Here is a 57,671-nt window from a genome sequence, read left to right as displayed (position 1 = left end):
CGGACAGTCTGTACCGTATCGGTGATACACAGCCAGATGAAAGATCCGGAAAAAGTAATTCAGGTACTTGCCAGAGAACTGACCATGGATGAAGAAATCATCAGGAAAAAAGTAGAAAAAGTTTCTTCTATTGAAAGAATTCGAACAAATGTGGAAAAAGCAACCGGGGATGCGATCCGTGAGTATGCACTCGCGGGAGTGAAAGTGGATGAAGATTACAAAAGATATTATCCCTGTGGTTCCCTTGCCTCCAAAGTGCTGGGATTTACAGGGGGTGACAACCAGGGAATCATTGGCCTTGAGGTGAAATATGATGAGATCCTGAAAGGTGAGCCCGGAAAAATTCTCACAGTTACCGATGCACGTGGAGTGGAGATTGACGGGACAGGAGAACGGCGGAAGGAACCGGTGGCGGGAAATACACTGCGAACCAGTCTGGATGTTAACATTCAGAAATACGCACAGCAGGCGGCTCTGAAAGTGATGGAGGAAAAACAGGCAGAGAGGGTGTCCATTCTTCTCATGAATCCTCAGAATGGAGAAATCTATGCCTGTGTCAATGTTCCGGAATTTGACCTGAACGATCCGTTTACGCTAAACACAGAAGAGACAGAAGGAACGTCTTCAGATGGAAAAAAGAAGCAGGATCTTCTGAACCAGATGTGGAGAAATCCCTGTCTGAACGATACTTATGAACCAGGTTCGACTTTTAAGATTATCACCATGGCAGCGGGACTGGAAGAAGGAGCTGTGTCAACGGAAGATCGTTTTTTCTGCCCGGGGTATAAAGTGGTGGAGGACCGGAGAATCCACTGTGCAAAGAGAACCGGACATGGGGCACAGAACTTTGTGGAGGGCGCACAGAATTCCTGCAACCCGGTGTTTATTGAAGTGGGGCTGCGGCTGGGAGTAGATAATTATTATAAATACTTCAAACAGTTCGGACTTTTGAAAAAAACAGGAATTGATCTTCCGGGAGAAGCCGGAACGATCATGCATAATCCGAAAAATATGGGAGAGGTGGAACTTGCCACGGTATCCTTTGGCCAGTCGTTTCAGATTACGCCGATCCAGCTGGCAACAACGGTCAGTGCGATCATCAACGGCGGAAACCGGATCACGCCCCATTTTGGAATCAGTGTGGAAAGTGTGGATGGAACAGAAGTGCAGACACTGGAATATCCGGTGGAAACCGGGATCGTGTCCGGAGAAACTTCACAGACGGTACGGACAATTCTGGAAACAGTAGTTTCGGAAGGCTCCGGGAAAAATGCAGGGATCGAGGGTTTTTCCATCGGGGGAAAAACAGCTACTTCCCAGACCCTGCCAAGGGGTTCCGGCCGATATATTTCTTCATTCCTGGGTTTTGCACCGGCAGAAGACCCAAAAGTCCTGGCTCTTTGTATTATCCATAATCCTAAAGGTATGTATTATGGAGGGATCATTGCCGCGCCGGTAGTACGGAGCATCTTTGAAAATGTGCTGCCCTATCTTGGAATTGAAAAGACCGTCACGGAAACTCCATCCGGGGAAAACCAGGCAGATGGGGTTGATTAATGAAAGGAAAAGCCTTATACTGTTGAAGAAGTATAAAAAAACGAAAGAATTAGAGGTGTGAGGATGGAGTTTCATGTTGTGATCCCTGTGCTGATTTCATTTGCGATCAGCCTTGTATTAGGACCGATTGTTATCCCTTTTTTAAGAAGACTTAAAATGGGACAGACAGAGAGAGAGCTGGGCGTGCAGTCCCACCTGAAAAAGAACGGTACCCCCACCATGGGCGGAGTGATCTTTCTCATTGCGACAACTGTAACATCACTGTTTTATATCAGAGATTATCCGATGATCATCCCGGTACTTTTCCTGACCCTAGGATTTGGACTGATCGGATTTCTGGATGATTATCTGAAAGTAGTCCTGAAACGTTCAGACGGACTTCTGCCATGGCAGAAAATGGCACTGCAGATTGTTGTGACAGCTGTATTTGCTTTTTATCTTGTAAATTATTCCAACGTATCCCTGACTATGAAGATCCCGTTCTGGAGTGGACATTATCTGAATCTGGGATGGTTTGCGGTTCCGGTACTGTTTTTTGCAGTTATTGGTACAGTAAACGGAGTAAACTTTACCGACGGACTTGACGGACTGGCATCCAGTGTTACCCTGATCGTTGCAGTATTCTTTACCGTTGTTTCCCTTGGAATGAACAGCGGCGTGGAGCCGATCACCTGTGCAGTTGTGGGCAGCCTTATGGGCTTCCTTCTGTTTAATGTATATCCGGCCAAGGTATTTATGGGAGATACCGGTTCTCTGGCACTGGGCGGTTTTGTGGCTGGTGTGGCTTATGCCATGCAGATGCCGCTGTTTATCATCCTGGTGGGACTGATCTATCTTATTGAGGTACTGTCCGTTATGATCCAGGTATCCTATTTCAAGGCAACACACGGAAAAAGAATTTTCAAGATGGCGCCTATCCACCATCATTTTGAGCTTTGCGGGTGGTCCGAGACACGGGTCGTTGCAGTGTTCTCTGTTGTAACTGCCATTATGTGCCTGATCGCTCTCCTGGCATTATAAGGAGGAACAGAAAAATGGATTTAAAAGGAAAAAAAGTTCTCGTTTTCGGAGCTGGAAAAAGTGGCATTGGTGCCGCTGACCTGCTTGGAAGTGTAGGAGCACAGCCGATAATCTATGACGGAAATGAAAACCTTGATAAAGAAGCGGTTTTACATAAAACAAACGGAACATACACCCCGGAGATCTGGGCCGGTGCTTTTCCGGAAGGAGAGATGGAAAGTCTTGATCTCGTAGTGTTAAGCCCGGGAGTACCAACAGATCTTCCACTGGTAAAGAGCTTCTACGAAAAAGGCCTTCCGGTATGGAGTGAGGTAGAACTTGCCTACCGTACAGGAAAAGGTGAGGTTCTTGCAATTACAGGAACCAACGGCAAGACAACAACAACAGCTCTCCTTGGAAAGATTATGGGAGATGCCCGTGAATCTGTATTTGTTGTAGGAAATATCGGAACTGCATATACATCAAAATCACTAGAGATGCGTGAGGATTCTGTAACCGTTGCGGAGATCAGCAGCTTCCAGCTGGAGACTATCGAGCAGTTCCGCCCGAAGGTCAGTGCGATCCTCAACATTACAGAAGATCATCTAAACCGTCATCATACCATGGAAGAATACATCCGTGTAAAAGAGCTGATTACCAAGAATCAGGGACCAGAAGATGTATGTGTCCTGAATTATGAGGATGAAGTCCTCCGTAAATTCGGTGAGAACATCGTTCCGAAGGTGGTATATTTTTCAAGCCTTCGTAAACTGGATCAGGGTATCTATCTGGACGGAGATCAGATCATTCTGAAAACAGAAAAAGAAGAGATCCCGATCGTAAAGACAGGAGAACTTAAGATCCTTGGCCGTCATAATCACGAGAATGTAATGGCTGCAGCAGCCATGGCATATTATGCGGGAGTTTCTGTGGAGAGCATCCACAAGAGTGTTTGCGAGTTTGTGGCAGTTCCTCACAGAATCGAGTATGTGACAGAGAAGAACGGCGTTGCCTATTACAACGATTCCAAGGGAACCAACCCGGATGCAGCCATCAAGGGAATTCAGGCTATGAACCGTCCGACTCTTCTCATCGGCGGCGGCTATGACAAGGAATCCAGCTACGATGAGTGGATAGAATCCTTCGACGGAAAAGTCCGTTATCTTGTTCTCATCGGCCAGACGAAAGAAAAGATCAAAGCAGCAGCAGAACGTCTTGGATTTACAGACATCATTCTCTGTGAGGATCTGAAAGAAGCTGTTCAGGTCTGCGCGGAAAAAGCAAATCCTGGAGATGCGGTTCTTCTTTCACCGGCATGTGCAAGCTGGGGACAGTTTGACAACTATGAGCAACGCGGCGACATGTTCAAGGAATATGTGAAAGCACTGTAATAATCCGAAAAATACATACATAAGCTGAAATAAAGACCACTGTGGAGGCCACAGCATGAAGGCAGAACAGAAACAGACCGGAAAGACTGATACCGTTCTCTGGGTTCTGGTTCTGATCCTTGTCATGTTTGGCCTGGGGGCGCTTTTTTCGGCAAGCGAATATAATGGCAGAGTGCGTTTTCACGACTCTGCCTATTATTTTAAGAAGCAGCTCTTTGCCACGGCACTGGGGCTGCTTGTTATGTATCTGGCATCAAGGGTGGATTATCGCATTCCTGTGAAGCTGGCACCGGGAGCATATATTCTTTCACTTTTTCTCTCAACGGCAGTGCTGCTTTTCGGACAGGAAATTAACGGATCGAAGCGGTGGCTGAATCTCGGGCCGCTATCATTTCAGCCCTCGGAATTTTCCAAGGTTGCGGTAATCCTTTTTCTTGTGTGGCAGATCAGCCGGACAAAAAGCAAGACAACCGGATTCTGGTTTATGTGCAGGACCATGATGACGTTGCTTCCGGTAGTTGGTCTGGTAGGTTCCAACAACTTAAGTACAGCGGTGATCATTCTCGGGATTGGTGTGCTGCTGATCTTTGTGGCCAATCCCAGATACCTGCAGTTTCTGGCTCTGGGGAGTGCGGGAATCGGATTTATTGCAGTTTTTCTTGCTGCGGAGAGTTACCGTCTGGAGCGTCTGGCAATCTGGCGGGATCCGGAAAAATATGAAAAAGGCTTTCAGACCATACAGGGTCTGTATGCCATAGGAAGCGGAGGGATTTTTGGCAAAGGTTTCGGAAACAGCCTTCAGAAGCTGGGATTTGTGCCGGAAGCCCAGAATGATATGATTTTTTCCATTGTGTGTGAGGAGACCGGGATCCTGGGAGCGTTTCTGGTATTGTTTCTGTTTGGGCTTCTGATCTGGAGGCTTTGTGTTCTGGCACTGAACTGCCGGGATATTCAGGGGACACTTCTTTGTGCCGGGATCATGGCACATATGGCGATCCAGGTAGTTTTGAATGTTGCGGTTGTGACGAACACGATCCCCAATACCGGGATTACGCTGCCTTTTGTAAGTTATGGCGGAACTTCCGTTGTTTTTCTTCTGGGGGAAATGGGGCTGGCGTTAAGTGTCAGCAGTCACAGACAGGGAAGAATCACATAGAATAAAAAGTAAGAGGCCCTTTTAGGAGTGGAAGACTTGAATGAGATCGATGAGATCGTCGTAACCGGAGGCAGGCCGCTGCATGGGACTGTGCGAATCCAGGGGTCAAAAAATATAGCACTTCCGGTTATGGCAGCGGCCCTTTTAAGCTCCGGGACCAGTGTGTTGCGGGAATGTCCGAAGATCACAGATGTATTTCTGATGGAAAAAATCCTCCGGGAGCTGGGGGCGAGAACCTGGTGGGAGGGTCATGACCTTTATCTGGACTGCAGCCATGCGGACGGTACCGTGATACCGGAACATTTTTCCGGAAAAATGCGTTCTTCCGTGATTCTGATGGGGGCAATGCTTGGACGGAACGGGAAAGCACAGACCGGTTATCCGGGCGGATGTGTCATTGGCAAACGCCCGGTGGATCTTCATATACAGGTTTTACAGAAACTTGGTGCCAGAATCGTGGAAAACGGAAGTGAAATTCAGGCAGCCTGTGGAAAACTGAAAGGAGCGGAAATAATTTTTCCCAAAAGCAGTGTGGGAGCTACGGAACAGGGAATTCTGGCAGCTGTCTTGGCAGAAGGAAAAACCGTTCTTTCGGGATGTGCCCGCGAACCGGAAATTAACTGGCTGTGCCAGTATCTGACCGGGATGGGCGCAAGGATTGAAATCCTGAAAAATGGAAGGATCTGTATTGAAGGCGTAAAGAAACTGCACCCCGGAAATATGACGATTCCCCCGGACCGCATCGTTGCCGGAACTTATCTTATGGCAGCGGCAGCGACCAGAGGAGAGATTATTCTGGAAAATCCGCCGCTTGATGAAATGGATGCAATCCTGGAAGTATATCGGAAAATGGGTGGACAATGCCACCAGGTAGGTGGTAAACTAATAGTCAACGGAAAAAATGCAGGTTTTCCCCTTGAACTTCTGGAGACAGATGTTTACCCAGGATTTCCTACAGATCTGCAGTCCCCGGCGATGGCTGTGCTGGCCACGATCCCGGGAGTGAGCAGGATCCGCGAGAAGATTTTTGAGGATAGATATAAACTGGCGTCATGGCTCTGTTATATGGGAGCGAAGATTGAGATCCGGGATGGAATTGCTGTGATACACGGTGGTTATCCGCTTAAGGGATGCACTGTGGAAGCAGAGGAACTCCGCGGAGGTGCAGCACTTGTAATCACGGCACTTGCGGCAGAAGGTGTTACCAGGATCAGAGGCTGCTCCTTTATTGAAAGAGGTTATGAACATATCTGTGAAGATTTGACTGCGCTTGGCGGTCTGCTGATAAAGGACAGAGGAACTTTATGAAAAAATCCAAAAAAAATTCGCTGGCAGCAGCCGGAATGATTCTGGTTCTGCTGCTGGCAGGCGTTATTTTCTTTTTTACTTATTATCAGGTTGATGAAGTACAGGTGATGGGAAGCAGCCATTATTCTGAGAAACAGATCAAGAAGATGGTCCTTCGGGGGCCGCTGGCATCCAATTCTGTTCTGGCACCCCTTCTTTACACCAAACAGAATACAAAAGATGTTCCTTTTGTGGATGGTTATACAGTGACCAGACTTAACCGTCACACCATTTGTGTCAGTGTGAAGGAGAAGGATATTGTCGGCTGTATTCCTTATCTGGACAGTTACATTTACTTTGACAGAAATGGAGTTTTTGTGGAAGGTTCCACAGAACGCAATGAGAAGATTCCTTTTTTTGACGGAATTAAAGTAAAAAAAGTAATTCTCAATGAGAAGCTTCCTATTAAGGATGAGACTGTGATGAACACAGCGGTGGCTCTGTCTACTATTTTTTCAAAAAATGACAAGGTTCCGGATCATATTGAATTCGGAGATGACGGACAGATCAGCCTGGTTTATGGAGATATTACCGTCAAGCTTGGCAAGGACGAGTATCTGGAAGATAAAATGACCAGGGTACTTGCCATTCTTCCACTGATTTCCGGAAAAAAAGGAATTCTCCACGCGGAAAATGTAAATGATAATTCCAAGACCATAACACTGGAGCAGGAACAGGATGAGAATCAGAATTCCGAAGAAACCTGGACAGGCGGTTATGATGAGGAAGGAAATTATACAGGCGAGGGCGAATACGACGAAAATGGTAATTATGTAGGGCCGAAACCGCAGACAGATCTGGAGTATGCACAGGCAAACTGGGTAGGCGGATATGATGAAGAAGGTGACTATACAGGAAGCGGTGAATACGACGCCAACATGAATTATGTGGGAGAGGCACCGACAGAAGAAAGTATGGCGGTTAATGGAAACTGGAAGGGCGGATACCGGGAAGACGGAGGTTATGACGGAGTCAGTGAGTATGACCGTGACGGTAACTATGTAGGTACACTGGAGGATTATCTTGCTTCGGAAGAAAGCGCCGGAGACGGAACAGATTCTGGCAGTACAGATACTCGGAGTACGGATTCGGAAGGTACCGGAAATGGAGAGGATACTTCTGATAACAGCTCAGACGGCACCGATGAAGAAGCTGATGCAGGGGCAGATTACAGCGGTGATTACAGTAATGAGTCGGATAATTATGACGAAAATCAGTACAGTGATTATAGCGATGAAGCCAATTACGAGTAGAGATAAAAAAAACTTTCTTAATATAATACCAGTATTTGGTCATTTTGCCAGAGATTGTTTTGCAAATGTTTCGGTTAATAGAAACAGTGCCGAAATTTAGTGAAAAAAGTATAAAAAAACAAAATTAATGGTTGATTAATTACCGAAAAAAATATATGATATAACTATGTGTATATGTAGCTTGGAATAGATTATTACACTGAATCGGATATCAGGTAGAAATAAAGGAGGAAGTACATTGTTAGAGATAATGACGAATGAGGCTGAGTCTTCTGCGAAAATTATTGTAATTGGAGTAGGCGGCGCAGGTAATAATGCGGTAAACAGAATGGTGGAAGAGGCCATTGGCGGAGTTGAGTTTGTAGGTGTTAATACCGATAAACAGGCTCTGACACTGTGTAAAGCTCCGACTGTACTTCAGATTGGTGAGAAAATTACGAAAGGTCTCGGCGCCGGTGCACAGCCGGAGGTTGGACAGAAGGCAGCTGAGGAGAGCATTGAGGAAGTTAAGAAGATCATCGAGGGAGCGGACATGGTTTTCGTTACCTGTGGTATGGGAGGCGGAACCGGAACCGGAGCTGCTCCTGTGATCGCCGGTGCGGCAAAAGAGATGGGTATCCTGACTGTCGGTGTTGTTACCAAGCCTTTCCGTTTTGAAGCAAAGACCCGTATGAACAATGCACTTGCGGGAATCGAGAATCTGAAGAAAGCAGTTGACACATTGATTGTCATCCCAAATGACAAATTACTTGAAATCGTTGACAGAAGAACAACCATGCCGGAAGCACTGCGTAAGGCTGATGAGGTTCTTCAGCAGGCAGTACAGGGTATTACAGACCTGATCAATCTGCCGGCTCTGATCAACCTTGACTTTGCAGATGTGCAGACAGTCATGACAGACAAGGGAATCGCTCATATCGGTATCGGTGAGGCAAGAGGTGATGACAAGGCTATGGAGGCTGTACAGCAGGCGGTATCTTCTCCGCTTCTTGAGACAACCATCAAGGGCGCTACTCATGTGATCATCAACATTTCCGGAGATATTTCTCTTATGGATGCCAACGATGCTGCAAGCTATGTACAGGAGCTTACAGGTGAGGATGCAAACATCATCTTTGGTGCTATGTATGATGATTCTGTTGCAGATTATGCGAGAATTACAGTTATTGCTACAGGTCTTACAGACAATAACCTTCAGAATACACCATTTGGAAACAGAGCTTCCAATTCTGTATTCGGAAACACCAAAAAGGCAAGTCAGCCACAGACAAGCAGCATGAACCTTAACATGCCAAGCTTCAGCCTGCCGACTATGAATTCCACACAGTTTGGAACAAAGACTCCGACAAGCACTGTTCAGAAAAAGGACATCCAGATTCCAGATTTTCTTAAGAACAGATAATAAATGAACATAATAAAATCCGGCAGAGGATCCATCTGGAACCCTGCCGGATTTTTTTGCTTTCAGTTCAGAATATCAGCATTTACAGCTGAAAGTATCACATTTTGTATCACAGCAGCGATGTGCATTATCACCGGATACATTGATGGAAGCTGCGGTACATTTGCAGTGCTCATTGTAGGTACAGTTGTGTGCTTTGCAGTCGATGTTAATGGTTTCACATCCACAACCGGAATCAGCAGCATTTGTTGCAGAACCTTCTTTCTGATCGCGGAAACTTTCACAGGCGGTATCATCTGCATAACGTGCATCTGCGCCTTCCACATTAATGGCACCTTTGGAACAGAGAGAATCTTTGTTATAGTAGCAGTTGTGTGCGGAACATTTAAGGATTGTCATAAAAGTGTCCTCCTGATAAATATGATTTTACCGGAAACCGTCAGCTGTCGGACTTTGAACATCTGATCAATGGTCCATGTTACAGTCTGTCTTATCGGATTCCGATGTTGGATAGTATGCCCGGAAAAAGAAAAACTCATACGCACAAATAAATACATAATAATATAAAAAAACAGTTGACAAACAGAAGATACCATGGTATTCTCTTAAAGTACGTAGCGAAAAGAAAGCAGAGTTCACTCTCACCTCAGCGCTGAAGATAAGCGACTCAGGTCAATATTGCACAGTACTGCGAACGGAGAGACTATCAGTCCGCAGGTGTAATTTTGAAGTGTGGACATCTGTCTGCGCTTTTTTTGTGCAGGAAGAAATCCCGGCACAGTATTGAGAAAGAAAAAATTAATTCTATCATGTTCATGGAGGTGTACAACAATTAGCGGTTTAATGATTAACGAACAGATCAGAGACAGAGAGGTACGCTTAATTGGTCCGGACGGAGCTCAGCTTGGAATCGTGTCCGCCAGAGAAGCGATGGCGAAAGCACAGGAGGCAGGACTTGACCTTGTAAAGATTGCCCCACAGGCGAAGCCGCCAGTATGTAAGATCATTGATTACGGTAAATACCGTTACGAACTTGCAAGAAAAGAAAAAGAGGCCAGAAAAAAGCAGAAAACCATCGATGTCAAAGAAGTGCGTCTTTCCCCGAACATTGATACGAATGATTTAAAGACGAAGGTAAATGCAGCAAGAAAGTTCCTTAGCAAGGGCGACAGAGTTAAGGTTACACTTCGTTTCCGCGGAAGAGAGATGGCACATATGTCCAGCAGCAAACATGTGCTTGACGACTTCGCAGATCTTCTGTCCGATATAGCGACTGTAGAGAAGGCTCCGAAGGTAGAAGGCAGAAGCATGACCATGTTTCTGACTGAGAAACGGTAGATATCTCAGTCTTCACGGCAACAGCCGGGCAGAACGGGATGTTATATAAAATTTAGAAGTACCAAATCAAGGAGGAATTCATAATGCCAAAAATTAAAACTTGCAGAGCAGCAGCAAAGCGCTTTAAAAAAACAGGTACAGGAAAATTAGTAAGAAATAAAGCCTACAAGAGCCATATCCTTACAAAGAAATCTCAGAAGAGAAAGAGAAATCTGAGAAAATCTACTGTTGTTGATTCTACTAACGTAAAGAGCATGAAGAAAGCATTACCATATTTATAAGATAGAGAAGACGAGCAGGAGGAGAATTAAGAAATGGCAAGAATTAAAGGCGGATTAAACGCAAAGAAAAGACATAACCGTACATTAAAACTGGCAAAAGGCTACAGAGGAGCCCGTTCCAAACAGTATAGAGTAGCAAAACAGTCTGTAATGAGAGCACTTACAAGCTCCTATGCAGGAAGAAAACAGAAGAAACGTCAGTTCAGACAGCTCTGGATCGCACGTATCAATGCAGCTGCAAGAATGAACGGACTTTCCTACAGCAAAATGATGCACGGCCTTAAAGTTGCAAACATCGACATCAACAGAAAGATGCTTGCAGAGATGGCAGTTAACGATGCAGCAGGCTTCACAGCACTTGCTGAGATCGCTAAGAAAGCAATCGCATAAGTAAAGTATTAAGAGACGAAGAAGTCCAGGGAGTTTTCCCTGGATTTTTTTGTGCGAAAAAATTCAGACAATTTGCCGAAAAACAACACAAGCTGTACAGCGGACAAGTGTCCGCGTTGTGCAATCAGACGAAAAACAGCAGATAACAAAATTTGTCCTTGAAATAAAAAATATGCGATGCTATAATTTTACCATTAAACATTAGTAACGCGACAAAGCGCAGGAGGAGAGATTATTATGAAGAATTGGAAGAAAGTAATCGGCGTTGCATCAGCAGCAGCTATGACAGCAGCTATGATGATGCCTACATCAGTTTTTGCAGCAGATGAGACATTTAAGATCGGTGTGATCGGACCGATGACAGGTGATTACGCACAGTACGGTACCAACGTATACAACGCAGCCAAGATCGCAGCTGATGAGATCAACGAGAACGGCGGATTCAACGGATATAAAGTTGAAATCCTTGACGCAGGTGATGACCAGGGAGATCCGGAGAAGGCTGTTAACGCATACAATGACCTGATCGATAAAGGAATGCAGATGCTCTGTGGAACTGTAACATCCGGTTCCTGTATCGCAGTAGGAGCTGAGGCAGCTGAGGATACATTCCTCTTCACACCATCCGCAACAGCACTTGACTGTATCACAGCAGGAACAAACGAGTTCCGTATGTGCTTCACAGACCCGGCACAGGGAACCAAATCTGCTCAGTACATTTCCGAGCACAAACTTGCAACGAAAGTAGCAGTACTTTATGATTCCGCTGCTGACTACAACTCCGGTGTACATGACGCATTCGTTGCAGCAGCTGCTGATGACGGACTTGAAGTAGTTGCAGATGAGGCTTACACAACAGACAGCAACACAGACTACTCTGTACAGCTTGCAAAGATCAAGAAGAGCGGCGCTGAGCTTCTTTTCCTTCCGAACTACTATTCCGACAATGCGTTGATCCTTCAGCAGGCATCTGAGGCAGGAATGGATATTAAATTCTTCGGTGTAGACGGTATGGATGGTATCCTTAATGTAGAGAACTTCGATAAATCCCTTGCAGAGGGTGTTATGCTTCTGACACCATTCTCCGCAACAGCTACAGATGAGAAGAGCCAGAACTTCGTAAAAGCATACGGCGATGCTCACAACGGTGAGATCCCGAACCAGTTTGCGGCAGATACATATGATGTACTTTACGCAATGCAGCTTGCAGCTGACGATGCAAAGATCACACCAGATATGGAAAATGCAGACATCAGTGCAGCAATGAGCGCATCCATGGCAAACATCGAGCTTGACGGACTTACCGGAAAAGCAAAATGGACCGAGGATGGCGAGTGTGATAAAGAGCCGAAAGCATTCGAGATCAAAGACGGTGCTTATGTAGAGATGAAATAAGTAATTTCTGTTAACGTTAGGGGTCAGGGGACGGTCACCTTTAGTGGGAACCGTCCCCTTTTTCCCTTATCAATAAACAATTAAAAGAGGTGCGTTATGAGTTTTATATCTTATTTAAAAGACGGCATCAGTCTTGGCAGTATCTATGCGATCATCGCACTTGGATATACCATGGTTTATGGTATTGCTAAGATGCTGAACTTCGCACACGGAGATGTTATCATGGTAGGAGCCTATATCATCCTTACCTGTATCACAAGAGGCGGTATGTCACCGATCCTTGCTGTGATCCTTTCCGTTGTGATCTGTACACTGCTTGGTGTTGTCATTGAGAAGGTAGCTTACAGTCCACTTAGAAAAGCTTCCTCCAACCTGGCCGTTCTGATCACGGCTATCGGTGTCAGTTATCTGCTTCAGAACCTGGCACTTCTGATCTTTGGCGCAGATGCCAAGAGTTTCGTAGCTGTTGTCAAAGTTCCGTCCATCACACTGTTCGACGGCGAGCTTACCATCAAGGGAATCACCATCGTAACCATCCTTGCATGTATCATTATCATGGTAGGACTTTCCCTCTTTGTAAAAAAGACCAAACCTGGCCGTGCCATGCAGGCGGTTTCCGAAGACAGAGATGCGGCACAGCTGATGGGAGTTAACGTCAATGCGACAATTTCCCTCACATTTGCCATCGGTTCCGGACTTGCAGCCATCGCAGGTCTTCTGCTCTGCCAGACTTATCCGACACTGACTCCGTACACAGGAGCCATGCCTGGTATCAAAGCTTTCGTAGCTGCCGTATTCGGTGGAATCGGTTCTATTCCGGGAGCCATGGTAGGTGGTATCCTTCTGGGAATCATCGAGATTTTCGGAAAAGCTTATATTTCTTCCCAGGTTGCAGATGCGATCGTATTTGCAGTCCTGATCGTCGTGCTTCTTGTAAAACCGACCGGATTGTTTGGCAAGAACATCCAGGAGAAAGTGTAAGGTGGCCGATATGAAGAATATGAAAAACAAAACAACAAAAAATAACATGATCAACTACGGAATCGTTATTGTACTCTTTGTGATCGTACAGGCGCTTTCCTCAACTGGAAATCTTTCCAGACTTCTTATGGGACTTCTTGTTCCGCTTTGTGTTTATACCATCGCGTCAGTTTCTCTGAACCTGGTAGTTGGTTTTTCCGGCGAGCTGAGTCTCGGACATGCGGGCTTTATGTGTGTGGGAGCTTTTTCCAGTGCTCTGTTTTCTCAGGTGGCTGCAGACTCCATTCCGCAGGTTCCGCGCTTTATCCTTGCGATCCTTGTAGGTGCGGCAGTTGCAGCACTGTTCGGTGTGATCATCGGTATCCCGGTACTTCGTCTCCGTGGTGACTACCTGGCTATCGTTACCCTGGCTTTTGGTGAGATCATCAAGAACCTGATCAACGTACTTTACATCGGTGTGGATGACAAAGGTCTTCACGTTGCAACCAGTGCGGCAGGTCTTCATCTGGAAGCCGGCGGAAAGCAGATCTTAAAAGGCGCCCTTGGTATTTCAGGAACAGCAACTCTTTATAAAGATATCAAGAATTACTTTTTCCTGATCGGTGTGATTCTGCTTCTTCTGACTCTGTTTATTGTGCAGAACCTGGTAAATTCCAGAAGTGGACGTGCAATTATGTCGACCAGAGATAACCGTATTGCAGCAGAGTCCGTGGGAATCAACATCACCAAATACAAACTGCTTGCATTTACCATTTCCGCAGCGCTGGCAGGAGTTGCCGGTGTGCTGTATGCACATAACCTTTCTCTTCTGAAGGTTTCGGTATTTGATTACAACATGTCCATTCTGGTACTGGTATACGTAGTACTTGGTGGAATCGGAAATATCAGAGGATCCATCATTGCGACAATTATCCTCTATGCACTGCCTGAGCTTCTCCGTGGATTTGCAAACTACCGTATGCTGATCTACGCAATCGTACTGATCATCATGATGCTCTTTAACTGGGCACCTGCAGCAAGAGACTGGAGAGCACGTATGGTAGAAAAATTCAAAGGCAAAAAAGCGAAAAAGGAGGTGGCCTGATCATGGCAATGCTGGAAGTAAATAATCTGTCTATCCAGTTCGGCGGTCTTCGCGCTGTTGACGGCTTTAACATGACCATTGAAAAAGGACAGCTCTATGGACTGATCGGACCGAACGGTGCCGGTAAGACAACGGTATTTAACCTTCTCACAGGTGTATACAAACCGACAGAGGGAATCATCAGACTGGACGGCCAGGATATCACCGGAAAAAGCACCATCGAGATCAACAAGGCCGGAATTGCGAGAACCTTCCAGAATATCCGCCTTTTCAAGGATATGCCGGTTCTTGACAATGTAAAAGTAGGACTTCACAATCACCATCCATACTCCACGCTGACCGGAATCTTAAGACTGCCGAAGTATTACAAGGTAGAAAAAGAGATGAACGAACGTGCCATGGAGATCCTGAAGGTGTTTGACCTGGATAAAGAAGCTGACACACTGGCAGGTAACCTGCCTTATGGTAAACAGCGTAAGCTGGAGATCGCCAGAGCTCTTGCCACAGAGCCGAAACTTCTTCTTCTGGATGAGCCGGCAGCTGGTATGAACCCCAATGAGACACAGGAGCTGATGGATACTATCCGTTTCGTGCGGGAACATTTTGATATGACAGTTCTTCTGATCGAGCACGACATGAAACTGGTCGGCGGTATCTGTGAGGAACTGACAGTTCTGAACTTCGGTCAGGTGCTGATCCAGGGTGAGACATCCGCAGTGCTGAAAGACCCGACAGTTATCACTGCATATCTGGGAGAATAAGGAGGAACGAGATAATGGCAATGTTGGAAGTAAAGGACCTCCAGGTCTACTATGGTGTGATCCAGGCCCTGAAGGGAATTTCTTTTCATGTAAATCAGGGAGAGGTTATTGCGCTGATCGGTGCCAACGGTGCCGGAAAGACAACCACACTTCAGACACTTACCGGAATTCTTTCTCCGAAGTCCGGAAGCATTGTGTTTGAGGGAAAAGACCTCACAAGAACACCGGCCCATAAGATCGTAGAGATGGGTATGGCACACGTTCCGGAAGGAAGACGAGTATTTGCGGATATGTCTGTTTATGAGAATCTTCTTCTTGGAGCTTATACAAGAAAGGACAAGGCAGAGATCGCAGAGAGCCTTGCCGGTGTATACAAGAGATTCCCGCGTCTGGAAGAACGTAAAGGACAGCGTGCAGGAACACTTTCCGGTGGTGAGCAGCAGATGCTGGCCATGGGCCGTGCACTGATGAGCAAACCGAGGATCATCCTGATGGATGAGCCGTCCATGGGTCTGTCACCGATCTTTGTAAACGAGATCTTTGACATCATCCGTGAGGTAAGCGAGAGCGGCACAACCGTACTTCTTGTTGAGCAGAACGCAAAGAAAGCACTTTCCATTGCGGATCGTGCATACGTTCTTGAGACAGGAAGCATTACCATGGATGGAAAGGCTGAGGATCTTCTGAACGATGAGGCTGTTCAGAAGGCATATCTTGGAGAGTAGGAGGAAAGACATGGATAATTTCGTAATTACCATTGCAAGACAGTATGGAAGCGGCGGACGTACCATCGGAGAGGAGCTTGCAAAGAAATTAGGGATTTCTTACTATGACAAGGATATCATCCGCATGGCATCTGAGGAGAGCGGCATTCATGAGCAGCTTTTTGGAAGGGCAGATGAAAATGTCAGCACAAAGCAGAGATTTTTTGCAAAGTCCGGAATCTACAAGGGTGAGCTGATCCCGCCTCAGAGCAAGGATTTCACATCCGATGAGAACCTGTTCAATTATCAGGCAAAAATCATCCGCCAGCTGGCAGAGACAGAGTCCTGTGTGATCATCGGACGTTGTGCAAACATGATCCTGAAAGACTATTCCAATGTTCTCCGTGTGTTTGTTTACGGAGACTGGGATTTCCGTATCCGCGAGGCAAGCAAGAAGCTCAGCGGAACCACAAAGGACATTGAGAAATTCATGCATAAAGATGACAAGCGCAAGGAAGATTTCTGCAAACGTTTCATGGGAGTTGACTGGGCAGATATGACGAAATACAATCTGTGCCTGGATAACGGTACCCTTGGCTATAAAAAATGCGTGGAAGAGATCGAGAGTGCACTTGAGATCCTGAAGAAATAAAAAGAAATTGCAGAGAATATTCCCCGGGGAAAGAACGATAAGAAGTCTTTTCCCGGGGATTTTTTCATATATTGTGGAAAAGTATGTTTGATCCGGCGGGAGATATGGATAAGCGAAAAAAATATTTCCGGGCAGTGACAGTGGCAGTACTGCTGGTCGTACTCAGTGGATATGGGAAAATTTCAGACCGTACGTTTCGGATGCAGGTGGCCAGGGTGATCGCCGGTGAGGGGATGCTCCGGCTGGTGGAAGCACAGTACGGACAAAAAGAGGCAGAACCCGTGGCCGAGATGGTATCTGACAGGAGTGAAACGGAGGACCGTCCTAGGGCAGCGCTCACCTTCGATGACGGGCCTCACGCAACCTATACCCCCATGCTTCTGGACGGTCTTCGGCAGAGAGGAATCCATGTTACATTTTTTCTTATGGGAAAAAATATCGAGGGAAAAGAAGATATTGTAAAACAGATGCAGAAAGACGGCCATCTCATCGGCAATCACACCTACGATCATGTACAGCTGGATAAGCTGCCTGGTGACCAGGCCTGCCAGCAGATTTTAAAGACCAATAATGAGATCTATGAGATCACAGGAGAGTATCCCCTGTATCTTCGCCCGCCCTATGGTGCCTGGCCCAAAAATCTGGAATTCTGTGTGACCATGCTGCCAGTATTCTGGGATGTGGACACCCTGGACTGGAAATCAAAAAATGTCCAGTCTGTGGAAAATATCGTAAAAAGAGAAGTGAAGGATGGCTCCATTATTCTGATGCATGACAGTTTTCCCACTTCTGTGGAAGCTGCCCTGGAGATTGTGGATATGCTGACGGAGGAGGGGTATGACCTGGTGACTGCGGATGAACTGCTGGTGACGTGAATGGCTGCTTGGGCAGAAACAATTGCTTTTTTTTGTGCAAACAGGTAAAATTATAAAAATAAGAATCGATCAGCTGCCAAGACAGAACCGGTGGCAGTTTTTGACAGAAATTACAGGAGTGAAAACCATGGATTTATTTGAATACGCAAAATCAAAAACGCTGGACCAGGAGTCTCCCCTGGCATCCAGACTGCGTCCCCGGACACTGGATGAGGTGGTGGGGCAGCAGCATATCGTTGGAAAAGACAAATTGCTGTATCGTGCCATTAAGGCAGATAAGCTGACATCTGTTATCTTTTACGGCCCTCCGGGAACCGGAAAGACTACCCTTGCAAAAGTCATTGCCAATACTACAAGCGCCAGTTTTACCCAGATCAATGCAACTGTAGCGGGCAAGAAAGATATGGAAGCAGTTGTAAAACAGGCTCAGGATGATCTTGGCATGTATGGGAAAAAGACCATTCTGTTCATTGATGAGATCCATCGTTTCAACAAGGGACAGCAGGATTATCTTCTTCCCTTTGTGGAGGACGGAACCATCATCCTGATCGGAGCCACAACGGAGAATCCATATTTTGAGGTAAACGGAGCGCTTCTTTCCAGATCTATCATCTTTGAGCTGAAAGCTCTGGAGATCCCGGAGATAAAAGAACTGATCCTGCGTGCAGTTAATGATCCGGAACGTGGAATGGGAAGCTACGGCGCGGTGATCGAGGAGGATGCTCTGGAATTTCTGGCAGATATGGCAGGAGGAGACGCCAGAAGCGCCTTAAACGCCATAGAACTGGGAATCCTCACCACACCCCGTGATACAGACGGTAAGATCCATCTGACCCTTGAGGTGGCTTCTGAGTGTATCCAGAAGCGGGTGGTGCGCTACGATAAGAACGGGGACAATCATTATGATATCATTTCTGCCTTTATCAAGAGCATGCGAGGCTCCGACCCGGATGCGGCAGTCTATTATCTGGCAAAAATGCTCTATGCAGGAGAAGATGTGAAATTTATCGCAAGAAGGATCATGATCCTTGCTTCCGAAGATATCGGAAACGCAGATCCCCAGGCCCTCTGCGTGGCAACGGCAGCAGCACAGGCAGTGGAACGTGTGGGAATGCCGGAGTCCCAGATCATTCTTTCCCAGGCAGTTACATACATGGCCTGTGCACCCAAGAGCAATTCTGCAGTAAATGCCATACAGGAAGCCATGCGCTGCGTGAAGGCGAAGAAGACAACTGTTCCGGTGCATCTGCAGGATGCCCATTATGGTGGCCACGAAAGCCTTGGACATGGCATTGGATATAAATATGCCCATGATTATCCGAATCACTATGTAAAACAGCAGTATCTGCCATCAGAAATCGAAGGAGAACATTTTTACGAGCTCAGTGATATGGGATATGAAAAGAAACTGAAAGAGCATATGAAGAAGATCCACGAAGAAGCGGAATAAGAGAATCTATGTGAGAATGAAAATGGAGGAGCTTTTCAGAGAAGCTCCTCCATTATTTTGTCGTAGACGTTCTGATATTTATAAGGCCAGCTTTCGCATACGGACTGGGCCGCAGCAAGATTGGGAACTTTGATGCTGAGATCAACAATACTGACACCGCCCTCGATGATCCGCAGGCGGACGGAGTAACTGCCCTCCCTGGTGGGATAATAATCCGCAGGAGTGAGAAGATGTTCCTCAATTTTGCAGTGGAGAGAATTGAGATATTCCTCCACTTCTTTCTTAATGTCAGAAGAAAGTTCTTTGGAAAAATATTTGAGTGTATTTTTTCCTTCTTCAGTCAGCCGGTAATAGGTGCGGTTGGACTGGGAAGACATTTCCACAAGATCTGCCTCTACCAGTTCGGAAACAGCCTGCTGGAGCTGAAAATAATTGGTATATTTCCGGTCCAGGATAAAATCTGTGATCTGTGAGTTAGTGAGATCCCCTTCGGAATTCTGAAGCATGTATAAAATGATAAGTTTGTAGGTTGTAAAAGGTGATGCCATAAGAATCCTCCTTTTTACTGGCTTTTTGAAAGAACCTCAAGGGCTTTTCCCTGAAAACTTTCTTTTTCTTTCATCCGGTGATGAAGAAGATTTAAAACTTCACGTTTGCGGCTGGCCCATAAAGGTGCGATCAGCAGATCTTTCGGGCCGTCGCCGGTGACCCGGTGGATCACGATATCCGGTCTGAGATGTTCCAGACAGTCAATGACAAGGTTCAGATACTCGTCCCGTTCATAAGTGCGGAAAAGACCGGCTTCATGATCAGCGGCAAGATCTGTACCACGCAGTACATGAAGAAGCTGCAGCTTGATCCCCTGGATATCCATGGCGTTCAGATAAGCCATTGTTTCCAGGATATCCTTCCGGCTTTCGCCGGGAAGCCCCAGGATGGTGTGGACGATCACTTCGATGCCGCCTGCGCGGAGATTTTTTACTGCGGTATCAAAACAGGACAGTGGATAGCCGCGCCGTATATATCTGGCGGTATCTTCATGGATAGTCTGGAGTCCCAGTTCCACCCACACCGGTTTGATCTGGTTCAGGGAATCAAGAAGCTCCAGTACATCATCTCCCAGACAGTCCGGTCTGGTACCAATGGACAGTGCCACGATATCCGGATGGGAGATGGCTTCTGTGAAGATCTTACGCAGGTGTTCCACAGGAGCATATGTGTTTGTATATGCCTGAAAATAGGCGATATATTTATGGATCGGGCGTTTGGAAGAGAGACTTTTGATCTGTGTGTTGATCTGCTCTGTAATGGAAAGAGCGGCGTTTGCTGCAAAATCTCCGCTTCCGCCCTGGCTGCAGAAGATGCAGCCTTTTTTGCCCAGGGTGCCGTCACGGTTGGGACAGGACATGCCGCCGTTTAATGCAACCCGGTAGACCTTTTCGCCGTACCGTTCCCGGAGCATATAGTCCAGAGAGTGATAAGGCTTGTCGTTCCAGCGCTTCATTATGCCTCTTTCGGTTCGTTTTTCTCTTCGCCGTTTTCTTCGTTTTCATCTTTCGGTATATAGTTATCGAAGATCTTTACAAAGATCTTTGATTTCCAGTAGGCCAGCGTGGAAAATCCCATCAGAATAAAAAGCATGATCAGGATGGATGTAAACTGTGCGTAGCTCACATAAGCAAAAAGCCATATCAGTAGGAGTGGAGACGCAGAGATCACAAGCATCAAAAGTGTCAGCGGAAGATGGCGGACGGACATCAGGAATGCATTTACAAAGGTATTCTTGACGGAATTAAAAAATTTGGAAAGGATCGGATAAATGTACAGAAGGATCATCGCATAGATCAGTGCAAATGCAATGAACAGACTGAAAAGTCCTTTGTACATAGCTCCGCTTCCGGCTCTGGCGATCCGAAGATCGATAAACAGAACAGCAGCGGTGAGGAGCATGATGATATTGATGATGGTCGCCTGTTTGAAGTTCTGTTTGAATGAGCGGAAAAAGCTGCGGGCAATATAAGATTCTTCGTCTCTTGCCATCTTCAGTGTGACATAGTAGAGAGCTGTTATGGAGGCGCCTGCGGTGACAACCGGAATACAGCAGAGGATGCACAGAAAATTCAGAAGAAGCAGGTCTGCTACGCGTCCCATGAACACGAAGAATTTGTTGTCCATGTTGAAAAAACGATTCATTTGATAAGTCTCCTTTTCTTTTGGATATTATTTTAAGTATACCCAATCACAGCAGAAAAAGCAAATCCCAAATGTTTTCCGGGACAGTGGAAATGGGAAAATCATGTGTCCGCCATAGAAAGACAAAATAGCGAAATAGTTTATTAAATTTCCCTAAAATGCTTGCTTATCACGATTTAGAGTGTTAAAATATCAGTATTGTATCAAACGAAAATTATGTATTTTAAAGGAGCGTAACAATGAGCAAAAAAATCAGGACGGAGGCTGTGGATCATCTGTTTGAAGCGATCCTGTGCCTGAAGGACAAGGAAGAGTGTTATACATTTTTCGAGGATGTGTGCACCATCAATGAGCTGCTTTCTTTATCTCAGCGCTTCGAGGTAGCCAAGATGCTTACCGATAAGCGTACATACCTTGATATTTCCGAGAAGACAGGAGCTTCCACAGCTACGATCAGCCGTGTAAACCGTTCCCTGAACTATGGAAATGATGGTTATGAGATGGTATTTGCACGTATGAAGAAGAATAACGGAGAGCAGGATGGTGAAGCTGAATAAAGCTTACGTCCGTACCGTAGATGATAACGGATAATGCTGTAACGTAAAAAGAGACAGGCGGTTGCGCGTCTGTCTCTTTTCTTCTGTCCGGCTGAAGAAACCGGAGTCAGTTTTTTCTTTCTTTTTTGGAGGATTCCTCATTTTTTGAGGAATTCATGTGGTCGATCATGTTTTCGATGATCATCTTTTTCATGTATACATCAAAGCTCAGAAGACAGATAAAGGAAAACTGGTGAAGGAATTCCTTATCCTCCGGATCTGCGTCCTCGAAGATTTCCCCGGCGCTTTTGAAACGGCGCATGAGATCTTTTTCCAGGTAACGGATCTGTGTCTGTTCCATACTGAAAACTTCCTGATAAATATAAGTCATATCTTTCTCAGTCAGGGACTTGAAATATTTATCCGTAATCGGTCCGAGAAGAGTCTGGATGTCACTGATGGAGAGAATATTCTTAAAATAGTAGATAAAAATCAACATCAGCAGATGTTCCCGGGAATAGCGTTTCTTCTCCGGCGGTGGAAGAAGCTTGTTCTTGGCGTAGTTGTTGATCATGGTCTTGGTCAGGATCTTGTCATCCTCGTGACGCTTGGTGGATGCAAGATTTTCTTCCATAAAAGTAGTGACCTGATCCATGTAAAGATCAATGTTCGGGATTTCATCGGGTTTTATATAATCAAGCTCGGCAATTTTCGCAAAAATGCTGCTCATCATCTCTTTTTCGTTTCTTGTCATCGCATTATCACCTCTGCTCCCTATTATATAGTTTTAAATACTACTTGTAAAGAAACTTTTTTCGGGAAAATGAGAAAGTAAGGTTGTGGCTTTACCGGAAAGAAAAGACATGGTAGTATATAAAGATACTGTTGATATGGAAAAAGAAATGGAGATCAAAATGAGTATACAGGATGCTTTGGACACATTGAATCCCATGCAGCGGGAAGCTGCTGTACATACAGAAGGACCGCTTCTGATTCTTGCGGGAGCCGGTTCCGGAAAAACAAGAGTGCTGACCCACAGGATAGCCTATTTAATGGAAGAAAAGGGTGTCAATCCCTGGAATATCCTGGCGATCACCTTTACCAACAAGGCTGCCAGTGAGATGCGGGAACGTGTAAATAAAATTGCGGGAATGGGTGCGGAGAGCGTATGGGTTTCCACCTTTCATTCCGCATGTGTGAGGATTTTACGCAGACATATTGAGGTGCTGGGATTTGGCAGTAATTTTACCATCTATGATACCGACGACCAGAAGACAGTCATGAAGGAAATCTTCCGGAAATTCAGTATCAATACAAAAATTTATAAAGAACGTGCTGTTCTTGCGGAGATTTCCCATGCCAAGGATGAACTGATCACGCCGGAAGAGATGGAGCTGAATGCGGGAAGTGATCCGGATGCGCGGAAGATTGCAGGCATGTATAAGGAATATCAGTCCATTCTCCGGGGAAACAACGCCCTGGATTTTGATGACCTGATCGTGAAAACTGTGGAGCTTTTCCAGCACAATCCGGATATCCTGGATTATTATCAGGAACGTTTCCGGTATATTATGGTGGATGAGTATCAGGATACTAACACCGCACAGTTTAAATTCGTAAGTCTTCTTGCGGAAAAATACAAGAATCTTTGCGTAGTTGGCGATGATGACCAGTCTATTTACCGCTTCCGTGGAGCAAATATCGGGAACATTCTGGGCTTTGAGAAGGTTTTCCCTGAGGCGAAGGTGGTACGGCTGGAGCAGAATTACCGTTCCACACAGAATATCCTGAACGCAGCCAACGAGGTAATTGCCAACAATACGGAGCGTAAGGAAAAACGCCTCTGGACAGAGAACGAAGAGGGCGATAAAGTCCATTTCCGTCAGTTTAACAACGGATTTGAGGAAGCGGAATATGTTGCGGGTGAGATCATCCAGGGACGGCGTAACGGGAAATTTCAGTATAAGGACTGCGCGGTACTTTACCGGACCAATGCCCAGTCCCGCCTCTTCGAGGAAAAATTCCTCCTGGCAAATGTTCCTTATAAGATTGTCGGCGGGGTGAACTTCTATGCCCGTAAGGAGATCAAGGACCTGTTAAGTTATCTGAAGACCATTGACAATGCAAGTGACGATCTGGCTGTGCGAAGGATCTTAAATGTGCCGAAAAGAGGAATCGGCGCTACCAGCATCGGCCGTGTCCAGGATTATGCGGATATGATGAACCTGAGCTTTTATGATGCCCTCCGTGTGGTGGAGGAAGTGCCATCCATTGGCCGGGCAGCAGGAAAGATCAATGATTTTGTATCCTTTATCCAGGGACTTAAGAGTAAAGCAGAGGCATACACAGTCCGTGAAACCCTGGAAGAAGTCATCGAACTGACCGGTTATGTGAAAGAGCTGGAAGCAGAAAAAACGGAGGAATCCCAGGCGAGGATCGAGAATATCGATGAGCTGATCTCCAAGACAGAATCGTTCCAGGAAGCCATGGAAGAGGCAGGACAGCCGGCAACACTTTCTGCATTTCTGGAAGAGATCGCACTGGTGGCAGATATTGATTCTGTTGATCCGGATCAGGATTATGTACTTCTGATGACTCTTCACAGTGCCAAGGGCCTGGAGTTTCCAAATGTATTTATGGCAGGAATGGAAGACGGAGTATTTCCGGGGTATGCTTCTATCTGGTCCGGAGATCCGTCGGATATTGAAGAAGAGAGAAGACTCTGTTATGTGGGAATCACACGTGCCATGAAAGAACTGACATTAACCTGTGCAAAACAGCGTATGATCCGTGGAGAGACCCAGTACAATCGTGTATCCCGCTTTGTAAGAGAAGTTCCAAGGGAACTGGTGGATCTTGGACATACCATTCAGGAGAAAAAGCCCAAGGTGGATAACATCGTATCTCCGAAGAGCGCTTATGCACAGATGAAGATGAATTTCCAGGCAAAGACTAGCCTTCAGAAAAAAGATTTTACAGTCAGCAAGGCGGCAAGTCTGGATTACGGTGTCGGTGATACGGTACGCCATGTGAAATTCGGTGTCGGTATCGTAAAAAATATCGTAGAAGGCGGTCGGGATTACGAGGTAACGGTAGATTTTGACAAAGTCGGAGTGAAAAAAATGTTCGCAGGTTTTGCCAAGCTGAAAAAGATCTGATTGCGGCAGTATGAGGCGAGAATGTTCCTGTGAAAATTTGCGTAAGTTATGGTAAAACCAGACATATGGTGGTATAATAAGAACACTTAAGAGATATTAGTACAGTGAAACCACTGTGCTACGGGTTTACTGTCAGACAGTACAGCCGAATAGAAAGAAAGGATGGTGCAGTGTTATGAATTTAAATACAACAAAGCTTGAAGAACTGCTTGCGACACTGAAGAAAAAAGAAGAAGAGAAAGACAAAAACACAGTCCTTTGGGTACTGGCGATCATTGGTGCGGTTGCAGCTGTTGCAGGAATCGCATTTGCAGTATACCGTTTCTTCGCTCCGGATTATCTGGAAGACTTTGAAGAAGATTTTGATGATGATTTCGATGATTATTTCGAGGATGAGGAAGAGTAAGATTTTCCTGTTATGCAGATGATTGGAGCCCCGGCGCGATACCGGGGCTTGATTTTTGAACACAGATTGTGAAGTGATTACAGAAAGAGGATCTATGAAAAAAGGTGAAATTTACGAAGGTGTTATAGAGAAAGTGGAATTCCCAAACAAAGGTTTTGTGTGGGTGGATGACCAGAAAGTCATTGTGAAAAACGGAATCCCGGGACAGAAGGTCCGTTTCATGATCAATAAGAAGCGTTCCGGGCGGGCAGAGGGACGTCTCTTAGAAGTTCTGGAGAAATCTCCCCTTGAGACAAGAGAACCGGCCTGTCAGGAATTCCCGGCCTGTGGCGGCTGCATGTATCAGACCATGAGCTATGAGGCGCAGAAAGAGATGAAAGAGCGTCAGGTCAGAGAGCTTTTGGACGGAGCAGTAAAAGAAAGCCTGGCTAAGATCGGAAAGAACAGTGATGAGACAGAAGAAGCCGAGGACGCAGATCAGTTATATCACTGGGATGGAATTTTCGGCAGCCCTATTGAGTTCGGATACCGCAATAAGATGGAGTTTTCTTTTGGGGATGAGTATAAGGATGGTCCGCTGTCTCTTGGACTTCACAAGAAGGGCAGTACTTACGATATCCTGAACACGGATGACTGTAAGCTGGTGCATCCGGATATGACGAAAATCCTTGTCTGTGTGCGGGAGTTTTTCCTGGAGCGCAATGCCAGTTTTTATAAGAAGCTTCAGCATGTGGGATATCTCCGCCATCTGCTTCTTCGAAGAGGCGTCACAAGCGGCGAAATTCTGGTTCATGTGGTAACTACCACCCAGGAAGAGTATGATCTGGAACCACTGAAAGAACAGCTTCTTGCACTTCCACTGGAAGGGAAGATCGTGGGGATCATGCACATTTTAAATGATTCTCTGTCCGATGTGGTACAGAGCGATGAGACGAAGATTCTTTATGGAAAGGATTATTTCTATGAAGAACTTCTTGGGCTGAAATTTAAGATCAGCACGTTTTCCTTCTTCCAGCCAAACTCTCTGGCTGCGGAGATCCTGTATTCCAAGGTGCGTGAATACGTAGGAGATACCAGAGATAAGGTGGTATTTGACCTTTACAGCGGAACCGGTACCATTGCCCAGCTTGCGGCATCTGTTGCCAGTGAGGTGATCGGTGTGGAGATTGTGGAAGATGCGGTAAAAGCTGCCAGAGAAAACGCAGCACGAAATGGCATCAGCAACTGCCGCTTTATAGCCGGAGATGTGCTGAAAGTGCTGGATGAAGTGCCTGAGAAACCGGACATGATCATTCTGGATCCGCCAAGAGACGGCGTTCACCCGAAAGCCCTTCCGAAGATTCTGGCTTATGGGGTGGACCAGATCGTATACATTTCCTGCAAGGTTACAAGCCTTGTAAGAGACCTTCCGGCATTTTATGAAGCAGGGTATCAGATGACCAACGCCTGTGCAGTGGATCAGTTCTGTCAGGGGGTTCATGTGGAGACGGTTGTTCTTTTGTCCCAACATCGAGACAAGAGTACTTGTCTCGATGAACGCGGCAGTCGGCAAATCGAGATGCAAGCATCTCGGCTTGCCTCGTTGCTCGCGCAAAAACCAGATGACACGATAGAGAGCGACTTAGACTTAGATGAGCTGGATACAACCAGAGCTGAGTTGAAAGCTCGTGATTAGAGGGAATGTGTCAGATTGGTAAATGGTATTCGTAATATGGCAGAAGAGATTATGTTAAAAGAATTGGTTTATATCTAAAGCGTGGAAAGCTCCTTCGGGAGCTTTTTGCTGTTTATAAGATAAATTCTGTCGGAGATTTATTATAAAACATTGCTTTACAAGAAGAATAAAAAAGCATATAATTCTTTTATAATATATTTAATAAAAGAGGATAAGAAAACGGAAAATAAAGATAAAAAAAATATAACAAGAAAAAGAATAATTAACTATGTGCTGAACAATCATGTTACATCCAAGGCGGGAATCGCAAAAGAATTAAACTTGAGTATGCCGACTGTGTTAGCAAATGTGAATGACTTGTTAGAAAAAATGGTGTTGGAAGAAACTGGGGAATATGCTTCGACCGGTGGAAGAAAGGCAAAAAGTATAGGGATTAATAAGTCATACTGTCATGCAATGGGAATTTTGATTACAGCGAATCATATAGAAATGGTATTAGTAAATCTTGGAGATGAGATTATAAAAAAAGATCGCATCCGTTTAAAATTTACGGCAGAATTATCCTATTGTACAGAAGTGGCACAAAAGGTCAAAACTTTTCTTGAAGGCGAATTAGCGAAGGATACGCTACTTGGGATTGGAGTGGCGATTCCGGGAATTATTGATCAGAAAGAACGGATCGTTTTAAAATCCCATGCTTTAGGTATAGAGAATTATAGTCTGCGCTTTTTAGAGCAGGCTTTGGAAATTCCAGTATATTTTGAAAACGATGCTAATGCTGCAATGCTTGCAGAAAAAAAGCAAAAGTATCCAAATGCGATATATCTGTCTTTGAATCACACCTTAGGAGGCGCATTCTGCATAGATGGAAAGCTGTTTCGAGGGCAGAACCAGAAAGCAGGTGAGTTTGGTCACATGATACTCGTTCCCGGTGGAAGAAAGTGTTATTGTGGTAAAGCAGGATGTGCAGATGCATATTGTGCTGCAAGTGTACTGACACAAGATAACAGGCAGTCACTGGATGCATTTATGGAAAAAATTGAAAGTGGTGATGAAAAAATTTTGCAGACATGGAATGCGTATCTGGATCATCTTGCTGTTTTGATATCAAATCTGCGGATGGCATATGATATGGATATCATACTCGGAGGTGATGTGGGAGGTGTATTGTCAGATTATATGATACCACTGGGAGAAAAAGTGATGGCATATAATGGCTTTGAGCATGATGTTTCATACTTAAAAAATTGTTCGTATAAGAAAGAAGCGTCGGCTGTTGGAGCTGCGAAATACTTTTTTACAAAACATATGGCAGAATTGTAAATTTTTTGAACGCAGATAAGCAGTACACCGCATCTGGTGCGCAGGGCATTAAGTGTAGGGGAAGGGGATGTTCACTCTGTTGGAGTTAAAAGCTCCCACTGACAGGTTGCAAAGCGAATGAGGATGTCCGCTTTATATGTGTGAAAAACAAGAAGTTGTGTAAAATTAGAAAAAGATATTATAGTAAAAAACGGAAAGAAAACAGTAACTACGGTTTCCTTTCCGTTTTTTTCGTGTTGATTGTGAAAAATACACAAAAAATGTATTTTAAAATTATGAAATATATAAAATTATGAAAAACATATTGACAAATCGTGTTTACAGGATAATAATGTAATTACTTTAATAAAACAATTTATAAAAGATCAAATAAAACAATATAAATAAGGAGGAAACAATTATGATAAAAAAGGAGAAAACAATTATGTTACAGCAGGTAATGACAAATCCAGGAGAAATTATTTTCAGAGAGGTTCCGGTTCCGGAGGTAAAGGAAAATCAGGTGTTGGTAAAGATTATGAATATTGGTGTTTGTGGATCAGATATTCATGTTTATCATGGAAAACATCCGTTTACAAAATATCCGGTAACACAGGGACATGAGGTTTCTGGTGAGATTACAGAACTTGGAAAAAATGTCACAGAGTTTCATGTGGGACAGAAGGTGACGATAGAGCCTCAGGTATATTGTGGACATTGCTATCCATGTCGTCATGGAAAGTATAATCTCTGTGAGGAATTAAAAGTAATGGGATTTCAGACGACAGGAACAGCATCTGAGTATTTTGCAGTGGATGCATCTAAAGTAACACCTATTCCAGAAGATATGTCCTATGAAGAAGGAGCTATGATCGAACCTCTTGCTGTGGCAGTTCATGGTGTAAAACAGATGGGCGATGTGGCTGGCATGAATATTGTAGTCCTTGGCGCAGGACCGATCGGAAATCTCGTGGCACAGGCAGCAAAAGGAATGGGGGCAGCGAAAGTGATGATCACAGATATCAGTGATCTTAGACTGGCAAAGGCAAAAGAATGTGGAATTGATGTGTGTGTGAATACCAAAAATAAAGACTTCGGTGAGGCAATGATCGAAGCATTTGGACCGGATAAGGCGGATGTGATCTACGACTGTGCCGGAAACAATATTACAATGGGACAGGCAATTAAATATGCAAGAAAAGGAAGCACGATCGTACTGGTGGCTGTTTTTGCAGGAATGGCAGAAGTAGATCTTGCAGTGGCAAATGACCACGAACTTGACATTAAGAGCACGATGATGTACCGCCATGATGATTACATAGATGGAATCAGACTGGTAAATGAGGGCAAAGTTCATTTGAAACCGCTCATCTCAAAGACATTTGCTTTTAAAGATTATCTGAAGGCGTACCAGTATATTGATGATAACCGCGAGACAACGATGAAAGTAATTATCAACGTCAGTGAAAAGTAAGGAGTTCGTATGGAAAATAAATATGGAATTGTCGGAGTTGCTCATATCGGGCTTCCGACAAACGATTTGCAGAAAACAGTTGAGTTTTATAAGAGTCTTGGATTTGAAGTAATTATGCAGTCTTATAATGAAAAAGCAGGGGAAAAAGTGGCATTTTTACAGATAAAAAATTACTGTATAGAGACTTTTGAAAATGGGCAGGCGGCAATGTCAGACGGTGCATACCAACATGTTGCACTTGATGTGGAAGACATTGAAAGTATGTATCAGAAAATCTGCAATGAAAAATACACAATTATTACAGACGGAATCGAAGAACTGCCATTTTGGGAAAATGGTGTGAAGTTTTTTATGATCAAGGGCCCAAATGAGGAAAGAATAGAGTTCTGTCAGAAACTCTGATAAAAATAGGAGGGACATATGGGAAGCGAAAACAAAAATGGAAAAGTACCGCTGATCAGTAAGATTGCATATGGTTTTGGTGATGTCGGATGTAATTTCAGCTGGATGTTCGTCAGTAATTTTCTGATGATATTTTATACAGACGTGTTCGGAATCAGTATGGCGGCTGTGTCAGCACTTATGCTTTTTTCAAGATTCTGGGATGCGATCAATGATCCAATCGTCGGGGGACTTACGGATAAAACAAAATCGAGATGGGGACGGTACCGTCCATGGCTGTTAGTAGCGGCACCAATTACAGCGATTCTTCTTGTTATGACATTCTGGGCAAGACCTGACTGGCCGCAGAATGGAAAGATCATTTATATGGTAATTACATATTGTCTGCTGGTTTTGGGGTATACCTGTGTGAATATTCCATATGGAACCTTGTGTGGTGCTATGACACAGGATATTGATGAACGTGCAAAAATAAATACATCCCGTTCGGTTGCAGCGATGATTGCAATTGGTGTGTTAAATATTATCACAGTTCCGCTGCTCAGCAAATTCGGCAGTCACAGTGCAAAGACAGGATATCTGACGGTGGCGGTCATATATGGATGTATTTTTACAGCCTGTCATTTCTTCTGCTTTGCGAAGACGAAAGAGGCAGTGATTACTCCGGAAAAAGAAAAAATTTCTGTAAAGATACAGTTGAAAGCAGTCATGCAGAACAGACCATATCTTCTTGCATTGGCAGGGCAGATATTATTTGGATTTACATTATATGGTAGAAACGCAGATATTCTGTATTATTTTACATATGTGGAAGGGAATGCCTCCTACTACACAACTTATTCGATGTGCATTATTATTCCTTCTATCATCGGGGCAGCCTGTTTTCAACCATTATTCCGCAAGTTGAATAACAAAGGAAGAACAGCATCTCTCTTTGCTTTATTTACAGGAATTTCCATGTTGTCTATGTTTTTCTTCAATGCCAAAGAATCACCAGCTATTTTTTATGCATTATCTGGTCTCACACAGTTTTTCTTCTCTGGATTTAATACCGCAATCTATGCAATTATTCCAGACTGTGTGGAATATGGGGAGTGGAAAACCGGACTTAGAAATGACGGTTTTCAGTATGCATTTATTTCACTTGGAAATAAAATCGGAATGGCAGTTGGAACAGCACTTTTAGCAGGATTACTTGGAAAATATGGTTATATTGCAAATCAGACACAAAATGCAATTGTACTTTCAATTATGAAGCATGCATTTACGACGATTCCGGGTGTACTGTGGATTGTGACTGCGGTTGTATTATTTTTCTACCGGTTAAATAAAAAACGTTATAACGAGATTGTAGAGGAACTAAAAAATGGAAGAAAAAGTTGATATCGTGGCATTGGGAGAATTGCTGATTGATTTTACGGAAGCAGGACATAGTCAGGATGGGAGGAAATTGTTCGAACAGAATCCCGGCGGTGCTCCGGCAAATCTTCTAACCGTTGCAAGCCACTTTGGGTATCGCACATCTTTTATTGGAAAAGTTGGAAACGATATGCATGGTAAATTTTTAAAGAAGACACTGCAAAAGGAAGGAATCAATACAGATGCTATTGTTGAAGATCCGGGTTATTTTACAACGTTGGCATTTGTGGAAATTGGTGAAAATGGAGAACGGAATTTTTCTTTTGCAAGAAAACCGGGTGCAGATACACAGTTAAAAAAAGAAGAACTGGATCAGACATTAATTTCAGGTTGTAGAGTTTTTCATTTTGGATCATTATCGTTGACAGATGAACCGGCAGAAAGTACAACGATCGAAGCGGTAAAAATGGCAAAAGCAGCGGGTGTACTTATTTCCTATGATCCAAATTACCGTCCGTCTCTTTGGAAGAGCAAAGAGTATGCAGTGAAAAAAATGAGATCTGTCATAGAATTGGTAGATGTCATGAAGGTATCGGATGAAGAGAGTATTCTGTTGACAGAGGCGAAAAGTTATGAGCAGGCTGCAGATCAACTCCTTGCCATGGGACCAAAGCTGGTTGCCATTACATTGGGAGAACAGGGCGTTCTTATGGCAACAAAAAGCAGAAAAGAAATCATCAAAGCATTTCAGACACATGCGGTCGACACGACTGGGGCAGGTGATTCATTCTGGGGAGGCGTATTATGCAGTATCCTTTCTATGAATAAGAATGTTGAAAAAATGGAATGGGAAGAAATCAAAAAGTGTGCTGTTTTGGGAAATGCAGTTGCTGGATTGTGTGTGCAAAAGAGAGGCGGAATCCCTGCGATTCCGACGAAAGAGGCAGTGCTTGAATTTATGCAGAAATAATGAATGTATATGAACAAACTCGGGGCTGTAAAAATCACGATTTATTAATCGTTAAAGCATCAGCCCCGTGTTTTTCTGTCGGAGTATTATTCCGCTTTTATCTTTCCATCATACTGATGGACTCAATTCCGACACTTCCGCCGCGGACAACTTCGATATGCTTGAACTCTTCTTTGATAAGCTTGATGACCGCGTCATTTTTGGTTGCGGTCTGGACGAATTCCAGAAGGAGGCTGTCTTTTCCATAGTCGATGACACGTGCCTTGAAAGTCTCAGCAATCTGGAAAAGTTCTACTTTATCTTCCGGGGAGCAGCCCTTTACCTTGATGTAAAGGATCTCCTTCATTCGAACAAATACATCTGTAAAATCAATGACCTTGATAACTTCGATCATACGGTTCAGCTGTTTTTTGATCTGCTCAAAAGTCTCATCATCGCTGACTGTGGCGATGGTCATTCTGGAAACTGTGGGGTCCTCGGTGGTTCCAACAGTAAGACTGTCCAGGTTATAGGACTTTCCGGAGAAAAGACCGGAAATCTTGGAAAGAACACCGACCTGGTTTTCAACGTAGAGAGAGATCCATCTTTTTTTCATTCCTTTATCCATCATTCATTCCTCCTAACAATCCATGATCAGATCAGCCAGAGTACCGCCCGGCTTAACCATCGGGTAAACCATTTCCTCCGGATCAATGATAAATTCGATGATCGTAGGAGTTTTTGTATTCTTCTTAGCCTCTTCGAAAGCAGCCGCGATCTGATCCTTTTCAGTTACGCGGATACCTTTTGCCCCATAGCTCTCTGCGAGACGGATGAAATCCGGTGTGTATTCCGGATATTCCTGTCCGTCTGTACGGCGGGAGAGTGCACCGGCTTTTAAGTTTGTCATGGCGTAGCGTTTTCCGTAGAAAAGCTTCTGCCACTGGCGGACCATTCCAAGATATTCATTATTAAAGATACAGCAGATGATCGGAAGTTCCTCCAGAACTGCGGTAGCCAGCTCCTGAATGTTCATCTGCATGCCGCCGTCACCGGAAACGGAGATGACCGGTGTGTCCGGATTGCCGATCTTGGCACCGATGGCACCCGGAAGGCCGTAACCCATGGTTCCAAGTCCACCGGACATGATCAGCTGACGGTTCTCAGTGATGTCTGCATACTGGCTTACCAGCATCTGATGCTGTCCTACATCGGTAACAAGAATGGCTTTGTCAAACTGGCGGTTGATCTCACCGATGATATCCAGAGGTCCCATCATACCACGGTCTTTCATGGTAAGAGGATGATCTTCTTTCCATTCCTGGATCTGTTTCAGCCATTTTTCAGTGTTGCACTCCTGTACATATTCATCCATTTTTGTGATGGCCTCTTTTGCATCGGCAACGATGGGGATATCTACATGAATATTTCTGGAAATGGAAGCAGTATCAATATCAATGTGGACAATCTGTGCGTGCGGGGCAAACTCGTGAAGTTTACCTGTGATACGGTCGTTGAAACGGGTTCCGATGGAGAACAGAAGGTCACATTCGTTTACTGCCATATTTGCGGCATAAGCACCATGCATACCAAGATTTCCGATAAACAGAGGGTTCTTTGTGGAGATGGCACCACGTCCCATAACGGTTGTGACAACCGGAACCTGAGTCTTCTCAACAACCTGGGTAAAAATCTCCTGGGCGCGGGAAATAATCACACCGCCGCCGGCAAGAAACAGAGGTTTTTTTGCCTTCTGAAGCATTTTGAGAGCTCGTTTCAGCTGTCCGATGTGAACGCTAGTATTCGGTTTGTAACCACGGATATTGACACTCTTCGGATATTCGGCACTTCCAAGCTCGGCCATTACGTCCTTTGGAAGGTCGATCAGAACAGGACCCGGGCGTCCGGTACGTGCAATATAGAAAGCTTCTTTAATAATACGGCCAAGATCCTCACGGTTGCGGACAGTTACGCCATATTTTGTGATGCTTCTGGTGATTCCTACAATATCAACTTCCTGGAATGCATCGTTTCCGATGAGGTGACGGGCAACCTGTCCGGTAAAGCATACAAGCGGAACACTGTCATAGTTGGCAGTTGCAAGACCTGTTACAAGGTTGGTGGCGCCAGGGCCGCTGGTAACGAGACATACGCCAACCTTTCCGGTAGTTCTGGCATAGGCATCTGCCTCGTGTACAAGGGCCTGCTCATGACGTGGCAGGATGATGTCAATGCCGCTCTGTTTATATAATTCGTCGCTGATATCGATGGTGCAGGCACCAGGATAACCGAACAGAACATCAACGCCTTCTTCTTTTAAGGCTTTTACAAACAATTTGTTTCCGGAAATCTGTTTCATGAATTTGTTCCCTCCTTTGGTGATGTGAATAGTTAAGCAGATAAGGGCTGCCGCAGGATATTTTTTCCAATAAAAAAGTCCCGGCATATCGGATAAAATATGCTCAGGACGGATGATTCCGCGGTACCACCTGTTTTCAGAGGTAAAACTCTGCTCTCTGCCAGTACAAAATTATACTGCTTCCCTGTAACGTGGGAATGACGTTGAAGCCTACTGCATGAAAATTCATGGTTCAGTCCACTGCTCGAGGGCTACTTCCATAGTACTGTCACGAAGATTCTCACCGGCCATCTTCTCTCTGTGCATCCGGAAACTATGTACTACTCCCTGTCATTGCATTTAGTAAATGTGAATAAAAATTTTAGATTATTATAATATAAAATATCGGAACTGTCAATCAGAAATAGACAGTTCCGATACATCGTTTTACTATATTATGCTTCTGGTTCTTCGTTGCTCTTATGAAGGTTTTCCGGCAGATAAACATGAACTTTTTCAATACGGTTTTTATCGAGTTTTTCTACCACCAGACGAATTCCGTCGTCTGTGACCACTTCATCACCGGCAACAGGCAGGCGGTCCAGATGTTCGATGATAAAACCGCCAAGGGAATCGTAATCCTCAGAATCCAGTTCTGTATTCAGGTGATCGTTCACATCGTCCAGGTGCATGGAACCCTCGATGATATATTCACGGTCGGAAATTTTCTGGACAAGTTCGTCCTCTTTCTCGTCGTACTCGTCATGGATCTCGCCGACGATTTCCTCCAGGATATCCTCCAGTGTAATAAGTCCGGCCATATCACCGTACTCATCCAGGACAATAGCAATGTTGAAGGTGGAATCCTTCATTTCTACAAGAAGATCGGAAATGCTTTTTGTCTCATAAGTGAAATGCGGTTTCCGCAAGAAACGGTCAATGACAAATTCCTCATTCTTGTCATAGAGAAGAAGATCCTTCATATTGATAATTCCCACGATGTTATTCTGGCTGTCTTTGTAAACAGGAAGACGTGTGAATTTGTCTTCGCGGAAAATCTCGATCAGCTCATCATAGGTGGATTCCACGTCTGCAAAAGTAACATGGACTCTTGGCACCATGATATCCTTGGCTGTGGCATCTCCAAGATCAAACACATTGTAGATCATTTCTTTCTCATCGGATTCAATGACACCGTCCTCGTGGCTGACATCCACAATGGTACGAAGCTCTTCCTCAGTCATGGCCTTGCTTGCCGCATCCGGATCTACACGCATCAGGCGCATCACACCTCTGGAGAAGAGATTGATGATAAAAATCACCGGTGTCATGATGGTCATAAGGAATTTAAAGACCGGGATATAGCGAAGAGTAAGCCTCTCTGCATTGATGGTTGCATAGTTCTTCGGGGTGATCTCACCGAAGATCAGGATCAGAACAGTAAGGATCACGGTTACAATGCTGACCATATAGCCGCCAAAACTGTACGCAAGTGTGGTTGCAAGGGAAGAAGCCGAAATGTTCACAATGTTGTTTCCGATAAGAATCGCACTGAGAAGCTTGGGTGTCTGGTTCTCAAGAATATCGAGAGCCATGGCTGCCCGCTTGTTTCCTTCGTCTGCAAGAGAGCGGAGACGGATCTTGTTTACCGACATCAGCGCGGTTTCATTAGATGAGAAAAAGGCTGACAATGCCAGCAGAATAAGTAATATGATTATCTGGTAAGTGTCGCTGGGGTCCACTTTTAATGTTCACTCCTTTAAAAAAATAAGATTGTTTGCTTAAAAATATATAGATACTCCCACATTATATACGTTTTCCGGACTTTTGGCAAGAGCCGGAAAGCTGTGGGAAAAGTATTGATATTATGCTACAATAAGGGAAAAATGACGAATTTTTTACATGGGGGGAAAGGAGAGACAAAAATGAAGAGAGACCCGGGTGTGGAGTTTATGAGAATTCTGGCATGTCTGATGGTAATCGGGATTCATACGGCACTGTATGCACAGGTAGATGGAAGCTGGATATTCTCCAGAGTTTTTTTCAACTGTATTGTTGCGGATGGAGTAGCGGTGTTTTTTATGATCACCGGTTTTTTCCTGTTCCAGAGCAGAAGTTATGAGAGGATTCTGAAACGTACCTGGAAAAATCTCGGAATACCGGTAGTGCTTTACAGCATATTTGGTTTCCTGTTTTTCGGATGGCTTCTTGATGGCGAAAAATTAAGTGTCAGTATCTGCTTTTCACCAGAAAAATATAAAACAGCATTGAAAACACTGCTTTCCTGGAATAACCCGGTACCTCACAGTGATCATCTCTGGTATATTTATGTTTATGTATTCCTGATGCTGCTTTTTCCGGTACTGAAATGTTTTGTGGATTATCTGGATGAGGATCGGAAGAGAACACAGATTTTTCTGATAGCAACCTTTGGATTTTTTGTGCTGAATGATATTTCGGGAAATACTCTTGGCGCATTTGCACATCATTCCATAAACGGAGCCTTTCCGGCGGCCATTGAGATGATCTGGGGACATATCCTTTACCGGAACCGCGGAAAATTTACAAAAAAATGGATTCCTGCTGCAGGCATGGGATTTTTATTTGTGAATATGATCCGGTCGGTGATCCAGCGGTGGCAGTACAGAATTGATGGACAGCCTTCCTGCGTGATCTTCTGGTTCAGTGCCATGGGCCTTTTCTGTGCAGTCTGTGTTGCATGTTTTTGCCTGGCATTGTTTCAGGGAGAGAAAAAAGAAAGCAGGGGAAAGCGGATGATCTGTCAGATCGCCTCCTGTACTTTTATGATCTATCTGCTTCATATGGCAGTTCGTGATTTCCTCAGCCATATGGGATATCAGGACTGGCTCAATGCGGTGATTCTTGGAAGATTACCGGGAAAAGCGGGAATGGTCCTGTATATGATGGCAATCATGGGAAGCATATTCGGAATTTCTCTTTTGTTATCTGTGCTTCTTGGAATTCCCGGCAGACTTATAAAAAATATACGAAAATAATACAGCTTCTTGACAAAATAGTAAGCCTCATCTAACATATGATTGACAGTACTTTTATTATAAAAAAGTATATTTCCAAATGGATGGAAGGAGAAATTGTATGTTTCTGGAGATAAAAGGGATCAAAAAATCCTTCGGGGCAGGGGAAAGCCGTGTGGATGTTCTGAAAGGGATTGATCTGGAAATAGAAAAAGGAGAATTCTGTGTGTTGCTGGGGCCATCCGGTTCCGGAAAATCCACACTGTTAAATATCATCGGCGGCATTGACGGAGCAGATGCAGGCAGTATCACCATTCAGGGGGAGCGCCTGGAAGATATGAAAGAAAAAAAGCTCTCCTTATACAGGCGAAAACATCTGGGCTATATTTTCCAGATGTATAATCTGATCCCAAATCTGACTGTGCGGGAAAATATTGAAGTTGGTGTCTATTTAAGTGACAGGCCGCTGGATGTGGATGAGCTGTTTTATCCCCAATTAGGTGTAAAATTCTGCTCGATGGCGGGCGGCGGCGTACAAAAATCTATATGGTGTTTTTAAGAGAACCATCCAGGCGGGACAGGTCAGGCAGTGACCTGTTCCACCTCCGGGATGGGTTTGAGATTAAAATGAATTTCGATAGAAATGTGTCTTGTTTTATCTTCGTCAATGCGCTCATGCACGACGATTTCTTTGATTAAGCGGTTAAGGGTGGCTGCATCCAGCTCTGTGATGTTGGCGTATTCCTGAATGGCTTCCACCCATTGTTTTGCATCATTGGCAAGCTGGACTTCATCGGACAGCCGCTTTCTGCCCTCGGACACTTTTGTTTTAAGCTCCGTCTGCTCGGTCTGCGTCTTTTCCAGCATGGTGTTGAAGTTCTGCTCACTGATACGCCCTGCAATCATATCCTCATAAAGCCGCATTACCATTTTGTCCAGAACCTCAATCCGTTCCTCGTCCCTTGTAAGGGAGCGTTCCATTGCTTCCCGCTGTTCCCGCTGCTCGGCTTCACAGGTATTGGTCAGGCGGTCGGCAACCGCTTCTCCGTCCATCAGGGCAGCTCTGGCACATTCCCGGATTTTCCGCAGCACATGACTGTAAAGGGTGTCATAATCAATCCGGTGCTGGGTGCAGTGGTTCTTTCCAAAGGCATTGTAGGTCTTGCAGGAGTAAATCCGCTGGGGATGTTTTGCGTTTGTGTAGCGTATCGTCAGCGACTTCCCACACTCGCCGCATTTTATCAGTCCGGCAAACAGGCTGATTTCATTGGTCTGCCCCGGACGCTGGCGGGATTTCAGCTTGTTCTGCACAATATCAAAGCTCATGCGGTCAATCAGCGGTTCGTGCTGTCCCTCAACCACAACCCAGTCCTCCGGTTTCTTTTCCCCAATCGTGCCGATTTTGAAGCGGTAGTCTTTTTTCTGGGAAGCAATCGCCCCGGTGTAGACGGGATTCATCAAAAGGTCTTTGATAACGGAGAAGTCCCACATATACCGCCCGTTTTCCGGGTCTTTCTTTTCCCATTTGGTGCGGGTATTGCGAAGCCCCCGTTCCCGGTTCCACCATGTGGGGCAGGGGATTTTTTCTTCCTCCAGCCGTCTGCGGATATAGTTCGGACCATGACCGTTTAGGGCATATCCGAAAATCAGCCGCACAATCGGGGCGGTTTCCTCGTCAATGAGCAGATGGTTTTTGTCCTCCGGGTCTTTCCGATACCCAAACGGGGCAAGACACCCGGTAAACTGTCCTTTCTGCGCTTTCAGAAGATAAGAGGAATGGACTTTCTTGGAAATATCCTTGCTGTACATCTCGTTCAGGATATTCTTGAACGGGGCAATGTCGTTGTTATCCCGTAAGGTGTCGATACCGTCATTCATGGCGATATAGCGCACCCCGTTTCTTGGGAAAAAGTCCTCAATCAAATGCCCGGTTTGCAGATAGTTACGCCCCAGTCGGCTGAGGTCTTTCGTGATAACAAGGTTGATTTGCCTGCGCTCAATGGATCTCAACATTCTCTGTAAATCAGGACGCTCCATATTAAGACCTGTGAAGCCATCGTCCTGATAGACTGCCACAACCTCCCATCCCTGCTTTTCGCAGTATTTTTCCAGCATATCACGCTGGTTTGCGATACTGGCACTTTCGCCTTGCAGGTCATCGTCCTTTGACAGTCTGCAATAGACCGCTGCACGATAGCCCCCGGCAAGTGCCGAACCGATTGTTCTGTATTCCATTTCGTTCATCATAGCCATTTACCCACACAATCCAGACGGTATCCGGCTCTTTTGAACCTCATCTTCATTATACTTCAATTCTTTCTTTTTAGCAAGATATTCTTTTGTATTTGTCTTGCCGTATTTCTGGGAAATCAGGCTGACGAACACATCGGTGGCGTCCAGCTCCCCGTCAAATACAGTGGTCACATGAATCTCTGTTTTGTTTTTTGCCATAGGCAGTTATCCTCCATACATGAAAATAGCCAGACAGAGGGTGTCGGCAACGAAGTCCGGCAACGGGCTTCAAAAGACCTTGCAAACAATCTCAATCTGGCGGTGGTTACTATTTATACTTTTCTTTTATTTTTCTGTTGTTTTGGTTGTCATAGGGGAGAAAAGCCCGCAGTTATGGGTTTTTCCCCGGCAACCGGCTCGGCAACGGGATAGCAACGAAGTCGGCAACGGGCTGTCATTTTCAGAATGGAAGCTCCATCTGCTCCGTGACCTCCACAAAACCGTCCATAGATTTTTCGGGCGGGTTGTCGGTGTCCGTTGCCGGGATTTCACGCTCCCAGCCCTTTTGTCTGCCATATTCCGCAAACATTCTTGGATTGGAAAAGTAGTTCCACCCGGTAATGCACTGGTTCATTATCTCGTTGATTTCCCGGATTTCCCATTGCTTCGGCTCGTCAAAGGTGTGATTTAAGGCTTCCTTGTAGAGCTGCTTGGAACAGACCGTTTCCCCGGTGTACTTATCAAGGTAAGCCTGTATCATCCCGGCTTTGGTGTCCTCCGGCATAAAATCCCGCTGGTGTTCTTTGAGATACCGCTGCATGGCTGGGCTGAATGACAGCTTGTACCTGCCGCTTCGGTAAATCTCCATTGCTTCCGCCCACATCTGGCTGATATAGGCTCTGGAAGCGGCTTCGTCCTCCAAAATGTGAACCTCGGCTTGCTCCGGGTACACCATGACCGGGATAAATCGGCGGTTGCCGGAACGGTCAAGGGGGAGAAAGTCAAGGGCGTTGGAAGTACCGCCGAACACGCACTGACGGGGACGGTCTGCCGGGTGGGTTTCATAGGGTATCTTATAAACCTCTTTCTGTCGGCTTAGAAAAGACTTGATTTCCTCAATGCTCTTGGCATTGGCGGTTGCCATCATTTCCGACATTTCAATTATCCAGTGACCTTGCAGCTTGCGGTACACGTTATCATCGTCCAGCTTCCGCAAATCATCGGAAAACCACTCGTCCCGGACTGCCAGCAGACGGAAGAAGGTGGACTTGCCAGCCCCCTGACCGCCTACCAGACACAGCATGATTTCAAACTTGCTTCCGGGCTTAAATGCCCTTGTAATCGCCCCCAAAAGAAACAGCTTTAGGGCTTCATAGGTGTAATCGTCCACATCCGCCCCCAGAAAGTGCCGCAGACAGAAGCGGATGCGCTCCGTCCCGTCCCATGCAAGGCTGTTCAGAAAATCCCGGATGGGGTGGTACTTATTCTCATTCGCCACAATCCCGATGGCGGTTTCAATCTTTTTCTCACTGGTCAGCCCGTAGGTTTCCTCCAGATAGAGAAGCAGATACTTCATGTCTGTATCGGTCAGGGCTGTGCTTTCTCTGTGAAAACCGATGGGCTTTATGATGTCCTTTCGGTCGGTCAGGATGTTATAGGCGATTGCCCCGGCAAGCACCGGGTCACGCTGGAATACGGTCAGGCAGTTCCGTATGCTCTGGCGGACACCGCCTTTCTCGGTGGTTTCCAGAGTTGCCTTTACTTCCTCAACGCTCTGGGGCGGCTGCATGGCGTTCATGGTGTTTTTTAGTTCTTGCTGCGTCTGCGGCGGCAAGCTCTGCCATTCGCTGTTCAAGCTGTATCACATCCTTTCCATGTTCCGTAATCAGTGAAGCGATTTCCTCCGTATCCCCAAACAGCAGCACATCCAGCAGATATTCCACATGGGCTTGCTTCTGCAAGGCTTCCACGAACCGGGGATGAAACGCTTCCTCCGGGGAGTGCGGGGCATAGTCGGTTTTCCATACCCGTAAGAGGTGTAGATAATCGGCAAGGACACGGAAGCAATGTGCCTTTGCTTCCCGGAACTGTTCTTCCGGGGATTTCTGCCGGGGCTTGGGCTTCCTTGCCCTGCCCGGTGGCTTCCAGTCCTCATAGGCAAGCCCGAAGTCACTCGCCAACTGTGCGGCGGCTTCCTTTTTCCCCAGCCCGTACAGGGCAGCTACAAAATCAATCACATCCCCATCTGCACCACATCCGAAGCAGTGGAAACGCTTGTCCAGCTTCATGCTGGGGGTCTTATCGTTGTGGAACGGGCAGCAAGCCATCCCGTTTCTGTTTACCCGGATTCCGTAATGCTCCGCAGCCTGTCTTGTCGTAACGGACTGCTTCACAGCTTCAAATACATTCAAATCAATTCCTCCTTGTAAAAAAGAAAAGGCACTTATCATTCTCAATCTGAAAATGGCAAGTGCCTGTTAAAGTTCCATATCCTGTTGTTTGTGTTTCGTCTGCGCCGGGGCGTTTTTCTGTGCTCTCTTCTCGTCAGCCTTATCCTGCAAGACTTCTTTGAGGGGCTGCTTCTTGGGCGGCTCTTTGCTTTCCTCTGTGCCGGGTGTGGCTTTCCGTACCCAGTAGCGGATGTCCCACAGCTTCTTCAAATCTTCCTGCACCTCGGTCAACGGTACTTTCAAGTCTGCGATTTCGTCCACAAGCTTCGCCTGTTCCTGCAAAAGCTCCTTTTTCGTGCTGTCCTTATCGTCCGGGTGCTTGGCAAGGTAGGCACTGGCTTTCTCAAACCGGGCAACCTCCGGGTGTTCCAGCTTGAATTTTTCCTTAGTTTTCTTGAAAAATATCTTCTGGTATTTCTCATAAACGGGCTTACATTCCTTACAGTCCGTCCGGGCGGCAAGGATAGCGTCAATCACGTTGCTGCGGGTTTCCTTTGGCTTCATCTGCTTTCGGTAGTCGGCGGCAGATTTCCCGGACGTTTCTATAAAGTTTTCCAAATCCTCCACGGTGGAAAGTCCCTTTCTCTGGAGATAGGACAGGGCTTCGCTGACTGCCTTTAAGTCTTTGGAAGTCCCCCGGCTTTGTCCCGCCCGTGTCCAGCTGCTCCGTTCTGCCTTTCGTATCTCCATATACTTCATCAGCAGATTGGGAAGAAAGACCGCTTCCTCCGCAGCTTTTTGGGCAAGCAGTTCATTCCGCTTTTCGCTAAGCTCCGCAATCCAGCCTTTGAGATTTTTAATAAGCTGCCGGATGGACTTCATCAAACTATTGGCGGCTTTGATTTCTCGGTTCAGGTTGCCGATGTTCGTCTGAATCCCACGCTTTTCCATCTGCCGGACAGCAGCCCCTTCATGGACGGTAGGGATAATATCAAGCCCCTGTCTTTCGTAAGAACGGAGATCTACTCGTTCCGGGCGGTTGTTGGCTTCCAGATAGCGGTTTTGGATGACCTCCCATTCATGCCGCCAGATTTCGCCATATTTGCGGTCGTTCCAGTCAACCGTATCTTCCTTGTGGCTTTTCCACCTGCCGGACGGGAGCTTGATTCGTTCCCCGTTCTTATCAAGTTCATAGACCTTGCGGCTCTTGGGAAGCCATTTCCCACGCTCATCCATTGCCCGCATGGTCAGCATGACATGGGCGTGTGGGTTTCCGTCCCCTTTGTCATGGATGGCAAAATCCACGCACATTCCTTTGGAAACAAACTGCTGGCGGCAGAAATCCCGTACAAGGGCGGCGTACTGGTCGGGCGGTATCTCTCTGGGAATGGAAAGCACCCACCGCCTTGCAAGCTGGGAGTTCCATTGCTTCTCAACAGCTTCGGCAGCGTTCCAGAGGGTGTTGCGGTCTGTGTACTCCAGGGGAGCGTTTGCCGGGAGCAGGATTTCATTGTGGACGATACCACGCTTTTCCGGGTAGTGTTTTACTTCCTGGTCATATTCACAGAACAGCTTTTCGCCGCTCTGGTAAGCAGCGGCGGCAACCGCAGACTGGCGGTGGCTGCGCTGCACAATAGAGATTTCGTTGTGTGGACAGGGCATTTTGTGTTCCTCCTTTCCGTTTTTGGACATAGAAAAAGCAGGATACCTTTTCAGATTTCCTGCTTGTTGTGCCGCTGGGGGCGGCGGGTATTTAGTAATACATTTACATAGTTTTGTGCAAGTACCAAAGTCGCACAATAAATACAATTTGTCCAATAGCATAAGCCCCAATAATAGTGAAACATGGGACTACTGTCATATATCCGGTGAAAATCAAAGCAAAAATAGAAACAGCAATCGTAACATTCATTACCTTGAAGCCACTTGCCATAGCAGCATTACTAAGCGAAATATTTCTCTCGTCATTTTCCTCTATTTCCATTTCTTTGGTTTTCTTAACGAACAAGTCGCACACACCAGATACAATCAGCAAAATTCCAATGAGAGATGTACCTACTACTATTAAGTCGGGACGTGGCACAGGTATTATTTCATGTACTCCCAAACCGTATGTTAGCAATCCTCCCAGTAGAATAATCATTCCTGTAACTGTCATTAAAATCAACAACCTTTTTTTCATAATCAATCCTCCTCGTAAATAAAAATTTCTTCAATACTCATGTTGAAATATCTGGCAATCTTAAATGCCAACTGAATAGATGGGTTATAGCGTCCGTTTTCCAAAGAGCCGATGGTCTGTCGTGATACTTCCAATGCATTTGCTAAATCTTCTTGCTTTATGCCTCGTTGCTTTCGTAATTCTTCCAGGCGATTTTTCATGTCATCCTCCTCTCTTATGGAAAGTTAACTTTCCATGCTTCCATTATATCACATAGTTCTTTTATGTCAAGTTAGCTTTCCATTTGCATTATATTTTATGAAACTTATCGGCTGGGAACAGCTTGCAACGCAAGGTGTCCCCAGATGGCAAGTCCACAAAAGGGTAGCTGGCGGCAGCCAGCGCAGGGGAAGTGTAGCGTCCCCTGTTTGATTTGGAGCAGACCGTGGCTGCGGAAAATCACAGCCCTCCTGCAAGGAGCCTTCGGAGAACGCAATGCACCAACCTCTGGGTGGTGTATAATTGCGCCCTTAGTAAACTAAGGGGTTTCCGGCTTCTCCCGTTCCAGCAGTTTTTTCAATATATCTTGCGTGTCCTGCCTGTGAAAAATGAGTTTCAGCAACAGCATGACATCATCGTCCGTCAGGCGTTCCGGCTCTTGCAGAAAACTTTCCAGCATACCGCCACGAGTACAGAGCCGGTGCGTCCGTTCCTTTCGGGTAAGCTGCTTCAACTGGTGCTGCAATGCCTTTTCATCATTGATGGCTTTCCGCAGTTTCTTTTCGCTTTTCTCCAACTCCCGGTTGAGCTTTCCCAGCTTTGAGGTATCAGGCAAGGGTAGCGCCCTCCTTTCCCGGTATCAGCACATAAATCCTGTTCGGTTCTCCCACGCCCTGACGCACCCGCATGATAAGTCCGGCGGTTTCCAGTTCATTCAAAGAACGCTTGACCGTCATGAGGCTGCGGGACAGGACTGCGGCAATGGCTGTGATAGGGAAGCAGACAAAAAGAATCCCGTTCTCGTCCGCCTGCCCTCTGAAAAGCATAGCGTCCAACATCCGGCAGTACATGACCTTTGCGGTGCTGCTGACTGGAAATCCTGTCAACGCTCTGGGAAATGGCATACAGGGCGGCAATGGTGTGTCTATCGTCATAAATTCAAAATTCATTCGGTGTGTTCCTCCTTTTTCTTTGCTCGTTTGGATAAATAACGGGGGCAGTCAATCACAACCGCCCGGAAGCTCTGCTTGCACCCATGCTGGCATTTCCGGCATAATTCGTTGTAAGTGACACGCCCCCGGTCATTGAGGTAAAAGGAAAGCTCATGCTTCCGCTTTTTGCTCATTCTCGGCATGTTACGTTTCCTCCCGTTTTCGTGTATGGTTTCGGGGCGATTTTCGGCAAAATTACAGCCATAGAGCCGCTTAAAATCTCCCGAAGTCTCAGCGATAGGGTAGACTATCTCCCTATCAAATTGTCGTGTTTCGGTATCATTTCGGTGTCAGTTCGCCAGTTCTCCCCGGTGTCGTTCCTCCCCTGAATCTCACAGCGGCGTATCGCTCCCTTTGGTACGCTCGTTTCGGTCAGGGTTCCTCCATATCCCTGCCAAAAGTCATGGCGCTACATCGCCGGGGAAGCATATCCCACACAGGCTGGTCATTCGATTGGAATAATCCATCGATGAACTACCTGTATCATAGAACATTTTTGTGCCCTGTGCCGTATATCCACAAAGTAGGAATCAGGGGGAAAATCAGAAATTTCCACGATTGCGGAAAGTGTGATATAATCCAGTTAAACGGCAGAAATAAAACCACCGGAAAGGAGCGTGCGCCCATGAAAGTTGCAACAAGCATACAGGAACGCCTTTGGGAACTCCGCAAAGACAAAGGCTTAAATCTGGAAGAACTATCAAAGCTGACGGGCATTTCTAAATCAGCCCTTGGCAGTTATGAAAAAGAGGATTATAAGGAAATCAATCATGGCAACCTTATCACGCTGGCAGACTTCTATGGGGTTTCCGTCGATTATCTGCTGTGCCGGACAGAGAACAGGGAGCAGATCAACACGCCACTGACGGAGCTGCATTTGAACGATGAGATGGTGGCACTGCTGAAAAGCGGTCGGATTAACAACCGTCTGCTCTGCGAACTTGCCACCCATAAGGACTTTATCAAGTTTCTTGCGGACATTGAGATTTATGTGGACGGGATTGCCACCATGCAAATCCAAAATCTCAACTCCCTTGTTGATACCGTCCGGCATGAAATTATTGAACGGTATCGCCCCGGCGAAGATGACCCGCATTTGAAGGTGCTGCAAGCCGCACATATCAGTGATGATGAGTATTTCAGTCACATGGTTCTGGATGACCTCAACCTGATTATCCGGGATATTCGGGAATTCCACAAAAAGGACAGTGAGAGTGCGCCCCAAACTACCGTTGCCGATGAACTGAAAGAAAATCTGGAAGCGGTCGAAAATTTCAAGGGCAGTCGAGATGAAAAACTGGTTATCCTTTACTGCAAGCAGCTTGGTATCAACTATAAAAACCTGTCAGAAGAAGAATTTCGCTGGTTCATTCGTATTCTCAAAAAATCAAAGAAAATGGGAACGCCTATCAGCCAGAGGAAAAAACGGTAAAGGAAAACCGCTGTTGCATGGTTTGTTGGATTCCATGTAGCAGCGGTTTGTGCTGTGGTTATTATTTCATTCGTTTTCTTAATATTCGGCGATAATTTGTTTCTCCCTTTGGTGCGTCCTGTATAATTTCCAACACACCATCTTCAAGCATTTTATCAATGCGATTGGAAATCCATACATCACTAATTCCAAGTTGATATTTTCCTAAAACATTACCTATGACAATAGCCATTTTGAATTGCTCTGGCTGTTCCGCAATTTCACGAAGAATGAAACTATCATATATATCTTCTGAAACGCTTTGCAATTTACCATTTAACATTGCACGCAAAGGTGCATTTTCATTTTGAAGTTGATTCCATTTCATAGTACAAGCTGAAAGAAATACAGGATTAGCTTTCTCTTGTAGAGTTATATAGTTTCCCCATTCGCCAGGAGAGACCTCGCCCCATGCTATTTTGGATGTCATAGTATTTTCTTTTCCATATTCCCATGTAGGTAACTTAACCAAATAAATTGTTGTCTGGCAGTTTAATGGTTGAAGTTGTTTCATAAGCCAATACATACCACAAAGCTCATCTGGATTATAGCTATACCAAATGCGAATTTCTTCCCCAGCTACATATCGTTCAATCACTGAGGTCAATGTAGTTTTAATTTTCTGTATTTTTTCTTCAACCTGATAATCTAAATCCTCTACAAAGCAGACAGACAGCATTTTCTTGAAAATATTTTTCCGCTGTTCGCCAATTCCATTATCAGAAATATCTCCCACACTAAGAGCCATATCAAAACAATAAACATCACTGCTCTTGCCTCCCAATGGAATAGCATTCTCCCAAGCAATGCGTTCTTGTTCCTGTGCTTGAAGCTGTGCCTTTTTCATTTCATCTGAAGATGGAACACTCCCGTCTTCGTGCCTCATAAATATTGAAACAGCACTTCCTCTATACTTTCCCTTGCCGTAAGTTTGGGCAATTTTCAAACTTCCACAGGCACTTTCACCAAATACAATTTCAATCATCTTATATACCTCCGATTTAATTGCTCCCGTTATGAATAAATCATCTCATACAAAACAATTTCTTCTGCCCTGTTGTGAATGTTATTGCAACGCTGCACCCATTCCATTTGTCGGGTACACTTCAATTCCTCTGTCACGCCCTCGGTAGCTTTCATCTGCTCCATGATAGTGTCTAACCGTTTTTGTGCCTGTTCATTCAGGTCTGCAAGATATGTCAACAATTCTCCGGTCAGTATCAATGTATTCAATCTGGCTGGGTGGACTTCTCTTAAATATTCCCGGTGCATTCGTCCGTACTTTCCGATAGGGCGGTGTTCCTCCGGCAGTTTCAAGCCTGGAATGTAGTAATCTCCGACAAGGATATAATCAATTCCGTTTTCCGTTATTCTTGGTTTCAATTCGCTCATGTTCCTTACCTCCTGTGGAAGCAGGCTCGTCTGGTACTAACTCAATCACATCAGTAATCTCACAATTCAGAGTTTCACAGATACGGGCTAATGTATCCATGCTGATGTGCTTTCCCTCTTTGCTCATGTTGGCAATCATATTTGTTGTCATACCAGCAGCAAGCCTTAAATCCTCTTTTCTCATATCACGCTCTAACAGTGTGTGCCAGAGTGGTTTATAGCTGATGTGCATATTGTTTTCCTGCCTTTCTATCCATACCACCGGGGCGGTTGCCCCGGCAGGAACTTTTCTCTTATTATAACACCAATCTTGTGAAATCACAATTTATTCTTGTAGCCTGCCGCTGATACCGTCTGGATTGTGCATTCCCTTTCTTTTTGTTCCCTTTAATTAGCCATGAACTGCTTCATACCCTGGGACTTTATGAGCACCAGAGAAAGCTTCCCAATCAGCTTTCCGGAGGCCAGCAGCAGAGAACTGCCATCGGACGCGCCATTGTAAAGAATCCGGACATCCTGCTCTGTGATGAGCCGACCGGTGCACTGGATTACAACACATCAAAGGAAATCCTCAAGCTGATCGAAACCGTAAACCATAAATACGGAAACACCATAGTTATGGTTACGCACAACGATGCCATCAAGGATATGGCGGACCGTGTGGTGAAGCTTCGTGACGGTATGATCCGCAAAAACTATCAGAATGAGCAGAAGATTCCGGCTGCAGATCTGGAATGGTAAGGGGGCAGGCATGAAGAGTCCTTTGCGTAAACGTATCCCCAGGGAACTGAAGGGGGAATTTGGAAAATATCTGGTGGTTTTTCTGCTGATGGTCCTGACTATCGGGTTCGTGTCCGGCTTCCTGGTGGCTGACGGAAGTATGCTGAAAGCCTATGACGAAAGTTTTGACAAATATAACATCGAAAACGGAAATTTCCGTACTGCGGAAAAAGTTTACAGATCTCAGTGGAAAGACATTGAGGCGGCAGGTGTTACACTTTACGAGAATTATTATATAGAAGAAGATCTGGATAACGGAAGCACCATGCGTTTCTTCAAAAACCGGGAGAAGGTGAACAAGGTCTGCCTGATGAAAGGAGAAATGCCATCCGGACAGGGTGAAATCGCTATTGACCGAATGTATGCGGATAACAACAGCCTTCAGGTGGGAGATACTCTGATCAGGGGCAAAAAATCCTGGAAGATTACAGGTTTGGTGGCGCTTTCCGATTACAGTGCTCTGTTTCAGAACAATAATGATTCCATGTTTGATTCTGTAAAATTTGGTGTTGGAATCGTAACCCCGGAGGAATTTGAGACTCTGGATCAGGAAAAGCTCCAGTACAATTATGCATGGATCTACGACCAGCAGCCGGTAGACGAAAAAGAAGAGAAAGAAGTTTCTGAGGATCTCATGGAAGACATTGGAAAAGTAGTAAACCTGGAGACTTTTGTCCCGCGTTATCTTAACCAGGCGATTATTTTTACGGGTGACGATATGGGCGGAGACAAGGCGATGGTCGTTATGCTTCTCTATATTGTGATCGTGATTATGGCTTTTGTGTTTGGAATCACCATCAGCAATACCATCCGAAAAGAAGCCGGTGTTATCGGTACTTTACGGGCATCCGGTTATACCAGGCGGGAACTGATCTTTCACTATATGACCCTCCCGGTGCTGGTAACCTTGATAGGGGCCCTGATTGGAAACATCCTTGGCTATACTGTGTTTAAGGGTGTATGTGCGGGAATGTATTACGGAAGTTATAGCCTGCCAACTTATGTGACCATATGGAATGCGGAGGCGTTTCTTCTGACAACGGTAGTGCCGGTTATCATTATGATCCTGATCAACTATGCAGTGCTCCGGTACCGTCTGCAGCTTTCACCCCTTAAATTCCTGCGAAGGGATTTTTCCGGAAAAAAACAGAAACGCGCCATGTATTTAAGCCCGAAGATCGGAATCTTTTCCAGATTCCGCCTTCGTGTGATCTTTCAGAACGTCAGCAATTATATGGTGTTGTTTGTGGGCGTTATTTTTGCCAATCTGCTGCTGTTTTTCGGAATGCTCCTGCCGTCTGCGCTGGATCATTATCAGCTGGAGATCCAGGAGAACATGCTGGCGAAATATCAGTATATGCTGAGCGTTCCGGCAAGTGTTTCCTCAGGAAACAAGCTGGATGGCATGATTTCCCTTCTGGAATATTATATGGATACCAGAACGGACAATAAAGATGCGGAAAAATTTTCCGCCTATTCCCTGAATACCATGCCAGGCAAATATAAAAGCGAGGAGATCGTTCTCTATGGTGTGGAGCCGGAAAGCCAGTATATCCATGCAGATCTTTCCGGGGACGGGGTATATATTTCCAGTGCCTATGCAGATAAATTCCGGATCAAAGAGGGTGATACTATAATTTTGAAAGAAAAATACGAGAAGGATGAATATTCCTTTAAAGTAGACGGGATTTATGATTACACCGTAAGTCTCTGCGTATTTATGGAGCGGGATAAACTGAATGAGGTGTTTGACCTGGGAGATGATTATTTTGGCGGATATTTTTCCAATACGGAGATCAAGGATATCGATTCAAAATATATCGGTTCTGTCATCGACCTGGAATCTCTTACAAAAATATCCAGGCAGCTGGATGTTTCCATGGGAGATATGATGGGAATGATGTATGGATTTTCCGTGATTATTTTCCTGGTGGTGATCTATCTGCTTTCCAAAGTCATTATTGAAAAAAATGCCCAGGCGATATCTATGACAAAGATTCTCGGCTATACCGATGGCGAAATCAGCCGGCTGTATATACTTTCCACTTCTCTTGTGGTGGTGATCTGCCTGCTGTTAAGCCTTCCTATTGAGCGGCAGATCATGGAAGTTCTGTTCCGCGAGATGATGCTTTCCAGCATCTCAGGCTGGATTACTATGTGGGTGGATCCGATGATCTATGTAAAAATGATGGCAATCGGAATCGCGACTTATGCAGTGGTAGCAGTGCTGGAATTTCGGAGAATCCGTCATGTGCCTATGGATGAAGCACTGAAAAATGTGGAATAATATAGGATAAGATCGGGAGTATATGTGGTTGAAAGTTGTCTGTGAATAACCGCATATACTCCTTAAATATTCATAAATTTTCTGAAATACTGGAAATATTCCTGCAAACTTGTTATAATAATTCCATAATTCCCAATGGAGGGGATCATTCACACAGGAAATCAGGTGAGGAACATGGCAGGCAGAAAAAAGGACCCGTTATATAAAAGTTTCGGTTATGCGTTTCAGGGAATTTTTACCTGTATCCGCCAGGAAAGAAATATGAAGATCCACTGTACGGTGGCAGTTCTTGTGGTGATCGCAGGGCTGATCCTTGGAATTTCCGTGACGGAGTGGTGTATCTGCCTGGGACTGTTCGGAATGGTGATGGCGCTGGAACTGGTAAATACGGCAGTGGAAGCTGTGGTAGATCTTGTGACAGAAGAACGTCACCCTCTGGCAAAGATCGCCAAGGACACAGCAGCCGGAGCAGTACTGATCGCAGCGATCATGGCAGCGATTGTCGGGCTGATCATTTTTGTTCCGAAAGGGCTTGTTTTTCTGGGAATATGGTAGAAATCGATCAGGTACATGGAACGGCAGTGACCGTTTTTAGGAAAGGAGAATTATTATGGAATTAGGTGAAGGACTGAAGAAAATCTTGTTAGTAGGAATTGGTACAGCAGCAGTAACAGCAGAGAAATCCAAGGAGATCCTGGACGAGCTGGTTAAAAAAGGCGAGCTTACTGTTGAGCAGGGTAAGGTTCTTAATAAGGAACTGAAACACAACATCAAATCAACAGTTAAGACAGCCGCTGATTCTGTAAAAGAATCTGCAGCCAGAAAGAACGATCAGGAAGAGCTGAAAGCAACGATCTCCAAACTGACACCGGAGCAGCTGGCAGCTGTGAAAGCACAGATCGAGAGCATGCAGGCTGAGGCAGCAAAGGAGAAAGAAGAGGCTTCTGAGGCAGCAGAAGAACCGGTTGAGGAGGCTGCACCGGAAGCTCCTGTGGAGGCAGAAACGGTAACAGAAGAAGCCGGGAGCGAAGAGCCGGCAGCAGAGTAATAAGAAATATCATAAAGAAAGCAGTAAATGGAGAAGTTTATGGGCGGAGAAGAACAGGAGAAGAAAGAGAACAGCGGATATGGAGAACGGCTGAGAGAGATCACAGCTGTTCTGAAAAAGCATGCCATTACCCGGGGTGTTTCGCCTGAGAAGCTCCGTCTCATACTGGAAGATCTGGGCCCAACTTATATTAAGTTGGGTCAGATTATGTCCCTGCGTTCCGATATTCTTCCCAAGAGATACTGTGATGAGCTGATGAAACTCTGCTCGGATGTACCACCCATGCCATTTTCCCAGGTCATCGAGGTTCTGGAGGAATCCATGGGGTGTCCGTGGCAGGAAGAATTTCAGCATATTGAGCAGAAACCGCTGGGTGCTGCTTCAATTGCCCAGGTTCACCGCGCTACGCTGAAAACCGGAGAAGAAGTTGTGATCAAGGTTCAGCGTAAGGGAATCTATGAAACCATGGCAAGGGATATCGGCCTGATGCATAAGGCTGTGCGTCTGATGCCGCCGGTAAGCATCAAGGGTATGGTGGACTTGAACATGGTTTTAAGCGAGCTGTGGACAGTGACCCAGGAGGAGATGAATTTCCTGACAGAAGCTGCCAACATGGCGGAATTTGCCAAGAAGAATAAAGATGTGGCTTTTGTTAAAGTGCCAATTCTTTACCGAGAGTATATTTCTCCTCATATTCTGGTGATGGAATATATTGACGGTTTTGCCATCAATGACAAAGCCAATCTTCTGGCCAATGGCTATGACCTTAATGAGATTGGAACGAAATATGTGGATAATTTCATCAAACAGGTCATGGAGGATGGATTTTTCCATGCGGATCCCCATCCGGGAAATGTGCGGATCCAGGAAGGAAAGATTGTCTGGATCGATATGGGAATGATGGGACGGCTCACAGAGCATGACCGTCAGCTGATTGGAGAAGCCATTGAAGGGGTTGCCATGAACAATATCGGAAAGATCCAGGATGCAGTTCTGGCTCTTGGTGAGTTTAAGGGCAAACCGGATTCCAGTAAGCTTTATGAAGATATCCGGGGACTGATGGAGAAATATGGTACTGCGGATATGGGAAATATTGATGTGGCGGAAGTCATGGTGGATCTGATGGAGGTCATGAAGGAAAATAAGATCATGATGCCGCATGGATTGACTATGCTCGCAAGGGGACTGACCCATGTGGAAGGTGTTCTTGCTGAGATCTGTCCGGATATCAATATGACACAGATTGCCGCAGCAAGGATCAAGGAGCAGTTTTTCAGCAATGGGAACTGGAAGCACGAGATCAAAAAAGGTGGCAAAAATCTTGTCTGGTCCCTTCGGCGTGCCATTGATATTCCATCTCTGGCAGCGGATTTCCTTCAGGGTTGTATGAAAGGGCAGACGAAGATTAATCTGGATCTTCATGCTTCAGATGACCTGGCGTGGCTTTTGCGGCGGTTGGTGCGGAATATCGTGATGGGGTTGTGGGTGATGGCGCTTCTGATCAGTTCCAGTATCATCTGTACCACGGATATGAAACCGAAGCTTTGGGGGATTCCGGCCCTGGGTGCCTTTGGGTATGTGTTTGCGTTTATTATTGTTTTGTATGTTTTTCTTAAGCATTTCTTTTCCAGAAAGTGAAAGACGGAGATCATTTGCATTTAGTATGGATGCAGGTTGATCGGCCGTCTTTTTTGTTTTCGGAAAAGATAATCCTGTTGTTTGGAGGTTCGACTGTTTGAGGTGGAGTTTTTTCGTAGGGCAGTGGATGTGGGAGTGTTGGATGTTTATGTGTGTATGGTTCCGTTGAACATTTTGCGGAATTCTTTCGGGGTGTAGCCGGTGCCCTGGCGGAAGTAGTTGCAGAAGGATGGGGCGTCCCGGAATCCACAGGAGAGGGCTGCTTCTGTGATGGTGCAGGTTGAGGAACAGAGGAGCTGGGTTGCCATCTGGAGGCGGTGTTTCAGGAGGTATTGTTTTGGAGAGATATTTTCGTGTTCCATGAAGATCCGGTAGAGGTAGGAACGGTCGATTCCTACGTAGCGTGCCACGTCTGAGATCTGGATGGGGTAGGCGTAATTGTTTTTGATGTATTCAGAGGCTTTCTGAAAGTAGAGGGTTGCGATGTCGGTTCTGCTTTCGGAGGGCTTTTTTTGCATGGAGGATAGCATCAGGAGGAGGTTTCCGGCGGTGGCGAGGTCGTTTCCGTTGTTTTCGGAGAAGGTGTTAAGGAGGTTTGTCATGTGGGTGAGGAGGTTATTTTGCCGGGCTGGTGTTTCCGGGGTGAAGATGAGGGTGTCGGAAAATATGGTCTGCTCCAGGATTTCTTTACAGGCGGAGCCGTCAAAGCCTGTCCAGGCGTAGCTCCAGGGTTCGGTGTTGTCGGCGCGGTAGTAGATGGAGTCCATGGGGCGGATGAGGAAGGCGTCGCCGGCTTTTAGATGGTAGGTGTGGCCTCCGCACTGGTAGATGCCTTTGCCGCGGGAGATTACGTGGAGGAGGTAGTGCGGGCGCATGGCCGGGCCAAAGGAGTGGCCTGGGCCGCAGTCTTCCTGGCCGCAGAAGTAGACGGAGAGGGTGTGTTGGGTTTGGGGTTCCTGGTGTGTGTTTTTCATTTGGGGTGTGCCTCCTGGTTTCTTGGGTTATACAACAAAAACGCAATTTTGGGTCACAAAATGGGGTGGGATGTTGTTTGAGGTGATTATACAATATTGGGGTGGGAAGGGCAAGGATGGGGGATGCATATGGAGATATGGACGCCATCAAGACGTGTGATGGCTGGTATTTCCAACCGGAAGGAAGATGTGGCTGTACGGAAGGTGAATCCGATAGGATGATGTATGGATGGCTGGAGTGGAAATCTGGTTCAGGGTGAGATGTAGAGTGTTTTCCCGTAAGTTGGATGAGTCATCAGCGCTGCGCTTTCGACTTGGGTGTAAATCGGCGTAACGTTACATTGCCAGCACCGTAGAATCCATCGCCCCACCAGTACATATTCACATTTCCACAACATACAACAACTGCGTGCCCGGAAAGGGGGAGCGCGAGGGGGAAAAGCGGGCTTCGCTAACTCTGAGTGCTTTCCCCCTCGCATTTCCTCAGCTTTGAAAAGCGAAAAAAATAAATTAATAAAGAAAAAATAACATCAACATTTAACCAAAACTGCGGAGCAGTTATTTGGTTATGAGCAAGTAGCGAAGCGGATTGCGAATATCCGCTTGACACAAAAATCATAAATCTACATGTAGAAAGGAGCTTCAACATGAAAACAACCATGTTAAAAAACGAATTCTGGTACGGCGGTGCAGTCTACGAAGGCTACCGCCAGCCTGTAAGTGCAGAAGATATTGTGGACTGGGATTTCCGCGAGAACCCAACTCACAATCAGATCATGCCTTTATTCCTTTCCTCGAAAGGACGTTACATCTGGAGCAATGCAGGTTTCCGCATTTCTTTTAGAAAAGGTGAGATCTTGGCGGAGGGTCCGGAAACTGTCGTTCTGGAAGATGGCTTTCAGGATCTGCGAAGTGCATATCTGGCAGCTATGAAATCTCATTTTCCATTTCATGAGATCAAACTTTCAGACAGGTTTTTCCAGACTCCGGTATATAATTCCTGGATCGAGCTGACTTATTATCAGACCCAGGATAATATTCTGAAATACGCAAAAGGTATTCTGGAAAATGGTTTTCCGGCAGGGGTATTGATGATCGATGATGGCTGGTCTCCTTATTATGGAAAGTGGCAGTTCCGTGGGGATAACTTCCGTGATCCGAAGGGAATGATCAGGGAACTGCATGAGATGGGCTTTTCTGTGATGTTGTGGATCTGTCCTTTTATTACTCCGGATACTGTGGAGTTCCGGGAAGCAAGGGATAAGCATTTTCTGATCGAGACTCCTGAGGGGAAACCGCGGATCCTGGAGTGGTGGAATGGTTATTCTGCTGCGCTGGATCTGACAAATCCGGATGCTATGAAGTGGCTGAAGGATCAGCTGGATGTGCTTATGGATATGGGCGTGGATGGTTTTAAGCTGGATGCGGGTGATCCCTGTTATTATCATGCCGGGGATAAGATGTTCCGGGATGCTTCCGGGGATGAGTTGTCCAGGCTTTGGGCGGAATTTGGAGAGCAGTTTGCGTTTAATGAGTTGCGTGTGTGTTTCCGTGCAGGGGGTTATTCGCTGATGCAGAGGCTTTGCGATAAGCAGACGAAGTGGGACGAGACTGGTATTGCGGGGCTGATCCCGGATACATTGATCCAAGGACTGACGGGGCATCCTTTTGGCAGTCCGGATATGATCGGCGGGGGTGAGTATACCTGTTTTCTGAATGGAAATGAGAATGCATGTACGCCGGAGATGTTTGTGCGGTATGCACAGATTGCGGCTCTGATGCCGGTCATGCAGTTTTCTGCGTCTCCGTGGAGAGTGCTGCCTGAGGCGGATTTTCAGAAGGTTAAGGATGCGCTGGCGCTCAGGGAGAAGTGTTTGCCGGAGATTTTGAAGGCTGTAGAGAATGCAAAGGCTACTGGGGAGCCGATTGCCCGTTCTATGGAGTTTGTTTTCCCTGGACAGGGTATGGAGAGAGTGATGGATCAGTTTATGGTTGGTGATGCGCTTTTGGTGGCGCCTGTTTGGAAGCAGGGAGAGGTTGTCAGAAGTGTGACTTTGCCTGAGGGGCAATGGAGGTGTGTTGGCCTTGGGGAGACTGAGGGTGATGTGCTGAATGGTGGCCGGGATGTGGTTCTTGGTGAGAATGATGTGTTGGTTGTTTTGAGAAGAGAGTAGGTGAAAAGGGACGCCTCGCGGGCTGTTTTTTCAGGACAGAAAGGTGAGATGGAGGGAGTGGATGGATATGCGGACGCCATCAAGGCGTGTGCTGGTATTTCCAACCGTA

Annotated in this window: 56 protein-coding genes, 2 pseudogenes and 1 other annotated feature (1 of these 59 only partly in view); of the genes and pseudogenes, 36 read left to right on the top strand and 22 right to left on the bottom strand. The window is 45.7% G+C overall.

From position 1 onward, the window contains the following. The 7 genes from GPK88_RS03990 to ftsZ form a co-directional block, all read left to right on the top strand. Positions 1-1,557, top strand: partial view of a peptidoglycan D,D-transpeptidase FtsI family protein gene (locus GPK88_RS03990; protein WP_215707546.1) — the 3' portion only. It extends 219 nt beyond the left edge of the window; 1,557 of the gene's 1,776 nt are visible here — the last part of the coding sequence; its start codon lies off the left edge, out of view; it ends in the stop codon at positions 1,555-1,557. Between the two features lie 63 nt (positions 1,558-1,620). Continuing rightward, positions 1,621-2,577 (top strand): phospho-N-acetylmuramoyl-pentapeptide-transferase, encoded by a 957-nt coding sequence (gene mraY, locus GPK88_RS03985; RefSeq protein WP_021977880.1) that lies wholly within the window; start codon positions 1,621-1,623, stop codon positions 2,575-2,577. Positions 2,578-2,591: 14 nt separating this feature from the next. Beyond that, positions 2,592-3,947 carry a UDP-N-acetylmuramoyl-L-alanine--D-glutamate ligase gene (gene murD / locus GPK88_RS03980; RefSeq protein ID WP_148448544.1) on the top strand — a complete coding sequence of 452 codons (1,356 nt, stop codon included), beginning with the start codon at positions 2,592-2,594 and terminating at the stop codon, positions 3,945-3,947. A gap of 55 nt (positions 3,948-4,002) precedes the next feature. Beyond that, positions 4,003-5,103: an FtsW/RodA/SpoVE family cell cycle protein gene (locus GPK88_RS03975; RefSeq protein WP_148448546.1), complete on the top strand. Its 1,101-nt coding sequence runs from the start codon at positions 4,003-4,005 to the stop codon at positions 5,101-5,103. 27 nt (positions 5,104-5,130) lie between these two features. Then, entirely contained in the window at positions 5,131-6,411 is a 1,281-nt protein-coding gene (gene murA, locus GPK88_RS03970; RefSeq protein ID WP_330626551.1) for a UDP-N-acetylglucosamine 1-carboxyvinyltransferase, read from the top strand. Continuing rightward, positions 6,408-7,703: a cell division protein FtsQ/DivIB gene (locus tag GPK88_RS03965; RefSeq protein ID WP_215707545.1), complete on the top strand. Its 1,296-nt coding sequence runs from the start codon at positions 6,408-6,410 to the stop codon at positions 7,701-7,703. Before murA ends, GPK88_RS03965 begins: the two co-directional genes overlap by 4 nt. A gap of 250 nt (positions 7,704-7,953) precedes the next feature. Continuing rightward, complete coding sequence (ftsZ, locus tag GPK88_RS03960) at positions 7,954-9,105, top strand: cell division protein FtsZ (protein ID WP_215707551.1); 1,152 nt, start codon at positions 7,954-7,956, stop codon at positions 9,103-9,105. Between the two features lie 75 nt (positions 9,106-9,180). Here ftsZ and GPK88_RS03955 read toward each other — a convergent pair whose 3' ends face one another. After that, entirely contained in the window at positions 9,181-9,504 is a 324-nt protein-coding gene (locus GPK88_RS03955; RefSeq protein ID WP_148448548.1) for a DUF1540 domain-containing protein, read from the bottom strand. Positions 9,505-9,948: 444 nt separating this feature from the next. Here GPK88_RS03955 and infC point away from each other — a divergent pair, with 444 nt between their 5' ends. The 11 genes from infC to GPK88_RS03900 all read left to right on the top strand — a co-directional run bounded on the left by infC (position 9,949) and on the right by GPK88_RS03900 (position 19,016). Continuing rightward, a complete protein-coding gene (infC, locus tag GPK88_RS03950) occupies positions 9,949-10,443 on the top strand; it encodes a translation initiation factor IF-3 (protein WP_021977873.1) in 495 nt (164 codons plus the stop codon). Between the two features lie 83 nt (positions 10,444-10,526). Further along, the gene (gene rpmI / locus GPK88_RS03945; RefSeq protein WP_019162770.1) at positions 10,527-10,724 is read left to right on the top strand and encodes a 50S ribosomal protein L35; all 198 of its coding nucleotides are present in this window, start codon (positions 10,527-10,529) and stop codon (positions 10,722-10,724) included. 33 nt (positions 10,725-10,757) lie between these two features. Then, positions 10,758-11,114 (top strand): 50S ribosomal protein L20, encoded by a 357-nt coding sequence (gene rplT / locus GPK88_RS03940; protein WP_015526090.1) that lies wholly within the window; start codon positions 10,758-10,760, stop codon positions 11,112-11,114. A gap of 237 nt (positions 11,115-11,351) precedes the next feature. Next, complete coding sequence (locus GPK88_RS03935; RefSeq protein WP_173762437.1) at positions 11,352-12,509, top strand: ABC transporter substrate-binding protein; 1,158 nt, start codon at positions 11,352-11,354, stop codon at positions 12,507-12,509. A gap of 96 nt (positions 12,510-12,605) precedes the next feature. Further along, a complete protein-coding gene (locus tag GPK88_RS03930; RefSeq protein ID WP_118063755.1) occupies positions 12,606-13,490 on the top strand; it encodes a branched-chain amino acid ABC transporter permease in 885 nt (294 codons plus the stop codon). Positions 13,491-13,500: 10 nt separating this feature from the next. Further along, positions 13,501-14,574 (top strand): branched-chain amino acid ABC transporter permease, encoded by a 1,074-nt coding sequence (locus tag GPK88_RS03925; protein WP_215707544.1) that lies wholly within the window; start codon positions 13,501-13,503, stop codon positions 14,572-14,574. A gap of 2 nt (positions 14,575-14,576) precedes the next feature. Next, a complete protein-coding gene (locus GPK88_RS03920) occupies positions 14,577-15,335 on the top strand; it encodes an ABC transporter ATP-binding protein (protein ID WP_148448550.1) in 759 nt (252 codons plus the stop codon). Between the two features lie 14 nt (positions 15,336-15,349). Next, positions 15,350-16,060 (top strand): ABC transporter ATP-binding protein, encoded by a 711-nt coding sequence (locus GPK88_RS03915; RefSeq protein WP_148448552.1) that lies wholly within the window; start codon positions 15,350-15,352, stop codon positions 16,058-16,060. Between the two features lie 10 nt (positions 16,061-16,070). Further along, a complete protein-coding gene (locus tag GPK88_RS03910; RefSeq protein ID WP_015526085.1) occupies positions 16,071-16,691 on the top strand; it encodes a cytidylate kinase-like family protein in 621 nt (206 codons plus the stop codon). A gap of 104 nt (positions 16,692-16,795) precedes the next feature. Next, positions 16,796-17,566 carry a polysaccharide deacetylase family protein gene (locus GPK88_RS03905; protein WP_252197673.1) on the top strand — a complete coding sequence of 257 codons (771 nt, stop codon included), beginning with the start codon at positions 16,796-16,798 and terminating at the stop codon, positions 17,564-17,566. A 127-nt stretch (positions 17,567-17,693) separates the two neighbouring features. Further along, a complete protein-coding gene (locus GPK88_RS03900; protein WP_215707543.1) occupies positions 17,694-19,016 on the top strand; it encodes a replication-associated recombination protein A in 1,323 nt (440 codons plus the stop codon). Positions 19,017-19,051: 35 nt separating this feature from the next. Here the strand turns inward: GPK88_RS03900 and GPK88_RS03895 are convergent, their stop codons facing one another. The 3 genes from GPK88_RS03895 to GPK88_RS03885 are packed head-to-tail and all read right to left on the bottom strand — an operon-like array spanning position 19,052 to position 21,209. Further along, on the bottom strand, positions 19,052-19,564 hold the full coding sequence (locus GPK88_RS03895; protein ID WP_195567455.1) for a DUF4364 family protein: 513 nt from the start codon (positions 19,562-19,564) through the stop codon (positions 19,052-19,054). A gap of 14 nt (positions 19,565-19,578) precedes the next feature. Continuing rightward, positions 19,579-20,520, bottom strand: a complete 942-nt coding sequence (gene mnmL / locus GPK88_RS03890; protein WP_118070629.1) for a tRNA modification radical SAM protein MnmL/YtqA — start codon at positions 20,518-20,520, stop codon at positions 19,579-19,581. Next, positions 20,520-21,209: a YesL family protein gene (locus GPK88_RS03885; protein WP_173771803.1), complete on the bottom strand. Its 690-nt coding sequence runs from the start codon at positions 21,207-21,209 to the stop codon at positions 20,520-20,522. The genes mnmL and GPK88_RS03885 overlap by 1 nt, the downstream gene beginning before the upstream one ends. A 239-nt stretch (positions 21,210-21,448) precedes the next feature. Between GPK88_RS03885 and GPK88_RS03880 the strand changes: the two genes are divergently transcribed. Then, positions 21,449-21,766: a YerC/YecD family TrpR-related protein gene (locus GPK88_RS03880; RefSeq protein ID WP_148448559.1), complete on the top strand. Its 318-nt coding sequence runs from the start codon at positions 21,449-21,451 to the stop codon at positions 21,764-21,766. A 106-nt stretch (positions 21,767-21,872) separates the two neighbouring features. Here the strand turns inward: GPK88_RS03880 and GPK88_RS03875 are convergent, their stop codons facing one another. Beyond that, the gene (locus GPK88_RS03875) at positions 21,873-22,499 is read right to left on the bottom strand and encodes a DUF1836 domain-containing protein (protein ID WP_195567452.1); all 627 of its coding nucleotides are present in this window, start codon (positions 22,497-22,499) and stop codon (positions 21,873-21,875) included. 160 nt (positions 22,500-22,659) lie between these two features. Between GPK88_RS03875 and pcrA the strand changes: the two genes are divergently transcribed. The 8 genes from pcrA (at position 22,660) to GPK88_RS03835 (ending at position 32,491) form a co-directional block, all read left to right on the top strand. Then, positions 22,660-24,903: a DNA helicase PcrA gene (gene pcrA, locus GPK88_RS03870; RefSeq protein WP_215707549.1), complete on the top strand. Its 2,244-nt coding sequence runs from the start codon at positions 22,660-22,662 to the stop codon at positions 24,901-24,903. A 175-nt stretch (positions 24,904-25,078) separates the two neighbouring features. Then, on the top strand, positions 25,079-25,309 hold the full coding sequence (locus GPK88_RS03865; RefSeq protein WP_015526073.1) for a hypothetical protein: 231 nt from the start codon (positions 25,079-25,081) through the stop codon (positions 25,307-25,309). A 94-nt stretch (positions 25,310-25,403) separates the two neighbouring features. Beyond that, positions 25,404-26,984 carry a 23S rRNA (uracil(1939)-C(5))-methyltransferase RlmD gene (gene rlmD / locus GPK88_RS03860; protein ID WP_215707542.1) on the top strand — a complete coding sequence of 527 codons (1,581 nt, stop codon included), beginning with the start codon at positions 25,404-25,406 and terminating at the stop codon, positions 26,982-26,984. 150 nt (positions 26,985-27,134) lie between these two features. Continuing rightward, positions 27,135-28,307 (top strand): ROK family protein, encoded by a 1,173-nt coding sequence (locus tag GPK88_RS03855; protein ID WP_330626546.1) that lies wholly within the window; start codon positions 27,135-27,137, stop codon positions 28,305-28,307. A 424-nt stretch (positions 28,308-28,731) separates the two neighbouring features. Beyond that, a complete protein-coding gene (locus GPK88_RS03850; protein WP_059086986.1) occupies positions 28,732-29,760 on the top strand; it encodes a zinc-dependent alcohol dehydrogenase in 1,029 nt (342 codons plus the stop codon). Positions 29,761-29,769: 9 nt separating this feature from the next. Next, entirely contained in the window at positions 29,770-30,162 is a 393-nt protein-coding gene (locus GPK88_RS03845) for a VOC family protein (protein WP_021652508.1), read from the top strand. A gap of 18 nt (positions 30,163-30,180) precedes the next feature. Continuing rightward, positions 30,181-31,545: an MFS transporter gene (locus GPK88_RS03840; protein ID WP_059086762.1), complete on the top strand. Its 1,365-nt coding sequence runs from the start codon at positions 30,181-30,183 to the stop codon at positions 31,543-31,545. After that, positions 31,529-32,491: a carbohydrate kinase family protein gene (locus GPK88_RS03835; RefSeq protein ID WP_215707541.1), complete on the top strand. Its 963-nt coding sequence runs from the start codon at positions 31,529-31,531 to the stop codon at positions 32,489-32,491. Before GPK88_RS03840 ends, GPK88_RS03835 begins: the two co-directional genes overlap by 17 nt. A gap of 97 nt (positions 32,492-32,588) precedes the next feature. On the opposite strand, the gene ilvN is transcribed toward GPK88_RS03835, so the two are convergent. The 3 genes from ilvN to GPK88_RS03820 all read right to left on the bottom strand — a co-directional run bounded on the left by ilvN (position 32,589) and on the right by GPK88_RS03820 (position 36,550). Further along, positions 32,589-33,098, bottom strand: a complete 510-nt coding sequence (gene ilvN / locus GPK88_RS03830; protein ID WP_015526065.1) for an acetolactate synthase small subunit — start codon at positions 33,096-33,098, stop codon at positions 32,589-32,591. 12 nt (positions 33,099-33,110) lie between these two features. Next, positions 33,111-34,829, bottom strand: a complete 1,719-nt coding sequence (ilvB, locus tag GPK88_RS03825) for a biosynthetic-type acetolactate synthase large subunit (RefSeq protein ID WP_173771809.1) — start codon at positions 34,827-34,829, stop codon at positions 33,111-33,113. Between the two features lie 101 nt (positions 34,830-34,930). Continuing rightward, positions 34,931-35,172 (bottom strand) — a binding site (T-box leader). A 91-nt stretch (positions 35,173-35,263) separates the two neighbouring features. Next, a complete protein-coding gene (locus GPK88_RS03820) occupies positions 35,264-36,550 on the bottom strand; it encodes an HlyC/CorC family transporter (RefSeq protein ID WP_173771811.1) in 1,287 nt (428 codons plus the stop codon). A 183-nt stretch (positions 36,551-36,733) separates the two neighbouring features. Here GPK88_RS03820 and GPK88_RS03815 point away from each other — a divergent pair, with 183 nt between their 5' ends. Both GPK88_RS03815 and GPK88_RS03810 read left to right on the top strand, forming a co-directional pair. Continuing rightward, complete coding sequence (locus GPK88_RS03815) at positions 36,734-37,825, top strand: acyltransferase (RefSeq protein WP_173771813.1); 1,092 nt, start codon at positions 36,734-36,736, stop codon at positions 37,823-37,825. A 100-nt stretch (positions 37,826-37,925) separates the two neighbouring features. Beyond that, positions 37,926-38,294, top strand: a pseudogene (locus GPK88_RS03810) (ABC transporter ATP-binding protein); the annotation flags it as partial. Positions 38,295-38,386: 92 nt separating this feature from the next. Here the strand turns inward: GPK88_RS03810 and GPK88_RS03805 are convergent. The 10 genes from GPK88_RS03805 to GPK88_RS03760 form a co-directional block, all read right to left on the bottom strand. Next, the gene (locus tag GPK88_RS03805) at positions 38,387-40,057 is read right to left on the bottom strand and encodes a recombinase family protein (RefSeq protein ID WP_005335872.1); all 1,671 of its coding nucleotides are present in this window, start codon (positions 40,055-40,057) and stop codon (positions 38,387-38,389) included. Beyond that, positions 40,058-40,255, bottom strand: coding sequence for a hypothetical protein (locus GPK88_RS03800; RefSeq protein ID WP_002595102.1), 198 nt, complete (start codon positions 40,253-40,255; stop codon positions 40,058-40,060). Positions 40,256-40,496: 241 nt separating this feature from the next. Then, entirely contained in the window at positions 40,497-41,834 is a 1,338-nt protein-coding gene (locus GPK88_RS03795) for a virulence-associated E family protein (RefSeq protein ID WP_007047420.1), read from the bottom strand. Then, positions 41,803-42,447 (bottom strand): CHC2 zinc finger domain-containing protein, encoded by a 645-nt coding sequence (locus GPK88_RS03790; protein ID WP_002595104.1) that lies wholly within the window; start codon positions 42,445-42,447, stop codon positions 41,803-41,805. The genes GPK88_RS03795 and GPK88_RS03790 overlap by 32 nt, the downstream gene beginning before the upstream one ends. Before the next feature lie 66 nt (positions 42,448-42,513). Beyond that, positions 42,514-44,088 (bottom strand): MobQ family relaxase, encoded by a 1,575-nt coding sequence (gene mobQ, locus GPK88_RS03785; RefSeq protein WP_002595105.1) that lies wholly within the window; start codon positions 44,086-44,088, stop codon positions 42,514-42,516. Between the two features lie 103 nt (positions 44,089-44,191). After that, a complete protein-coding gene (locus tag GPK88_RS03780; protein WP_002595106.1) occupies positions 44,192-44,608 on the bottom strand; it encodes a hypothetical protein in 417 nt (138 codons plus the stop codon). Positions 44,609-44,610: 2 nt separating this feature from the next. After that, positions 44,611-44,808 carry a type II toxin-antitoxin system RelB family anti-toxin gene (relB, locus tag GPK88_RS03775; protein ID WP_002595107.1) on the bottom strand — a complete coding sequence of 66 codons (198 nt, stop codon included), beginning with the start codon at positions 44,806-44,808 and terminating at the stop codon, positions 44,611-44,613. A 317-nt stretch (positions 44,809-45,125) separates the two neighbouring features. Beyond that, positions 45,126-45,422, bottom strand: a complete 297-nt coding sequence (locus GPK88_RS03770; RefSeq protein WP_005335898.1) for a DUF3847 domain-containing protein — start codon at positions 45,420-45,422, stop codon at positions 45,126-45,128. Beyond that, positions 45,415-45,756, bottom strand: coding sequence for a replication initiator protein A (locus tag GPK88_RS03765; protein ID WP_005335900.1), 342 nt, complete (start codon positions 45,754-45,756; stop codon positions 45,415-45,417). Before GPK88_RS03765 ends, GPK88_RS03770 begins: the two co-directional genes overlap by 8 nt. Further along, positions 45,753-45,941, bottom strand: coding sequence for a hypothetical protein (locus GPK88_RS03760; protein ID WP_002304353.1), 189 nt, complete (start codon positions 45,939-45,941; stop codon positions 45,753-45,755). Before GPK88_RS03760 ends, GPK88_RS03765 begins: the two co-directional genes overlap by 4 nt. Positions 45,942-46,423: 482 nt before the next feature. Here GPK88_RS03760 and GPK88_RS03755 point away from each other — a divergent pair, with 482 nt between their 5' ends. Continuing rightward, positions 46,424-47,230: a helix-turn-helix domain-containing protein gene (locus GPK88_RS03755; RefSeq protein WP_008372835.1), complete on the top strand. Its 807-nt coding sequence runs from the start codon at positions 46,424-46,426 to the stop codon at positions 47,228-47,230. 61 nt (positions 47,231-47,291) lie between these two features. On the opposite strand, the gene GPK88_RS03750 is transcribed toward GPK88_RS03755, so the two are convergent. From GPK88_RS03750 to GPK88_RS03740, 3 genes are read right to left on the bottom strand one after another with little or no spacing between them, the layout of a single operon-like run. After that, the gene (locus GPK88_RS03750; RefSeq protein WP_005335911.1) at positions 47,292-48,254 is read right to left on the bottom strand and encodes a DUF3658 domain-containing protein; all 963 of its coding nucleotides are present in this window, start codon (positions 48,252-48,254) and stop codon (positions 47,292-47,294) included. Between the two features lie 29 nt (positions 48,255-48,283). Next, positions 48,284-48,661, bottom strand: a complete 378-nt coding sequence (locus GPK88_RS03745; protein ID WP_005335912.1) for a TnpV protein — start codon at positions 48,659-48,661, stop codon at positions 48,284-48,286. Then, a complete protein-coding gene (locus GPK88_RS03740; protein WP_002593556.1) occupies positions 48,621-48,893 on the bottom strand; it encodes a helix-turn-helix domain-containing protein in 273 nt (90 codons plus the stop codon). The genes GPK88_RS03745 and GPK88_RS03740 overlap by 41 nt, the downstream gene beginning before the upstream one ends. 152 nt (positions 48,894-49,045) lie before the next feature. On the opposite strand from GPK88_RS03740, the pseudogene GPK88_RS03735 reads away from it, so the two are divergent. The 5 genes and pseudogenes from GPK88_RS03735 to GPK88_RS03715 form a co-directional block, all read left to right on the top strand. Further along, positions 49,046-49,402: pseudogene (locus GPK88_RS03735) on the top strand (ATP-binding cassette domain-containing protein); the annotation flags it as partial. 10 nt (positions 49,403-49,412) lie between these two features. Continuing rightward, a complete protein-coding gene (locus GPK88_RS03730; RefSeq protein ID WP_215707540.1) occupies positions 49,413-51,728 on the top strand; it encodes an ABC transporter permease in 2,316 nt (771 codons plus the stop codon). Positions 51,729-51,902: 174 nt separating this feature from the next. Continuing rightward, entirely contained in the window at positions 51,903-52,283 is a 381-nt protein-coding gene (locus GPK88_RS03725; protein WP_119248327.1) for a diacylglycerol kinase family protein, read from the top strand. Between the two features lie 52 nt (positions 52,284-52,335). Further along, complete coding sequence (locus GPK88_RS03720) at positions 52,336-52,776, top strand: hypothetical protein (RefSeq protein ID WP_173771831.1); 441 nt, start codon at positions 52,336-52,338, stop codon at positions 52,774-52,776. Positions 52,777-52,803: 27 nt separating this feature from the next. Beyond that, positions 52,804-54,414: an ABC1 kinase family protein gene (locus GPK88_RS03715; RefSeq protein WP_252197672.1), complete on the top strand. Its 1,611-nt coding sequence runs from the start codon at positions 52,804-52,806 to the stop codon at positions 54,412-54,414. Between the two features lie 146 nt (positions 54,415-54,560). On the opposite strand, the gene GPK88_RS03710 is transcribed toward GPK88_RS03715, so the two are convergent. Next, positions 54,561-55,388, bottom strand: coding sequence for an AraC family transcriptional regulator (locus tag GPK88_RS03710; RefSeq protein ID WP_173771819.1), 828 nt, complete (start codon positions 55,386-55,388; stop codon positions 54,561-54,563). Between the two features lie 647 nt (positions 55,389-56,035). Here GPK88_RS03710 and GPK88_RS03705 point away from each other — a divergent pair. After that, positions 56,036-57,562: a glycoside hydrolase family 31 protein gene (locus GPK88_RS03705; protein ID WP_215707539.1), complete on the top strand. Its 1,527-nt coding sequence runs from the start codon at positions 56,036-56,038 to the stop codon at positions 57,560-57,562. The last annotated feature ends 109 nt before the right edge of the window (positions 57,563-57,671 follow it).

It is taken from the genome of Blautia sp. MCC269 (assembly GCF_018785655.1).
In the GTDB taxonomy this organism is placed as follows: Bacteria; Bacillota; Clostridia; order Lachnospirales; family Lachnospiraceae; genus Blautia_A.
Note: the sequence above shows the minus strand (reverse complement) of the source record. Positions and strands in the feature narration are given on the sequence as shown.

What these genes read in the sequence shown, in the direction of transcription:
- mraY (WP_021977880.1), top strand. Translation starts at nt 1,621, where the DNA reads ATGGAGTTTCATGTTGTGATCCCTGTGCTGATTTCATTTGCGATCAGC.
- murD (WP_148448544.1), top strand. Translation starts at nt 2,592, where the DNA reads ATGGATTTAAAAGGAAAAAAAGTTCTCGTTTTCGGAGCTGGAAAAAGT.
- GPK88_RS03975 (WP_148448546.1), top strand. Translation starts at nt 4,003, where the DNA reads ATGAAGGCAGAACAGAAACAGACCGGAAAGACTGATACCGTTCTCTGG.
- GPK88_RS03965 (WP_215707545.1), top strand. Translation starts at nt 6,408, where the DNA reads ATGAAAAAATCCAAAAAAAATTCGCTGGCAGCAGCCGGAATGATTCTG.
- ftsZ (WP_215707551.1), top strand. Translation starts at nt 7,954, where the DNA reads ATGACGAATGAGGCTGAGTCTTCTGCGAAAATTATTGTAATTGGAGTA.
- GPK88_RS03955 (WP_148448548.1), bottom strand. Translation starts at nt 9,504, where the DNA reads ATGACAATCCTTAAATGTTCCGCACACAACTGCTACTATAACAAAGAT.
- infC (WP_021977873.1), top strand. Translation starts at nt 9,949, where the DNA reads ATGATTAACGAACAGATCAGAGACAGAGAGGTACGCTTAATTGGTCCG.
- rpmI (WP_019162770.1), top strand. Translation starts at nt 10,527, where the DNA reads ATGCCAAAAATTAAAACTTGCAGAGCAGCAGCAAAGCGCTTTAAAAAA.
- rplT (WP_015526090.1), top strand. Translation starts at nt 10,758, where the DNA reads ATGGCAAGAATTAAAGGCGGATTAAACGCAAAGAAAAGACATAACCGT.
- GPK88_RS03935 (WP_173762437.1), top strand. Translation starts at nt 11,352, where the DNA reads ATGAAGAATTGGAAGAAAGTAATCGGCGTTGCATCAGCAGCAGCTATG.
- GPK88_RS03930 (WP_118063755.1), top strand. Translation starts at nt 12,606, where the DNA reads ATGAGTTTTATATCTTATTTAAAAGACGGCATCAGTCTTGGCAGTATC.
- GPK88_RS03925 (WP_215707544.1), top strand. Translation starts at nt 13,501, where the DNA reads ATGAAGAATATGAAAAACAAAACAACAAAAAATAACATGATCAACTAC.
- GPK88_RS03920 (WP_148448550.1), top strand. Translation starts at nt 14,577, where the DNA reads ATGGCAATGCTGGAAGTAAATAATCTGTCTATCCAGTTCGGCGGTCTT.
- GPK88_RS03915 (WP_148448552.1), top strand. Translation starts at nt 15,350, where the DNA reads ATGGCAATGTTGGAAGTAAAGGACCTCCAGGTCTACTATGGTGTGATC.
- GPK88_RS03910 (WP_015526085.1), top strand. Translation starts at nt 16,071, where the DNA reads ATGGATAATTTCGTAATTACCATTGCAAGACAGTATGGAAGCGGCGGA.
- GPK88_RS03905 (WP_252197673.1), top strand. Translation starts at nt 16,796, where the DNA reads ATGGATAAGCGAAAAAAATATTTCCGGGCAGTGACAGTGGCAGTACTG.
- GPK88_RS03900 (WP_215707543.1), top strand. Translation starts at nt 17,694, where the DNA reads ATGGATTTATTTGAATACGCAAAATCAAAAACGCTGGACCAGGAGTCT.
- GPK88_RS03895 (WP_195567455.1), bottom strand. Translation starts at nt 19,564, where the DNA reads ATGGCATCACCTTTTACAACCTACAAACTTATCATTTTATACATGCTT.
- mnmL (WP_118070629.1), bottom strand. Translation starts at nt 20,520, where the DNA reads ATGAAGCGCTGGAACGACAAGCCTTATCACTCTCTGGACTATATGCTC.
- GPK88_RS03885 (WP_173771803.1), bottom strand. Translation starts at nt 21,209, where the DNA reads ATGAATCGTTTTTTCAACATGGACAACAAATTCTTCGTGTTCATGGGA.
- GPK88_RS03880 (WP_148448559.1), top strand. Translation starts at nt 21,449, where the DNA reads ATGAGCAAAAAAATCAGGACGGAGGCTGTGGATCATCTGTTTGAAGCG.
- GPK88_RS03875 (WP_195567452.1), bottom strand. Translation starts at nt 22,499, where the DNA reads ATGACAAGAAACGAAAAAGAGATGATGAGCAGCATTTTTGCGAAAATT.
- pcrA (WP_215707549.1), top strand. Translation starts at nt 22,660, where the DNA reads ATGAGTATACAGGATGCTTTGGACACATTGAATCCCATGCAGCGGGAA.
- GPK88_RS03865 (WP_015526073.1), top strand. Translation starts at nt 25,079, where the DNA reads ATGAATTTAAATACAACAAAGCTTGAAGAACTGCTTGCGACACTGAAG.
- rlmD (WP_215707542.1), top strand. Translation starts at nt 25,404, where the DNA reads ATGAAAAAAGGTGAAATTTACGAAGGTGTTATAGAGAAAGTGGAATTC.
- GPK88_RS03850 (WP_059086986.1), top strand. Translation starts at nt 28,732, where the DNA reads ATGTTACAGCAGGTAATGACAAATCCAGGAGAAATTATTTTCAGAGAG.
- GPK88_RS03845 (WP_021652508.1), top strand. Translation starts at nt 29,770, where the DNA reads ATGGAAAATAAATATGGAATTGTCGGAGTTGCTCATATCGGGCTTCCG.
- GPK88_RS03840 (WP_059086762.1), top strand. Translation starts at nt 30,181, where the DNA reads ATGGGAAGCGAAAACAAAAATGGAAAAGTACCGCTGATCAGTAAGATT.
- GPK88_RS03835 (WP_215707541.1), top strand. Translation starts at nt 31,529, where the DNA reads ATGGAAGAAAAAGTTGATATCGTGGCATTGGGAGAATTGCTGATTGAT.
- ilvN (WP_015526065.1), bottom strand. Translation starts at nt 33,098, where the DNA reads ATGGATAAAGGAATGAAAAAAAGATGGATCTCTCTCTACGTTGAAAAC.
- ilvB (WP_173771809.1), bottom strand. Translation starts at nt 34,829, where the DNA reads ATGAAACAGATTTCCGGAAACAAATTGTTTGTAAAAGCCTTAAAAGAA.
- GPK88_RS03815 (WP_173771813.1), top strand. Translation starts at nt 36,734, where the DNA reads ATGAAGAGAGACCCGGGTGTGGAGTTTATGAGAATTCTGGCATGTCTG.
- GPK88_RS03805 (WP_005335872.1), bottom strand. Translation starts at nt 40,057, where the DNA reads ATGGCTATGATGAACGAAATGGAATACAGAACAATCGGTTCGGCACTT.
- GPK88_RS03800 (WP_002595102.1), bottom strand. Translation starts at nt 40,255, where the DNA reads ATGGCAAAAAACAAAACAGAGATTCATGTGACCACTGTATTTGACGGG.
- GPK88_RS03795 (WP_007047420.1), bottom strand. Translation starts at nt 41,834, where the DNA reads ATGAACGCCATGCAGCCGCCCCAGAGCGTTGAGGAAGTAAAGGCAACT.
- mobQ (WP_002595105.1), bottom strand. Translation starts at nt 44,088, where the DNA reads ATGCCCTGTCCACACAACGAAATCTCTATTGTGCAGCGCAGCCACCGC.
- GPK88_RS03780 (WP_002595106.1), bottom strand. Translation starts at nt 44,608, where the DNA reads ATGAAAAAAAGGTTGTTGATTTTAATGACAGTTACAGGAATGATTATT.
- relB (WP_002595107.1), bottom strand. Translation starts at nt 44,808, where the DNA reads ATGAAAAATCGCCTGGAAGAATTACGAAAGCAACGAGGCATAAAGCAA.
- GPK88_RS03765 (WP_005335900.1), bottom strand. Translation starts at nt 45,756, where the DNA reads ATGAATTTTGAATTTATGACGATAGACACACCATTGCCGCCCTGTATG.
- GPK88_RS03760 (WP_002304353.1), bottom strand. Translation starts at nt 45,941, where the DNA reads ATGCCGAGAATGAGCAAAAAGCGGAAGCATGAGCTTTCCTTTTACCTC.
- GPK88_RS03755 (WP_008372835.1), top strand. Translation starts at nt 46,424, where the DNA reads ATGAAAGTTGCAACAAGCATACAGGAACGCCTTTGGGAACTCCGCAAA.
- GPK88_RS03750 (WP_005335911.1), bottom strand. Translation starts at nt 48,254, where the DNA reads ATGATTGAAATTGTATTTGGTGAAAGTGCCTGTGGAAGTTTGAAAATT.
- GPK88_RS03745 (WP_005335912.1), bottom strand. Translation starts at nt 48,661, where the DNA reads ATGAGCGAATTGAAACCAAGAATAACGGAAAACGGAATTGATTATATC.
- GPK88_RS03740 (WP_002593556.1), bottom strand. Translation starts at nt 48,893, where the DNA reads ATGCACATCAGCTATAAACCACTCTGGCACACACTGTTAGAGCGTGAT.
- GPK88_RS03730 (WP_215707540.1), top strand. Translation starts at nt 49,413, where the DNA reads ATGAAGAGTCCTTTGCGTAAACGTATCCCCAGGGAACTGAAGGGGGAA.
- GPK88_RS03725 (WP_119248327.1), top strand. Translation starts at nt 51,903, where the DNA reads ATGGCAGGCAGAAAAAAGGACCCGTTATATAAAAGTTTCGGTTATGCG.
- GPK88_RS03715 (WP_252197672.1), top strand. Translation starts at nt 52,804, where the DNA reads ATGGAGAAGTTTATGGGCGGAGAAGAACAGGAGAAGAAAGAGAACAGC.
- GPK88_RS03710 (WP_173771819.1), bottom strand. Translation starts at nt 55,388, where the DNA reads ATGAAAAACACACACCAGGAACCCCAAACCCAACACACCCTCTCCGTC.
- GPK88_RS03705 (WP_215707539.1), top strand. Translation starts at nt 56,036, where the DNA reads ATGAAAACAACCATGTTAAAAAACGAATTCTGGTACGGCGGTGCAGTC.